Raw genomic sequence first — 56,530 nt, forward strand, 5'->3', positions numbered from 1 at the left:
ACCCCCCAGGTCATCCGTTCGACAGGGGGTAACAGTCATGCCGGGCCCGAAGGCCAGCGGCCCCATTGCAGGACCGCGAAAAACATAACGGGGTGGTGCGGTGGGGCGGGGCTGGGTGCTGGGACTGCTGGCACTGGCGTCGGGCATGGTGTCAGTGGCCCTGGCCGTCGCGGTGAACGTCGCCACGGGCGGCGTGCTGCCCGCGGCCCTGCGCCCGCTGGCCGGCTGGGCCTGGCCGGCCGTCGGCGTGGGGGCGGTCGCCGCGGCCGGGCTGGCCCTGTGGCAACAGCGGCTCCAACTCCCCTCGCCGGCACCCACGGCAGTGCCGGCGGACCGACCCCCGTCAGTCATTCCCGCACAACTACCGCCACAGGTAGCGGACTTCACCGGCCGCGAGACCGACGAGGCGGCACTGCGGGCCGCGTTCGCGGGCGGCGCGCGCCTGGTCGCCATCGCGGGCCCGCCCGGGGTCGGCAAGTCGACCTTGGCCAACCGGCTGGCGCATCTGCTGCGCGAGCGGTGCCCGGACGGGCAGCTGTACGTGAACCTCGGTGCGGGGCGCGGCGATCCGATGCCCCCGGGCGAGGCGCTCGCCCGGTTCCTCGCCGCGCTCGGCGACACCGAACCGGCCCCGTACGGCGACGCCGAGGCCCTGGCGGCGCGGTACCGCAGCGTGGTGGCGGACCGCCGGCTGCTGGTCGTCCTGGACGACGCCCACGACGCCGCCCAGGTGCGGCCTCTGCTGCCCGCGGGCCCGCGATGCCTGGCGATCGTGACCAGCCGCCCGCTGCAGGCCGATCTCCCCGAGGCGGTCGCGTACGAACTCGCGCCGCTCGGCACCGCCGACGCGCTGGCACTGCTGGCCCGGGTCAGCGGGCCGGAAGGCGCCGGGGCCGACGCGGAGGCGGCCGCGGCGGTGGTCCGGGCCTGCGGTGGACTGCCGCTGGCGATCCGGGTCGCGGGCGCGCGTGCCACCCGCTCCCGGCTGGCGATGACCGAACTCGCCCGGCGGCTGGAGGACGAACGCACCCGGCTGGACGAACTCCACTTCCGCGCCTGGGCCGTCCGCGCCACGCTCGCCGGCGCGTACGAGGACCTGGCCCCGGGGGACCGCCGCCTGCTGCGGCGCCTCGGCGCCTTCCCGGGCGGGGAGTTCCCCGTCGAGGCCGCGGGGGCACTGGCCGGGACCGGCGGGTCCGGGACGCGGGAGGGGGTGGAGCGCCTGATGGACGCACAGCTCATGGAGGGTGCGGGCGGGGAGCGCTGCCGCCTGCACGACCTGATCCGGCTCTTCGCCCGCGAACGGCTCGCGGCGGAGGAACCACCGGGGTCCGCGGACCGCGTCACCGAGCGCCTCCTGGACTGGTACACGGCGGCCGCCCGTGAGCGTCCGGCCGCCTGGATCGCGTACGAGGCGGCCAACCTCGCCGCGGTCGCCCGGCAGGGCGCGGCCTCGGGCGCCCGGGAGCGGGTGTTCCTGCTGGCGGAGGCCGCCGAGCACGGCTGGCACCTGCAGCACTACCACGTGCAGCGGCTACGGGTCTGGCAGGCCGCCGAGGAGGCCGGTCGCGCGGCCGGCGACCCGCGCACGACCGCGCGCGCCGCCCTGGTGATCGGCTCCATCCACGCCGCGGACGGCGACCTGGAGCCGGCGGAGCCCCTGCTGCGGGAGGCCGCCGAGCTGGCGCGGCGGACCGGCGACTCCCGGTGGGAGGCCGCCGCGCACCACCACCTCGGGGACCTACTGCGGCAGACCGGCCGGACCGGCGCGGCCCTGGACCACCTGCGCCGTGCGCGGGATCTCTACCGTGCTCTTCGCCTGGTCCCCGACGAGGCCGACGCGCTCGGGAAGCTGGCCACGGTCCACCTGGTGCGGTGGGAGTTCGAGGAGGCCGCGCAGGAGGCGGAGCGGGCGCTGACAGTGCTCGCGGACGGCACGCGCTCCCCGTCCGCCCACGCCCAGCTGCGCGGGCTGGCGGCCGCCGCGTACCTGCGGCTGGGCCGCGTCGCGGAGGCCCGGGCCGCGGCCGCGGAGGCCGTGGCCGTGCACCGCCGCGCGGGCAACCGGCTGGGCGAGGCGTACGGCCTGACCGGTGTGGGCAGGGTGGCGCGCGAGGAGGGTGACACGGTGACGGCGCTGGCCCGTCACCGCGACGCGTTGCGCCTGTTCGAGGAGCTGGGCGACGCCCCGGGGACCGCCGACGCCCACGGCGACCTCGGCGGCCTGTTCGTCCTGCTGGGCGACCACGCCGCGGCGGTCCGGGAGTTCGAGGCGGCCCTCGCCGTGCTGAGCGGGCTGCGCCATCCCGTTGCCACGGGGTTGTGCCGGCTCCGCCTGGCCGAGGCGCTGGCCCTCGCGGGTGACCTCGCGGGCGCCGCCCGGGAGCAGCGTTCCGGCGAGGCACTGCTGACCGGGACGGACGGCTGGCGGCAGCTCGACGAGGCACGGCGGCGTCTGGCCGCGCTCGGCCTGCCGGCCGCCGCCACCGGCTGAACCACCTCCGCCGGCCCCGCCCGGCAACAGCGTTCCCGCGAAGGGCAGCAGGCCGCGACGGACGGCCGACGCCGGCTCGACGAGGCCCGGCACGCCTGACCGCACTCGGTCTCCCCGCGGACACCACCGGCCGAACCACCTGCACCTGCACCTGCACCGGCCCCGGACCCCGCCGGCGACCTCACAGGCACCGCTGCCCGCGAACAGCGTTCCCGCAAGGCGCCACTGGCCGCAACGGACGGCCGGCACGAGGCACGGCGGCGTCGGGCCGCGCCCGGTCTCCCGGCCACCGACCCCGGCTGAGCGACCGGTCCCGCCTCAGCGCGGACCGCGCAGCCGCTCCATCTCCCGCCGGTCGCGCTTGGTCGGGCGGCCCGTTCCGCGGTCGCGGACGACGGCCGCCGGCACCTCCTCCGGCGTGGGTGGCGCAGGACTGTTGTCGACGAAGCACTCCGCCGCGACAGGGGCGCCGACCCGCTTCCGCACCAGGCGGGTGACGACGACGATCCGCTCGTGCCCCGCACCGCGCAGCCGCACCTCGTCACCGGGGCGGACCGCGTGCGCGGGCTTCACGCGCTCGCCGTTGACCCGCACGTGCCCGGCGCGGCAGGCGGTCGCGGCCATGGAGCGCGTCTTCGTGAGCCGTACGGACCAGATCCAGGCGTCGACCCGCACGGGGCCTTCGTCGTCAGCCATGTCACGACCCTAGCGCGCCCGCTTCCCGGAACGCGGCGTCCGGTATGCGCTCTTGACGGAAGGCCCCGCGGCCCACAGGATGCGCCCAGGCATGCACACGTCAAACATGCCGCCGTACCGCCCGCACAGTCCCGCGCAACTCCATCCCCCACACACCGGAGTGACCTGTGCCCGCATTCAAGATCGTCGCGGCCGGGGCCGCCACCGCGCTCGCGGCGGCCCTGCTCACCGCCTCCGCGACACCCGCCTCCGCAAGACCCGCCGTCCTCGCCGCCCCCGACATCCCGGTGGCGAACGTCAAGGCGCACCTGAGCCAGCTGCAGTCGATCGCCACCGCCAACGGCGGCAACCGGGCCCACGGCAGAGCCGGCTACCGGGCCTCGATCGACTACGTCAAGGCCAAGCTCGACTCCGCCGGCTACACCACCACGCTCCAGCAGTTCACCTCGAGCGGCGCCACCGGCTGGAACCTGGTCGCCGACTGGCCCGGCGGCGACACCAACCACGTGATCATGGCCGGCGCGCACCTCGACTCGGTCACCGCGGGGCCGGGCATCAACGACAACGGCTCCGGCTCCGCCGCGGTCCTGGAGACCGCCCTCGCCGTCGCGCGCGAGAACCTGCAGCCCACGAAGCACCTGCGCTTCGGATGGTGGGGCGCCGAGGAACTCGGCATGGTCGGCTCCAAGGCGTACGTCAACGGCCTCGCCTCCACCGACCGGGCGAAGATCGACGGCTACCTGAACTTCGACATGATCGGCTCACCGAACCCGGGCTACTTCGTCTACGACGACGACGCCGCCCTGGAGAAGGTCTTCAAGGACTGGTACGCCGCCAAGGGCATCGCGACCGAGATCGAGACCGAGGGCGACGGCCGCTCCGACCACGCCCCCTTCAAGAGCGCGGGCATCCCGGTCGGCGGGCTGTTCTCCGGCGCGGACTACACCAAGACCTCCGCCCAGGCGCAGAAGTGGGGCGGCACGGCCGGCCAGGCCTTCGACCGCTGCTACCACTCCTCCTGCGACACCACGTCGAACATCAACGACACCGCGCTCGACAACAACAGCGACGCGATCGCCAACGCGATCTGGACCCTGGGCACCGCCACCGCTCCCCCGCCCGGCACGGTCTTCGAGAACGCCGCGGACGTCAGCATCCCCGACAACGGCGCGGCCGTGACCTCCTCGATCACCGTCAGCGGCGTCAGCGGCAACGCCCCCGCGGCCCTCGCGGTCGGCGTGGACATCCGGCACACCTGGCGCGGCGACCTCGTCGTGGACCTGGTGGCCCCGGACGGGAGCAGCTACCGGCTGAAGAACTCCAGCGGCAGCGACTCCGCGGACAACGTCATCACGACGTACACGGTCAACGCCTCCAGTGAAGCCGCCAACGGCACGTGGAAGCTGCGCGTGCAGGACGTGGCGTCCCAGGACACGGGCTACATCAACAGCTGGAAGCTGACGTTCTAGCCACCCGCGCCGGTGACGGTCCCCGCCCCCACGCGGAGACCGTCACCGGGGTCGTCTCGGGGTCGTCGCGCCGCGGGCGGCAGGAGAGGGCCCCGCGGGGAGGGGCAGGTCGCGGTGAACGGCATCGGCCGCCCGGCCCGCGCGCCCGGGTGCCCGCTGCGGGTGGACGGTCGCCGTCCTACGCTGAAGAGGGGCGCGGCTTCCGTGCCGAACGCACCGTGCCGGGCCTCCCGCGAGAGGAGAACCGCTGATGAGCAGCCACCACTCCAATTCCCACGTCGACGTCCTCCTCACCGGCTGCGAGCGGCAGGACGCCGGAGCCGTGCTCGGCGCGTTGGAGGCCGCCTTCCCGACGCGCCCCGGCGAGTCGCTCACCGAGGCCGTGGAGCCCCGGCCCGGGTCCTCGCACCCGACCGTGTGGGCCGCCTCCGTCGACACACGCAGCCACGGGCACGAAATCGGCCCCGTCCACCTCGACGGCGCCCTGATCGCGGACCTCTCCGGCGGGCCCCGTCACGTACGCGAGGTCAAGAAGGTGCTCGGCGACTCCTTCCGCCTCGAGGAGCAGGGATCGGTCTCCGGCGACCAGGAGGTCGAGCTCCGGCTCCGCCTCACGGAGCTCGCCGACGGCCGCTGAGCCGCACGGCGTCCCCGCGCCCGGGACGGCTCGCCGGGCGAGCCGTCCCGGGCCCTGTCCGGGCTCCCGGCCCACGGATCAGGCCACGAAGAGCCCCGCGCCCTCGCCCTCGGAGCCGCCGCCGTCGCGGACGGTCTGCGCGGCCGCCGCCAGGCGCTCGACGGCGTCGCGCGCGACGGGCCCCCCGACGGTGAAGGGCAGCCTGACGTAGCCCTCGAACGCGCCGTCGACGCCGAACCGCGGGCCCGAGGGGACGCGCACGCCGAGGCGCTCGCCCGCGACGGCGAGGCGCGAGCCGGAAACGTCGCCGGTGCGCACCCACATGGTCATGCCGCCGGACGGGACGGCGAACTCCCAGTCGGGAAGCCGCTCGCGCAGCGCCGCCACGAGGTCGTCGCGATGGGCGCGGGCGCGTTCGCGCCGGGCGGCGACCGCCTCGTCCCACGCCCCGGTGCGCAGCAGCCACGCCACGGCGAGCTGGTCGACGACGGGCGAGCCGAGGTCGAGGTAGGCACGGGCGCTGACGAGGCGGCGTACGACGTCGGGCGCCGCGCGGACCCAGCCGATGCGCAGCCCGGCCCAGATGGCCTTGCTCGCCGAGCCGACGGTGATGACGCTGCCGCCGCGGTCGAAGGCGGCCATCGGGCGCGGCGCGGACGCGGCACCGTCGAGGGGCAGCTCGGCCATGGTCTCGTCGGCGACGAGGACGGTCCCGGCGGCGCGGGCGGCCTCGACGAGGGCGCGGCGCTGGTCGTCGGGGACGAGGGTGCCGGTGGGGTTGTGGAAGTCGGGCATGACGTAGGCCATGCGGGGCGCGGCGTCGCGCAGGACGCGCCTCCAGGCGTCGAGGTCCCAGCCGCCCAGGCCCTCGCGCATGGCGACGGGGACGAGCCGGGCACCGTTCTCCCGCAGCAGTTCCAGGACGTTGGCGTAGCTCGGCGACTCGACGGCCACGCGCTCGCCGGGGGTGCCAAGGCGGCGTACGGCGGCCGCGATGGCGCCCATGGCGCCGGTGGTCACCATGATCTGCTCGGGGAGGGTGGGGATGCCTCGCGTGGTGTACCGCGCCGCGATGGCCTCGCGCAGCACGGGCAGCCCGGCGGGGAAGTCGCCGTGGGTGGCCGAGTAGGACGGCAGGTCGGCAAGCGCGCCCTGGACGGCGCGGGTCAGCCACGGCTCCGGGGCGGGCAGCGCCGCGCAGCCGAGGTCGATGACGGTGCCGGCGGCGTCCGGCGGCAGCGGCTCCAGGCCGCGGGTGGGCAGGGCATGTCCGTCGGGGACGGCGGTCCACGTGCCGGCGCCGCGCCGGGACCGGGCGAAGCCCTCGGCGCGCAGTGCCTCGTAGGCGGCGGCGACGGTGGTACGGCTGACCGCGAGGGCGAGCGCCAGCTCGCGTTCCGCGGGGAGCCGCGCGGCCACGGGCACGCGGCCCTCCAGCACCGCCACCCGGATGCCGTCGGCGAGCCCCCGGTAGGCGGGCACACGGCGGCCGGCGGCGCGCTGTGCCGGGCGTGGCTCCAGCAGGCGCGCGAGATGGGTGACACCTACCGTTGCGGTCCACTGCGACATGGTTCCCGGTCCACCTTTCGCACATTGGCCATGGATTTCTCCCAGGACCATGCCACATAGTGTCGCGCATCGACTCGTCATGGCCAGAGGGGGGTCCCGTGGAGGGCCAATCCAGAACCGCACGCCGCCTGTTGCACCTCTACGCGGGACTGGCCCTCTACGGGGCCAGCGCGGCCCTGCAGGTGCGCGCCGCGCTGGGCCTCGACCCCTGGGACGTCCTGCACCAGGGCATCTCACGGCACACCGGCGTCAGCATCGGCCTGGTCTCGGTGGCGGTGGGCGCCCTCGTACTGCTGCTGTGGTGGCCGCTGCGCCAGCGGCCGGGCCTCGGCACCGTGTCCAACGTCTTCGTCGTCGGCCTGTCGATGGACGCGACGCTGGCGCTGCTCCCCCAGCCGCACGGTCTCGGCGCGCGCATCCCGCTGCTGGTGGCGGGCGTGGTGCTCAACGGCGTGGCGACCGGCCTCTACATCACCGCCCGGTACGGGCCCGGCCCCCGCGACGGCCTGATGACCGGCCTGCACCGCCGCACGGGTCGCTCGATCCGCCTGGTGCGCACGGCGATCGAGGTCACCGTGCTGGCCGTCGGCTTCGTGCTCGGGGGCAGCGTCGGCGTCGGCACCGTCGTCTACGCGGTGTCGATCGGTCCGCTGGCCCAGTTCTTCCTGCGCCTGTTCGAGCTGCCGAAGCCCCGGCCGGCGGACGACTCCGTGGACGACTCCGTGGTCGTCGCCCGCGGGGGGGGCGGCCGGTGGCGGACACCGCGGAGGGGCGCGCCATACTGCCGGAGTGAGCGACATACGCCATCCGTACCTGGACAGCCCGGCCCCGATCGCCTTCGCCCACCGCGGCGGCACCGCGGACGGCCTGGAGAACACCGCCTGGGCCTTCCGGCGAGCCGTCGACCTCGGCTACCGCTACCTGGAGACCGACGTCCACCTGACCTCCGACGGCGTGCTGGTCGCCTTCCACGACTCGTCCCTCGACCGGGTCACCGACACCCGGGGGCGGATCGCGGACCTGCCGTGGAGCGAGGTGGGCCGGGCCCGCGTCGCGGGGCGTGAGCCGGTGCCGCTGTTCGAGGAACTGCTGGAGGAGTTCCCGGACGCCCGCTGGAACGTGGACACCAAGACGGACGCCACGGTCGAGCCGCTGGTCGAGGCGGTGCGCCGTGCCGACGCCTGGGCCCGGGTGTGTGTGGGCTCGTTCTCGGAGGCACGGCTGGTCCGGGCCCGGGCACTCGGCGGATCGCGGCTGGCCAGCTCCCTTGGCACCAGGGGCGTGGCGGATCTGCGGCTGCTCTCCCGCGGGGGCCGCGCCGCCGAGCGGCTGCTCCTCGCCGCGGCGCGGCGGCGCGGCGCGGTGTGCGTGCAGGTGCCCGAACGGGCGTACGGCATCCGGGTCGTCGACCCCGCGTTCATCGCGGCGGCGCACCGGCTTGACCTGCAGGTGCACGTGTGGACGATCAACGACGAGGCCCGGATGCACGCCCTGCTGGACCTCGGCGTCGACGGCATCATGACCGACCGGCTGGAGGCCCTGCGCACGGTGTTCACCGAACGCGGGGCCTGGACCTGACGGCCGGTCCGGGGCGGACGCCGGAACCCGTCACACCTTGGCCTCCTTCGTCTTGGACATGCGGGCGAAGACCACGACGTTGCCCGAGTAACCCGAGTCCTTGCTGTAGGTGCCGCCGCACGTGATCACGCGCAGCTCGGGGTCCTTGGTGTCCCCGTAGACGCGCTTGGCGGGGAACTCCGCCTTGGTGAACACCTCGATGCCGTAGATGGTGAAGATCGCCGTGGTGCCGTCGTCGCGGACGACGTCAATGGTCGAGCCCTTCTTGAGCGCCCCGAGGCTGTAGAACACCGCGGGGCCGCTCTCGTTGTCGACGTGCCCCACGATGACGGAGGAGCCCCGGGCCCCGGGGCTGACCGAGTCTTTGAACCAGGCGGCCTCGCCCGCCTTCTCGAGCGGCGGCGCCGCGATCACGCCGCGGCTGTCCAGGCCCACGTTCATGATCGGCGCGTCGATGCTCACGCCGGGGATCCGGATACGCGTCGGCTGGGCCGGCGGGAGCGGCGGCGGCGCCTTGATCGCGGCCGCGTCGGAGAGCGCCGCGGAGGCGGCGGAGGGCTGGGGCGGACCGTCCATCCCCGTGAAGCCCTGGAAGGTCAGCACCACTCCGGTGACGAGGACCGAGCACACCAGCACCCCGACCGCGCCACGGCCGCGCCGTGTGAGCTTCAGCTGCCCGGGCCGTCCGGCCCCGGGACGCGCGGCAGCAACGCTGCCCGGACGCCGGGGGCCGCGCACCCGCCGGCCCCGGCCCGGCGCCGCCGGCCCGCTCCGGGCCGGGGACTTCGCACCGGCCGGTGCCGGCGGCTTCGCGGGCACGGGTGCCGGGGGCTTCGCACCGGCCGGTGCCGGCGGCTTAGCGGGAGCCGGGGCGGGGGGCTTCGCGGGCACGGGTGCGGGCGGTTTCGCGCCCGCAGGGGCCGGCGGCCTCGCCGCGCCCTTCGGTGGGGCCGGCGCCTTCGCGTCCGGCCTGTCCTTCCTCTTCCGCTTCTTCGCGGGCGGCTGCCCCGCCTGCGCGGTCGCCGGGTCCGCGGGCCGGGCGCGGGCCGGGGCCTGCGGCGTGCGGGCCGGGCGGCCCGGTGCCCTTGCACCGTCGTCGGCACGCCCGGGCACGAAAGGCTGACCGAACCACGGGTCGGGCTGCCCGTACCAGGCGTCGGGCTGTCCGTACCAGGGCACGGGGGTGGTGTGATCCCCGGAGTTTCGCAGCATCACAGTCCTTCGGCTCCGACCGGTGGGTCATGAGTGACAGTCCGTCATAAATGATGTTAAACCGAAGTATGCGTCAAACGCGGATGGATCAGTGCCAACCGGGCAATGTGCGTCCCACTCGATCGAGTGGCGGCGCTACGGCAGCGGGGGCAACCGGCGCTGCGCCGCCCGGAGCGGCACCCATGATGCCGAGCGCGTCATGACGGGCACTCACCACCGGTTCGTGACCGGGCTCGACGACCGGCGCCCACTGGCCGTCACCGCGGTCGACGTGTACCACGCGCGCGCCTCGCGCCCGCGCCTCCGGACGCCACCGGGGTACCGCGGTGCAGCCTCGCCCGCGGGCTCAACGCGACCGCACAGGAGTCGGGTTCACGCACGCTCGACTGCGCCGAGCCAGGACGGACCGGGGCAATGGGCCGAGGTGACGGGAGGATCGGGCGGGTCGGAGACCCAGCGTGGAGGGGGTACGCGAACGCGGCGGTCCGCACGCACCGGTGAATTCTCGTGAGAAGGCACTTTCCGCAGCGGTGTTCAGACGGTTCCGGGCCCGTCCGATCGCTCCCCCTGGAGACCCTTCGGCCGTGGACGCGTTTTCACCCTGTGTCCGCACGGTTCTGACATCACGTGGTCTGACATCCCGTCCGCTGACTGTCCCTCCACTGACGCCGTGTCGGCAGTTTGCCGGTCACCCGTTTGACCAGCTCTTCACATTTTTCTGACGCCGCGGTGGGTATGGCTCCCACCTGCGACAACGCTGTTCCGGCCGGAATTCCGATGCCCCGTCCGGGGGACGGCGTGTGCCGATTCCGAGGTGCGTGAAGATCCCCGCCCTCGTGCCATGGATCTCAAGGACGTGGTCGCAGTTCGTGTCGCGGTGATCCCCAATCCCGCCTGCCCCGTCCGCAAGGAGGTTCCCCCCATGCGTGGTTCACGCATTCTCGCAGCGGCGACCATGACGGCCGCCGCGGTGATTCTCCCGGCGTCGCATGCGTTCGCCATCACCAACATCAACATCATTCCGGACCAGGCCGTTGCCGGGCAGCCGGTCGCCATCACCGCCGACGGCGCCACCTGCCTGACCGGCACCGTCACGGCCGTCGCGTCCCCCGGCGGAATCTTCCTCACCACCGGCAGCCTGACGGGTGACGCCTGGCAGCCGACCGCGACGGGCAAGCGCGCGGTCTTCGACATCCCGCAGGGGATCGACCCCGGTGACTACACGGTCACCGTGACGTGCACCCCGGCTGCCGGCACCACCGGCACCACCGAGTCGGACTCCGACACCCTCCGGATCGTGAGCGCCACCGACTCTCAGGGCAACGGCGAGAACGGCCGCGGCGGCGAGGGCCGGGGCGAGGGCCGCGACGGCGAAGGCCGCGGCGGCGAGGGCCACGGAGAGGGCCGGGGCGACGAGCACGGCGGTTACGGGGGCGGCCGCGGTGGCGGTCACGGTGGCGGCCACGGCGGCTACGGACGTGGTCACGGCTACGGCGGCGACGACCGGTGCGAGTCGTGGTGGGGCGGCGACGACGACAACGGCCGTGGTGGCGGCGGCGGTTACGGCGGCGGCGGTGACGACAACGGCGGCGGCTACGGCGGCGGGAACGGCGGCGGTGGCGGCAACGGCGGCGGTGGCGGCGGGAACGGCGGCGGCGGGAACGGCGGCGGCGGGAACGGCGGCGGCGACAACGGCGGCGGGAACGGCGACCGCAACAGCGGCGGTGACAACGGCAACGACAACGGCAACGACGACAACGGAGGCGACGACAACAACAACGGCAACGACCTGACCGCGCAGAGCTTCGGCGGCGCGTCCGACGACGGCCGCAACATGGACGACTCGTGGGGCGGCAACGGCGGCGGTCGCGGCGGTGACGACAACGGCGGCGGCTACGGACGCGGCAACAAGGGCTGCAAGGGCGGCCACGGCGGCGGCGGTTACGGTGGCGGCGGCAACGGCGGCGGTGGCGGCGGCGGGAACGGCGGCGGCGGTGGTGGCGGCGGCGGCAACGGCGGCGGCCCCGACACCGGCTTCGGCGGTTCCATCGGCATGAACACCCCGGAAACCCTGCTCGGCGCCTCGTTCCTGGTCGCCGGTGCCGGTGCCGGTGTCTACATGCTGCGCCGCCGGCGCATGAACGGCGGTCGCGCCTGATCGTCGCGGACCTCCGCGATACAGGCTCACCGTCCTGCCCCCGGGCCGCCCGCGCGGCGCCCGGGGGCAGTCCCGTGCACGGGGCGGGCGGACGGGAGACGTCCACCGGATGAACGCGGGAATCCGGCGGATGATCCCCCTCCCCCGCCCCGGCCGTGAATGGCATCATGACCGATCACATCGGCACGGCGCACGACACGGATCGGCAGGAACCACGGGTGACCACGGGCGAGGCGCAGGACACGGCGGTGCACGACGGGACCGCCGCCCCGGCGCACGAGCGGCGGCGCGCACAGCGCGGCTGGTACTTCTACGACTGGGCCAACTCGGTCTTCTCCACGAGTGTGATCACGGTCTTCCTGGGGCCGTACCTCACCGACGTCGCGGAGGCGGCCGCGGGCCCCGACGGCTACGTCCACCCGCTCGGGATACCGGTCCGCGCCGGTGCGTACTTCGCGTACGTGGTCTCCGCCTCCGTGCTGCTGTCGGTGCTGGTGATGCCGCTCGCCGGGGCCGTCGCCGACCGGACGGGCCGCAAGAAGGCGCTGCTCGGGGCGTTCGCGTACGTCGGCGCCGCGGCGACGACGGCGATGTTCTTCGTGACCGGGGACCGCTACCTCCTCGGCGGCGGACTGCTGATCGTCGCCAACGTGGCGTTCGCGTCGGCCATGGTCCTCTACAACGCCTTCCTCCCCGAGATCGCCGAACCGCACGAGCGGGACGCGGTCTCCTCCAGGGGCTGGGCGTTCGGCTACGCGGCCGGGGCGCTGATGCTCGTCGCCAACCTGGCGCTGTTCCTCGGGCACGACGCGGTCGGGCTCTCCAAGGGCATGGCGGTGCGGATCTGCCTGGCCTCGGCGGGCCTGTGGTGGGCGGCCTTCACCCTCGTCCCGCTGATGCGGCTGCGCGACACCGCGCCGCGCGGACGGCCCGGCGCACACACCGCCACCGCCGGGGGCAGGGGTTCGCTGCGCCAGGGCTGGCGTCAACTCGCCGACACCTTGCGGGACATGCGCCGCCACCCGCTCACCCTGGCCTTCCTGCTGGCCTACCTCATCTACAACGACGGCATCCAGACCGTGATCTCGCAGGCCTCGCTCTACGGCTCCGAGGAGCTGGAGCTGGACGAGACGGCCCTGATCGGCGCCATCCTCCTGGTGCAGGTGCTGGCCGTCTTCGGCGCCCTGCTGCTGGGCCGTCTGGCGGCACGGTACGGGGCGCGCCGGACGGTGCTGGGCTCGCTCGTGGCGTGGACGCTGACGATCGGGGCCGGCTTCTTCCTGCCGGCCGGCGAGCCGGTGGCGTTCTACTGTCTGGCGGCGGCCATCGGGATGGTCCTGGGCGGCAGCCAGGCGCTGTCGCGCTCGCTCTTCTCGCACCTCATCCCGCGCGGCAAGGAGGCCGAGTACTACTCGGTGTACGAGGTCAGCGACCGGGGCACCAGCTGGCTGGGACCGCTGCTGTTCGGCCTGACGTACCAGCTGACCGGCAGCTACCGGGACGCGATCGTGTCCCTGGTGGCGTTCTTCGTCATCGGGTTCGTGCTGCTGGCACGGGTGCCGATGCGGCGGGCGGTGGCGGCCGCGGGCAATCCGGTCCCCGAGACGATTTAGTACGGATGGGTGTGGCGCGGTAGTGTACGCCGTTGGCCGTCGGACGGACCGTTACTGCGCGCTAAAGATACCAGAACGCAGGGTGACATCTCTCGTTAGATGTGACAAAACGGGCGTCGATGGGTACAAAAAGGGGCGGCACGACGGGCGACGCACCTCCCGAGAACGGGAATCTTCACCGCCGACCGGACGTTGACCGGATGACGACGACAGCGACACCTGTCCTGTGGGCGACACAGCCCGGGAGGCACGATTCATGAGTGAGCGAGCTCTCCGCGGCACGCGACTCGGGGCGACGAGCTACGAGACCGACCGCGGCATCGATCTGGCACCGCGCCAGACCGTTGAGTACGCATGCCGGAACGGACATCGATTCGAGATGCCGTTCTCGGTGGAGGCCGAGATTCCGCCGGAGTGGGAGTGCCGCGCCTGCGGCCAGATCGCACTCCTGGTCGACGGAGAGGGCCCGGAGGAGAAGACGACCAAGCCCGCGCGTACGCACTGGGACATGCTCATGGAGCGGCGCACGCTCGAGGAGCTGGAGGAGGTGCTGGCCGAACGGCTGGCCGTCCTGCGCTCCGGCGCCATGAACATCGCGGTGCATCCGCGGGACCACCGCAAGACAGCCTGACAGAGGGAAATGGGCCCGTGAGGGGCGGGCCCGCCAGACGTGCGCCCCGGGCGAGCGTGGCCTCAGTGCCGCGGCCCGGGGTTTTCGTCGTCGTGCTGCGGGCCGCGGTCGACGACCTCGCCCTGGATGACCTTGCCGTCGGGACGGTGGATGCGCATCTGCTCCTCGGCGGCGCGCGCCTGCGCGAAGAGGTCGCCCAGCGAGCCCGGGCCGGAGCCCCGCCCACGGGCGGCCGCGGCCCGGCGGTCCAGGGCACGTGCGCCCGCCCTCGTCAGCAGGGAGCGGGTCGGCGGGAAGAGGAAGAGCAGCCCCGCCACGTCCGAGATCAGCCCGGGCACCATCAGCAGCAGGCCGCCGATCATGAGCGGCGCCGCGCCGCTGCCGCCGTTCCCGGCGCCCGAGGCGTTCTTCTCCTCGCCGTCCCGTTCGGGCCCCGCGGAGCGCATCGCCTCGTTCAGCGCCCGCCAGGCGCTGCGCCCGGCGTGCCGTACGGCCAGCGCCCCGCAGACGAAGCCCACCACGAGCAGCAGGAGGACGGTCAGTCCGCCGGCGGCCCCGGCGACGAGGATGAGCAGCCAGATCTCCAGCAGCGCGTAGGCGGCCACGGCCAACGGTATCCACCTGCCGGCGCGCGAACGCCGCCGCGGGCTTGCGTCGCCGCCCGGTTGCCGCGGACCGGCCGGCGGCGGGGAGCTGATCGTCATACGCACCATTGTGCCTGCTCCCCGCCGGATTCCGGCGGGCCGGTCAGCCGCGGCGCCGACCGGACGTCAGCCGCTTCACACGGGAGCCGACGCCCCAGGCGGTGACCCGCCACAGCGCCTCGGCGACGATCTCGCGGCTCATCTTGCTGTCGCCGCGTTCCCGCTCCACGAAGGTGATCGGGACCTCGACGACGTGGAAGCCGGACTTCACGGCGCGCCAGGCGAGGTCGACCTGGAAGCAGTAGCCCTGGGAGGCCACCTCGTCCATGCCCAGGCCCAGCAGCGTCTCCTTGCGGAACGCCCGGTAGCCCCCGGTGACGTCGCGCAGCGGCACGTCCAGCAGCAGCCGCGAGTAGGTGCTGCCGCCGCGCGACAGGAACTCGCGGGACTTCGGCCAGTTGACCACCCGGCCGCCGGGGATCCAACGGGATCCCAGCACCACGTCGGCTCCCTTGAGCGCGGTCAGCAGACGCGGCAGCTCCTCGGGCTGGTGCGAGCCGTCGGCGTCCATCTCCACGAGCACGCCGTGGTCCCGCTCGATGCCCCAGCGGAAGCCCGCCAGGTAGGCGGCGCCCAGCCCCTCCTTGCCCTTGCGGTGCAGCACGTGGACGTGGTCGTCGGCGGCGGCCAGCTCGTCGGCGAGCTTGCCGGTGCCGTCGGGGCTGTTGTCGTCGGCGACGAGGACGTGCGCCTCGGGCACGGCCGCGCGGACCCGGGCGACGATCGGCTTGACGTTGTCGGCCTCGTTGTACGTCGGGATGATCACGAGGACCGAGCCGAGCGGCCCGAAGGCCCTCCCCTGGGCTGCGCCACGGGTGACCCCACCGCCATCGCTCACTGCTGTTCCTCCGTCTCGGTACGTCCTCGCCTGCTCAGCATGATCGCCGCGGCCCAGGACAGCAGGCCCACCATAGCGAGGGTCCATTCGGGAGCGGAGCCGACGCGGTCGGCGACGGTCAGATCGTCGCGGAGCGGCAGTTGCGCGCTGAGCACGGCCTGCGTGAACTCCTCGGTCTGCTGCTCGATCCTGCCGTCGGGGGCGACGACGGCGGTGATGCCGCTCGTCGCCGCCGTCACCACGGCGCGGCCGTGCTCGACGGCGCGCAACCGGGACATCGCCAGCTGCTGCTCGGGCTGGCCGGTGCGGCCGTAGGTGGCGTTGTTGGTCTGGATGACCAGGGCGCGGGCGCCCGCGGTGACGGTGTCGTGGACGATCCCGTCGTACGCCACCTCGAAGCAGATCACGTCGCCGAGCTTCGCCGGGCCGATCTGGAGGACGCCGCTGCCCTTGCCCGGGTAGAAGTCGCGCGGTACCTGGTCGAGCCGCTTGATGACCTTGGTGAGCTGCTTGCGGAAGGGCACGTACTCACCGAAGGGCACCGGGTGCTGCTTGGTGTAGTGGTCGCCGGGACCGCTCAGCGGGTCCCAGACGATGCCCTCGTTCTGGACGTGGTCCGCGTCCGGGCCGTCGACCAGCGCTCCGACGAGGACGGGGACGCCGACGGCCTGGACCGCCTTGGTGATCAGGGCGTAGGCCTGGGGCTCGGAGAACGGGTCCATGTCGGAGGAGTTCTCCGGCCAGATCACCAGATCGGGCTTGGGCGTGCGGCCCGCCTTGACGTCCTCGGCGAGCTTCAGGGTCGCCTCGACGTGGTTGTTGAGGATCTTCAGGGGCCGGCCGAGGAAGTGCATGCCCGGCTGCTGGACGTTGCCCTGCACGATGGCCACCCGGACGGTGTCGTCGGCCCCGGTGGGCACCGGCACCGCGTACCCCGCGGCGAAGGCGGCCACGGCCAGCACCACCGCCGCCGTGGCGGGCACGAAGCGCCGCGGGCCGAAGACGACCGGGCCCTTGCGCAGCCGCCACACGGCGACCGCGGCCGCGGCCAGCAGCGAGCCGCACAGCGCGACGGCGAAGGTCACCAGCGGGGCGCCGCCGAGCGCGGCGAGCGGGGTGAAGGGGGTGCTGGTGTTCGCGAAGGCCAGCCTGCCCCACGGGAAGCCGCCGAACGGCAGCCGGTCCCTTGCGAGTTCCTCCGCGACCCACAGGCAGGCGCCCCACAGCGGCCAGGCGCGCAGCCGCGACGTGATCGCGAGACCCGCGCCCAGCACGGCGACGAAGGCGGCCTCGATGACGGACAGACCCACCACCGCGTCCCAGCCGATCACCCGCAGCCACACCAGGAGCCATACGAAGAACGGCAGTCCGAAGGCGAAGCCCAGCCAGGCGCCCTGACGGGCGCTGCGGCCCCGGGTCAGCAGCGCGAGACCCGCGACGGCCGCGACCGACAGCGGCCACACCCCGTACGGGGGGAACGCGGCCGCCAGGGCCAGGCCGCACAGCGCGGCGAGCCCGGACCGCCGCGCGTTCGCCCGCAGGGCACGCGCCATGCGGGCCGTGCGGCCGGGAGCCGGGGCGGGGGGCGGCGGCGGTTCTACGGACGTCGCCGGCGGCGCGGCGGGGGCCGGTGCGGCGTCGGAGCGCGGTCGCAAGGTTCGCGGCCTTCCTGCAGGTGGTCACTGTGTGAGAGTGACCGTACCTCCAACGGCCCTGTCCGCGGACCCCGGGCGGGCAAAGCCTCCCGCGGCGGGAGCGCGGCGCGGGAGGGGCGTGAACTGCTCGGGGCCCGGAACGCCCTTCGGGCCGACCTGGGACCCGCTGGCTGCGGATCGGCGACAAGGCCGTTGTCTACTGGGCGTCCGGGCCCCTCCCGGGTCACACCTGCCGACCGGGCGGAGCCTCTCGGCGAGGCGGACCGCGTTCCGTGCCGCGAGCGCTGGACCTGGCTCCAGTGGCGCGCGCCGTACGGCGCGACGCCCGGTGGCCCAGCTGCGGCCGTCGGCGCACGGAGATCCGGTCGGACGTCCGGTGGTGGACCCGCCGAACCTACTCGCCCCCGACCGTCGGCTGTCAACAGCCGTTTGACCTGCGCGGATTGACCAAATCAGCAGGTCAACGCGAGGCCGGGAAAAGTTCCACGCCATCCCGACGGAGAACCGTTCGGAGGCATCGGCCGTTGACCCGTCACTCGTTCGGCCGTGCGAAGACCGTACGGCCGCCGACCACCGTTCGCAGCGCCGTCGGCAGCGGGAGCCCGGGGGTGAGGTCGGGCAGTCCGGGAGTGCCGGAGCGGGGGTCGGTCGACCAGTTGGCGACCCGCTCGTCGGGGGCCTGTACCACGAGGTCACCGGCCCGCCACAGCACGTAGTCCGCGGGTGCGCCGGGCACGAGGACGCCGGCCTCGTCGCGGCCCACGGCGCGCCAGCCGCCGCGGGTGTGGGCGTTGAACGCGCCGCGGACGGAGATGCGGTGGTCGAGGGTCCGGTGGAACGCGGCGGCGCGCACCGTGCCCCAGGGGTCGAGCGGCGTGACCGGGCTGTCGGAGCCGAGGGCGAGCGGCACGCCGGCCCGGGTCATGGCGGCGAACGGGTTGAGGGTGCGGGCCCGCTCGGCGCCGAGCCGCTGGGCGTACATGCCGTCCTCGCCGCCCCAGGCGGCGTCGAAGGCGGGCTGCACGGAGGCGACCAGGCCCAGTTCCGCGAAGGCGGCGACGGTGTCCTCGGTCATCATCTCGGCGTGCTCCACGCGGTGCCGCAACGCGCGCACCCGGTCCAGGCCCACTCGTCGGGCGGCCTCGCGCACCCCCTCCGCGACGGCGGCCACAGCGGCGTCGCCGATCGCGTGGAAGCCCGCCTGCACCCCTGCCTCGGTGCACAGCGCCACGTGCCCGGCGATCGCGGCCGCGTCCAGGTAGGCGGTGCCGCCGTCGGCGGGCGCGTCGGTGTACGGGGCGTGCAGGCAGGCCGTACGGGAACCGATGGAGCCGTCGACGAAGAGGTCGCCTCCCGCGCCGACGGCGCCCAGGTCGCGGATCCGCTCGAGGTCCTCGGTGCCGGTCACGGCCTCGGCCCAGTAGCCGTACACACGCGGTCCGGGCTCGTCGGTGGAAAGCCGCAGCAGCGCGGTGAGGTCGTCCTCGGAGGAGATGTCCGGGCCCGCGCACTCGTGGACGGCGCCGATGCCGAGCGAGGCGGCGTGGGCGAGCGCCGCGCGCTGGGCGGCGGCGCGCTGCTCGGGCGTCACGGCGGCATAGGCGGCGCGCCGGACCGCGTGGTGGGCGTCGCGGGTGAGCGGCCCGTCGGGGTCGTGGCCGGCCATGCCCGCGGCACCGGGGGCGAGGGCGAGCAGGGCGGTGGTGACGACCGCCGAGTGGACGTCGGCGCGCGTCAGGTACAGGGGGCGGCCGCCGGTCGCCGCGTCCAGCTCCGCGCGGGTCGGCGGGCGCCGTCCCGGCCAGCGGCTCTCGTCCCAGCCGTGGCCGAGCAGCACCCGGTGGCCGGGGTTGGCGTGCGCGTACGCGGTGACCCGGGCGAGGGCGTCCGCCAGGTCCCGGGCGGGGGCCAGGTCGAGCCCGGTCAGTGCCAGGCCGGTGGCGGTGGTGTGCACATGGGCGTCGGTGAAGGCGGGGGTGACCAGCGCCCCGTCGAGGTCGATCACCTCGTCGACGCCCGCCGCGTAGGACTCCGCGGCGCCCTCGGAACCGACCCAGGCGACCGTGCCGCCCTCGACGACCATGGCCGTCGCGAAGGGATCGGCGGGGCTGTAGACGTTGCCGCCGCGCAGCAGCACGGTGGTGGTCGGCTCGTTCGTGGTGTGCGGCACTGGGTTTCGCCTCGCGATGATGTTGGGCCCGCCCGGGCCCCGATGGGGGCGGGACGGGGTGGTGCGGTGGGTCGGGGGGGGCCGTGGGGCCGTGGGGCAGCCCCTCAGACGCGCGGTGGGCGCGCCTCGTACGGCGTGGAGAGGACGACCGTGGTGCGGGTGGAGACCCCGGCCAGGGTGCGGATCCTCGCGAGCAGGTGCTCCAGCTCGATCGGGGTCGCCACCCGGACCTTGAGGATGTAGTTCTCCTCGCCCGCGACGCTGTGGCACGCCTCGATCTCGGGGACCTCGGCGAGCCGGTCGGCGATGTCGTCGGGGGCGCTCGGATCGAAGGGCTTCACCGAGATGAACGCCGTCAGCGACAGCCCCACCGACTCCGGGTCCACGATCGCCGCGTACCCGCGGATCACGCCGCGCTGCTCCAGGCGCCGGACGCGCTGGTGCACCGCGGACGTGGACAGGCCGGTGGCCTTGCCCAGGTCGGTGTAGCTCATGCGCCCGTCGGCCACGAGTAGTTCCACGATCTGCCGGTCCAGCTCCTCCACAGCGCAAGAACCTACAGGGTCCGCGGTCGTCGGTGGTATCCGGCCGCCTCGCCTGCGCCGGCGCGGAGGATCCGCCCGGGCCGTCCGCACGGGAGAGGTCCGTCAGCGCCCGCGTCGAGGCCGTGCGTCCACGGGCCGCCGCCGCACGGGCAGCCGGCGCCGTCAGTCGCAGATGCGGACGCAGAGCAGGCACGTGTCGTCGCGCGGGTTCGCGGGACCGAGGGCGTGCGTGAGGACGGCGGCGACGGTGGTGCAGTCCTCCGTGGCGACACGCTCGGCGACGCGGGCGAGGTCGGCGAGGCCGCTGTCGAGGTCCTGGCCGCGGCGCTCGATGAGGCCGTCGGTGAAGAGGAAGAGCCGGTCCCCGGCGGGCAGCGGGGTCTCGCACAGGCCGTAGACGCTGTCCCGGCCGGCGCCCAGGATGCGGCCCTCCGGGCGCTCCAGGTACTCGGCGCGGCCGCCCCGCAGGTGGAGCACGGGCAGGTGCCCGGCCTGCGCCCAGGTGAGGACGCCCTCGGCGGGCCGGTACTGGGCGAGGACCATGGTGGCGGTCGCGGAGCCGGTGTTCATGAGCACCTGGTTGAGGCGCTCCAGCAGGCGGTGCGGGGGCGTGCCGCTCAGTGCCATGGCCTCGGCGCCGTAGCGGAGCTCGGCCATCGTGGCGACGGCCTCGACGCCGTGCCCGGCGACGTCGCCGACCGCGAGCAGCACGGAGTCGTCGGGGAGGGCGACGGCGGTGAACCAGTCGCCGCCGATCTGGATCGTGCTCTCGGCCGGCAGGTACGAGACGTCGCAGCTGACACCGCCCAGCTGGAAGGGTTCCTCGGGGACGGGCAGCAGGGCACGCTGCAGCCGCCGCGCCAGGATGTGCTCGGCGTTCAGGGTCCGCTGCTGCGTGCTGAACGCGCGGTGGGCCTCGTCGAGGGCGATCTCGCCGTGGCGCAGTGCGGTCAGGTCCTGGAAGAAGCCGTGCACCACCACGGGCGTGCCCTCGGCGTCGGGGACGGCCTCGGCGACCATCCGCAGGTGACGGGTGCCGTGGCCGGTGCGGATACGGAAGGGCACGTCGACCGGTTCGCCCAGTTCGAGCAGCGCGTGCACCCCGGCCCCGACGACGGGCACGTCCTCGGGGAAGAGGTGCTGCGGCAGTTCGTCGAGGGGCATCGGCCCGAGCGCCGGGTCCCGGTCGAAGACCGTGTACACCTGCGGTGACCAGCTCAGGGTGTCGGCGGCCAGGTCCCAGTCGGCCCAGCCGAGGTTGCCCAGGTGCTGCAGCCGGCGCAGCCGCTCGACCTCGCGGTCGGCCGTGTCGTGCCGCAGCCAGGAGACGACCAGGGCGTCGCCCAGGCGCGCCACCGCCACGGAGTAGGTGGAGCTGCGCGGTACGCCGGCGGCAACCTCGTGGTACTCGAAGGGGTCGCTCTCGTACGGTCGGCCGGTCTCCAGGGTCTCGAGGTATCCGTGCCACAGCGGGGTGCCGGCCACGGTCGGATAGCACTCCAGGACGCGCCGCCCGACCAGTTCGCACCCCGTGCGTCCGGCCACGTCAACCGACGCGGGGGCGGCCGCCTCGATGCGGAAGTCGGTCACCTCGCCGTCCACACCGCGTACGGGGACGAGGAGGACGGCCGCCTCGTACAGGGTGTCGAGGACGGCCTGCACGGTCGCCGGCCAGGTGGTGGCGGGGGCGGGTGACAGGCAGCCGGCACAGGCCCGCGCGGCCGCCGTCAGCAGGGCGCGGTCGGCGGTGTCGAAGTCGTCGGGGCGTTCACGGAGGAATCCCGCCACGCCCACGACGTCCTCGCCGCGGCGCAGCGGCAGCCACGCCCGGGAGGCCCACGTACCGGGGCGGTCACCGAGGAGGGCGCGGTCGGCGCCGTCCTTGTCGAGGCCGCAGAGCCACACCGGGCGGCCCAGGCGGACCGCCTCCACCGGTGCCAGCTCCGGCAGCGGCGGCACGTGTCCCCACGCGGAGGCGGTGCCGGCGTCGATGCCGGAGTGGGCGACCAGATCGAGCCCGCCCGCCGGTGCGCTGGTGTAGAGGAGGACGGCGTCGACGTCCGCACCGTCCCCGAGTTGCCCGACGAGCAGCCAGGTCAGCTCCTCCGAGGTGCCCGCGGCGGGGCGGAGGCCGTCGGTGCCCTGCCGAGGCGGCGGCGGGCGATGGTGCCGGGAGGTGTACCGGGACGAGGTGAAGACGGAACGGAGGTCGGCGTCGGGCGCCGGCGGGGGGACATCGGCCTCGGCGACCGGTTCCGGCTGCGCCGGCTGCTCAGGCGGAGGGGTGCGCGGGACGCGGGGGGTGTGGATGTCCCCGAGGAGCGCCCATGCCTCCTCCGGCACGGTGCGGCCGGCCCGGTTCGCGCGCCGCTCCAGTTCCTCCTGTGCGGCGCCGGGGCTCAGCCCGAGGCGTCCCATGAGCACGCCCCTGGCCCGTTCGGCCGCGGCCCGGGCAGGTGCGGCGAGCCGCTCCTCGTCGAGTTCCGCGCGCAGCCGGGCGACGGTACGAGCCAGCTGGTCGGCCGCGGACCGCTCGTACGGCCGGCCACCGGACTCGGAAGCGACTCCGTCGTGGCTCACCCTGTGAGCATCGCACAATCGCCCCAGGTGGGAGCTCCCACGCCGGGACAGCCGGGCGCACGGGCCCCGGCGCCGGGGACGGTTAGGCAGATCCGCACCGGGAAGCCGACCCAGCGACGACCCCTCGGAAGGAGAGGAACCATGGGCACGATCAGCGAATCCGTCGACGTCGACGTCCCGCTGCACACCGCGTACAACCAGTGGACCCAGTTCGAGGAATTCCCGAACTTCATGGAGGGCGTGGAACAGGTGACCCAGGTCGACGACCGGCACAACCACTGGGTGACGAACGTCGCCGGTGCCCGCCGGGAGTTCGACACGGAGATCGTCGACCAGTTGCCGGACGAGCGGGTCGCCTGGCGCACGGTCACCGGAGACGTACGCCAGCGCGGTGTCGTGACCTTCCTGGAGCTGGACGCGTCGCACACCCGGGTCAACCTGGCCATGGAGCTGGAGACCTCCGGGCTCGCGGAGAAGGCCGCCGACGCGCTCGGCGTCGTCGACCGGCGGGCGCGGGGCGACCTGCGGCGGTTCAAGCACTTCATCGAGGAGCGGGGCAGCGAGACGGGCGCCTGGCGGGGCCGGGTCGCCCCTGGCGGATGAGCCCCGCGCCCGCACCCGCACCCGACGCCGCCCACGCCCCCGCACCCGACGCCGCCGCGCCGGACGCCGCCGCGCCGGGCCGACCGGGTCCGGCGCGGCGCGGGCGGGGTAGGTGGGGTGCATGGGCAACGTGGACGGCCGGGCACCGGCGGGCGGCCTGACCTTCGGGGTCGAGGAGGAGTTCCTGCTGGTCGACCCGGGGTCGGGACGGCTGGTCGACGGCGCGGCCGCCGTCATGGCGCGGGCTGCGCGGGTGCCGCCGCCCGCGCCGGACGTCGCACTGCAGCACGAGCTGTCGGCCGCGCAGATCGAGTCGGCCACCGGGGTCGCCACGCGCCTGTCGGAGCTGACCGGCCAGCTGTCGGCCACGCGCGGTCTGCTGGCGGGCGCGGCCGCCGCCGAGGGCGCACGGCTGGTCTCGTCGGGCACGCCCGTCATGGACGGCGGCTCGGGAATCAGCGCGGGCGCCCGCTACGCCGCGATCGCCGGCCTCTACGAGAGCCAGGCCACCGGCTACCGGGCGTGCGGCTGCCACGTCCACGTGGGCGTACCGGACCGGGAGACCGCCGTCGCGGTGCTCAACCACCTGCGGCCGTGGCTGCCGACCATGCTGGCGCTGTCGGCCAACTCGCCGTACGACCGGGGCCGCGACTCCGGTTACGCGAGCTGGCGCGTACTGGACCAGGCGCGGTTCCCGGGGTCCGGGATCCCGCCGTGGTTCGCTTCGGCGGCCGAGCACGACGCCGAGGTCGACCGGCTGGTCGAGTGCGGGGTGCTGGTGGACCACGCCATGACGTTCTGGCTGGCCAGGCCCTCGCCCCGGCTACCCACGGTGGAGGTCCGGGCCGCGGACGCGCTGGGCGCGACGTGGGAGACGGGCTTGCAGGCGGCCCTCACACGGGCGCTCGTGCGCGCGGCGCTCGACGACCTCTCCCGGGGCGTCCCCGCCCCGCCCATGACGCCCCAGCTCGCCGCGGCCGCGCTCTGGTCGGCCGCACGCTACGGAATGGCGGGGCCGGGTATCCATCCCGTCCGGGAGACCCGGGTACCCGCGACCGCGCTCCGCGACGAGCTGCTGGAACGTGTCACGCCCGCGCTGGAGGACACCGGTGACCTGGCCTTCGTCCGGGATGCCGTGGCCGCGCTCGCCCGGACGGGCAGCGGCGCCGACCGGCAGCGGCGGGCCGCGGCGGCGGGTGGGCCGCGCGCCGCGGTGGACATGCTGGTGGAGCAGACGGCGGCGGACGGCCGCATGCCCCCGGCGTCACCGGGCAGGGGCACCGGCGGACGCCCGTACGCGGAGGACGCCACCGCACCGACCGACGGAGGACCCGATGGACGCGGTCTCCGGCCTCACGACCGACCCCCTCTCGACCGATCCCCTCTCGACAGATCCCCTGACCGCTGAGCCGGCACCGCCCGCGGCGCGCGGCCCCCTCTCCCGGGCCGTGCTCGGGGCCCTCACCCAGGGCCCGCCGGGCACCGCCGTGTCACCGGCCGCCGGGGTGGTCGAGGACGCCGATCCGTACGGCGAGGACCTGCAGCTGGCCCTGCACGTCTGCTACGAGCTCCACTACCGGGGCTTCGCCGGGGTGCATCCCGGCTGGGAGTGGGATCCGGCGCTGCTGGGGCTGCGCGGCGCCATGGAGGACGCCTTCGGGGCGGCGCTCCGCGCCGGTCTGCCGGCCGTGCCCTGCGGCACCGGGGCCCGTGCGGCCCTCGAGGAGGAACTGGAGGGGTTGCTGAGCGAACCCCGCGGGGTGCGCGGTGTGTCGCACTTCCTCCGCGACGAGGCCACCTGGGAGCAGTTGCGGGAGTACTTCGTGCACCGGTCGGTCTACCAGCTGAAGGAGGCCGATCCGCACGCCTGGGTCATCCCGAGGCTCACCGGCAGGGCGAAGGCCGCGCTCGTGGCCGTCGAGTACGACGAGTTCGGGAGCGGGCGCGGGGAGCGCGTCCACGCGCGGCTCTACGCCGACCTGCTCCGGGACGCCGGGCTGGACTGCTCGTACGGGCACTACGTGGACGCCGTACCGGCCGTCACCCTCGCCACCGTGAACCTGATCTCCTGGCTGGGCCTGCACCGGGAACTGCGCGGGGCCCTCGTGGGGCACTTCGCCGCCGCCGAGATCACCACGGCGCCGTCCGCCCGCCGGACCGTGGAGGCCATCGACCGGCTCGGCGGCGGGGCGGCGTGCCGTCACTTCTACGACGAGCACATCGAGGCCGACGCCGTCCACGAGCAGGTGCTGCGCCGGGATGTCATCGGCGACCTGCTGGCCCGCGAACCCGGCCTCACCCCCGACGTCGTCCTCGGGATCCGCGCCATGGCACTGCTGGAGGGGCGTCTGGAGGAACACCTGCTGGGCGCGTGGCGCGCCGGGCGCACCTCGCTGCGCGGCTCCCCCGGGCTCCTCCAGCCGTCCGGTTCGTCCGGGTCGTACGGGGAAAGTGCACCTCAGGAGGTCTGAGCAAGGAGGTCGAGCGATGCGCTCAGCATCCCTGGGGACCCGGGTGGGGACGGTACGCCGCACGCCGGCCGTCGCCACCGTGCGCTGAGGCCGCCGCGATGGCAGGTGGGGCGGCCCGGTGGATCCGGCATCCGTACCGGTCGTGGCGGGACTCGCGGGCGGGCCGCATGTGGCACCAGGGCGGCGAACTGGAGTTGCTGCAGCGCTCCATGGGGTTCGCCGCGCTCGGTCTGGTGACGCTGGTCCCGCTGCTGATCGTGGTCGCCGCGGCGGTGCCCTTCCACGGTTACGGCTTCGCCCAGTGGGTCGTCGACGGAATGGGGCTTTCGGCCGAACCCGCTCGGGCCGTGAAGGAACTGTTCGCCGCCCCGCGCAAGGTGATCAGCAGTACGAGCGGTCTGAGCCTGCTGGCGCTGGCGCTGTTCGGGCTCTCCTTCGCGGCGTGCGTCGAGGTCGGGTACACCCGGATCTGGCAGGTGCCGCCCACCCCGTGGCACCACGTGTGGCGGCGGGCGGTGTGGCTGGCGGCGCTGACGGCGTACCTGTTCGCGGAGGCACAGAGCGGGGCGGTGCTGGGCGGGGGGTGGCCGGACACGGTGCTCCGCGGCGGCACGGGCGTCGTGCTGGGCTTCGTCTTCTTCTGGTGGGGGCAGTACTTCCTGCTGGCCGGGCAGGTGCCCTGGGCGGCGCTGGTGCCCGGGGCGATCGCGACGATGGTCGGTCTCATCGGGCTGCGGGTCTTCTCCTCATTCGTGTTCTCGCCGCTGATCGTGACCAACGCGGTCTCGTACGGGGCCGTCGGCACGGTGCTGATCGTGCAGTGCTGGCTGATCGGGGTGGGCTTCGTGGTGTTCGGCGGTGCGCTGCTGGGCCGCCACCTCCAGAATCCGAGCAAATGGTTTCATCAGGGATCTTCCGGGCAGGCGGAGGGGAGCGCTGATCGACCCCCGGAAGGAGAACCCCATGGGTGCCGAGAAGAAGGTCAAGAACACCGGCCAGAAGATGAAGGGCAAAGCCGAAGAGGCCACGGGCAAGCTGACCGGCGATGAGAGCTTGCGGCTGAAGGGCAAGGCCGACCAGGTCAAGGGCGATGCCAAGCAAGTAGTGGAGAAGGGCAAGGACACCCTCGACCACTGACGTCGGCCCGTCCGCACACCGTTTGTGGGATTCCGTGGGACCGGAGGGGCGCAGCGCGCCCGCCGGTCCCACGGGCCTGCGGGCGTCCGGTCGTCCGGTCGTCCGGTCGTCCGAGGGTCCGGTCGCGGAACCGCCGGTCGTCAAAGGCGCAGGTAGGCGCGGATGGTCGTGCCGTCGGCGGTGGTGCGCTGGCGCACCAGATCGGCGATGCGGTGCACGAGCAGCAGGCCCCTGCCGTGGGGCCGGTCGCGGGAGGCCGGGCGGCGGCCGGCGAGGAGGTCGGTGAGCCGTCCGCGGTCGTGCACCTCGCAGACCACGTGACCGTCCTCCGCCCAGACGCGGACGACGCCCGAACCGCCGCCGTGCAGCACGCTGTTGGTGGTCAGTTCGCCGACGGCCAGGGAGAACTCGGCGAGCCGGTCACCGGCCAGCCCCAGGCGGCGCGCCTCGGCCGTCGCCGCGTGCCGGGCCTCGGCGAGCCGGGGCTCCGCGAATCCGAAGGCGAGGGCGCGGGAGGGGCGTTGCGGCAGCCGGTTGTGCGCGGCGATCACCCGCCCGGGCGCGTACTGCGCGCTGCGTCGGCCACGGTCACCGTCGAGGACCACGGGATGCGTGGCACGGGCCTCGGCCAGTGCGGCGGAGTCCAGCCCGGTGGCGTCGTAGGGGCACAGGATCGTGACCGGGCGGCCGGCGAACGCCACGTTGATCAATGCTTCGTGCTGGGCGCACGCCGGGTACTCCAGGACGCTCCGCCCGGGCCAGACCGGCTCACCGATGATCCGTACCCGGCCCGCCGGGCGGGTGTCGGCGAAGGCCCGCAGCACATCGGGGATGATGCGGCCGGGATTGCGCCCGGCGTGTTCCATGTCGATCCATTGCACATTGGCGCCGCGCGGGCCCAACGCGGCGCGCAGTTGGGCGAGACGGGGCGGGGGCACGGCGACGGCGACCGGTTCACCGGCGGCCATCCCCTCGAGCAGGAACGGCACCGTGCGAGCCGTGTACTCCCCCGCGTCCCGGTAGAACAACGCGGGGTGCTCGAACGGCCCGGCGTCGGAGAGCTCGCCGACCTCGCTCAGCACCTCGTCACCTCCCACCCCCGGACCAGACCTTAGCAACCGGTTCCCGGGGGCGGCGGGTGCCGACGGGGCGTCAGCTGTCGTAGTCGACCGTCAGGTCGTCCGACACCGGGTAGCTCTGGCAGGTCAGCACGTAGCCCGCGTCGACCTCGGACGCCTCGAGGGCGAAGTTGCGGCGCATCTCCGCCTTGCCGTCGGTGACGAGTGCCCGGCAGGTGCCGCAGACGCCGCCCTTGCAGGCGAACGGCAGGTCCGGGCGGGTGCGCTGGGCACCGTCGAGGATGCTGCGGTCGCGCGGCAGCGCGGCCGTGGTGGTGCGGCCGTCGAGGACGACGGTGACCTGGCTGACCGGGCCGTCGGCGACGGCGTCCTCGTGGCGGACCGGGGTGACGGGTTCGTCGTCCGCGTAGAACAGCTCCTGGTGCACCCGGTCGTCGGGTACGCCGAGGCCGGTGAGGACCTGCTGGGCGTCGACGACCATGCCGTGCGGGCCGCACAGCCACCAGTGGTCGGCGTTCGGGACGTCGACGAGGCCCTCGACGAGGGTGGCGAGCCGTTCGGCGTCGAGGCGGCCGGAGAGCACGTCGGCTTCGCGCGGCTCCCGTGAGAGCACGTGGGCGAGGTGGAACCGGGCGGGGTGCAGGTCCTTCAGCTCGGCGAGTTCGTCGGCGAACATGACCGTGTCGGTCCGCCGGTTGCCGTAGAAGAGGGTGACCCGGGAGCCCAGGTCGGCGGCGAGGACCGACTCGGCGATGGAGAGCATCGGGGTGATGCCGGAGCCGGCCGCGATGAGCACATGGTGCCCGGGCGCGGTGAGGTCGGGGGTGAAGGCGCCGGTGGGGCCCATGACCTCGACGGTGTCGCCCGGGCGCACGTCGTGCACCAGCCAGGCCGAGAACAGCCCGCCGGGCACCACGCGCACCCCGATGCGGGGGGTGGCGCCGGCGGGGGAGCAGATGGAGTACGAGCGGCGCTCGTCCCGGCCGTCGACCTCGCGGCGCAGCGTGAGGGACTGCCCGGGCGCGAAGGCGAACTCCTCGGCCAGTTCCCGCGGTATGTCGAAGCTGACGGCGGCCGCGTCCTCGCAGAGCGGCTCGACCGCGGCGACCCGCAGGGCGTGGAAGGCCGGGCGGCGACGGACCCGCGGGGCCGCTGCCGCCTGCGGGGCGGGGGTGGTCGGGGCCATCAGATCTCCTTGACGTACTCGAACGGCTCCAGGCAGGCACGGCAGCGCCACAGGGCCTTGCAGGAGGTGGCAGCGAAGCGCGAGGTCTCCTGGGTGTCCGCGGATCCGCAGCGGGGGCAGGCGACGGCGCGCCGGGTGTCGGTGAGCAGCAGCGGTACCGGCCCGGCCGCACGCCGGGGCGCCGGGCCGGGGGGCGCGATGCCGTGCTCGGCGAGCTTGCGGCGGCCCTCGGGGGTGATCCAGTCGGTCGTCCACGGGGGGTCCAGGACGGTGCGGATCTCGACCCGGTGGAAGCCGGCGGCGCGCAGCCGCGCCGCGACGTCGGCACGCATCTCCGCCATGGCGGGGCAGCCCGAGTAGGTGGGGGTGAGGGCGGCCACGACGGTGCCGTCCGGGGCGACCGCGACGTCGCGCAGGACGCCGAGGTCGGCCAGGGTCAGCATGGGCAGCTCGGGGTCCGGCACCTCGGCGGCCACCCGGGCCGCCCGGTGGGCGTCGGTGAGCGTGGTCACGGCGCTCACCAGACCGCTCCGGGGTGAGCACGGGCGACGCCCTGCAACTCCGCGAGCAGCGGGGCGAGGTGTTCGGTGCGGTCGCCCTCGCGGCCGTGGCCGGGCAGGGGCTCGGCCACGGCCGGGGGCAGCCCGGCGGCCTCGGTGACCTGGCGCAGCGCGGCGGTGACCTCGTCCCGTACGTCGGCCGGGTCGACGCCGCACGTCGCGCCGGCCGTGAAGAGCTCCTCCAGGTACGGGGCGACCTGCTCCAGGCCGGCCCGCATGCGGCGGTGCGACTCCTCGGTGCCGTCGCCGAGCCTCACCGTCCACTCGGCGGCGTACTGCCGGTGGTAGGTCAGCTCGTTGACGCCCTTGGCGGCGATGGCGGCGAGGACCGGGTCCTGCGCGGTGCGGGCGAGCCGCTCGAAGACGGCGAGCCGCCAGCTGGACGTGACCAGCAGCCGGGCCATGGAGAACGCGAAGTCCCCGCAGGGCAGTTCGGCTAGGCGGACGTTGCGGAAGTCGGCGGCGTCCCGGAAGTACGCGTAGGCGTCCTCGTCACGGCCGGTGCCGTCCACCTGACCGGCGCGGGAGTAGAGCAGCCGGGCCTGGCCGAGCAGGTCGAGTCCGATGTTGGCGAGGGCGACCTCCTCCTCCAGCTCCGGCGCGCGGGTGCACCACTCGGCCAGGCGCTGGGCGCCGACCAGGGCGTCGTCGCCGAGCGCGAGGCAGCGGGCGGCCAGCTCCGCGGCGTCCACGCCCTCGGGCACGGCGGTGTCGACGCCGTGCAGGGGGTCCTGGAACCCGGTGCCGAAGGCCCAGCGGGCGTCGTCGTCGTGCCCCTCGGCCAGGGACAGGTAGACGTGCTCGTCGCTCATGCCCTGCTCCTAGATGTGGGGGACGTCTTCGGGGATGTCGTAGAAGGTGGGGTGCCGGTAGACCTTGTCGGCGCTGGGGGTGAAGAAGGGGTCCTTCTCGTCCCGCGTCGACGCGGTGATGTGCTCCGAGCGCACCACCCAGATGCTCACGCCCTCGTTGCGCCGCGTGTAGAGGTCGCGGGCGTGGGTCAGCGCCATGCGGTCGTCGGCGGCGTGCAGGGAGCCGACGTGGACATGGTTCAGGCCGCGCTTGCCGCGGACGAACACCTCGTACAGGGGCCACTCGGCCCTGGTCGCGCTGTCGCCGGTGGTGCTCATGCCACAGCTCCTTCCTCTGCCCGGGCCGCCTGCTTGGCGGCGTGGGCGGTCGCGGCCTCGCGCACCCAGGCGCCTTCCTCGTGTGCGGAGCGGCGGCGTTCCATCCGCTCGCCGTTGCACGGTCCGTCGCCGCTGATGACGCGCTGCAGTTCCGACCAGTCGGGGGTGCCGAAGTCGTGCCGGCCGCGCTCGTCGTTCCAGCGCAGCTCCGGATCGGGCAGGGTCACGCCGAGCTTGTCGGCCTGCGGGACGGTCATGTCGACGAACCGCTGGCGCAGCTCGTCGTTGCTGTGCCGCTTGATCTTCCAGGCCATCGACGCGGCCGAGTTGGGCGAGTCGCCGTCGGGCGGCCCGAACATCATCAGTGAGGGCCACCACCAGCGGTCCACCGCGTCCTGCACCATGGCCCGCTGGGCCTCGGTGCCGCGCATCATCGTCATCAGCAGTTCGTAGCCCTGGCGCTGGTGGAAGGACTCCTCCTTGCAGATGCGCACCATGGCGCGGGCGTACGGCCCGTAGGAGGAGCGGCACAGCGGCACCTGGTTGCAGATGGCGGCCCCGTCCACGAACCAGCCGATGACGCCGACGTCGGCGAAGCTGAGGGTCGGGTAGTTGAAGATCGAGGAGTACTTCTGGCGGCCCTCGATCAGGCGCTGCGTGAGGTCCGCGCGGTCCACGCCCAGGGTCTCGGCGGCCGAGTAGAGGTAGAGCCCGTGGCCGGCCTCGTCCTGGACCTTCGCGAACAGGATGGCCTTGCGGCGCAGCGACGGGGCGCGGGTGATCCACTCGCCCTCGGGCTGCATGCCGATGATCTCCGAGTGCGCGTGCTGCGCGATCTGCCGGACCAGCGTCCTGCGGTAGCCCTCGGGCATCCAGTCCCGCGGCTCGATGCGCTGGTCCCGCGCGATCGTGGCGTCGAAGTGCTCCTGGAGCGGCGCCTGCGCGCCCTCCGCCGGCACGGTGGCGTTCGGTGTGGTCATCGATACCAGCTTCCCCTACCGACCATTCGTTCGGTTACAGTCTGACGAACTTCGCCGCCTCCGGCAAGCCCTGTGGACGACGGCCGCGCGGGGCCCGCGGAAGGCCCCGGTCACACCCGCTCCACCAGCATCGCCACGCCCTGGCCCACCCCGACGCAGAGGGTCGCGAGGCCGCGGCGGCCGCCCTCGCGCTCCAGGCGGCCCAGGAGGGTGAGCAGGATGCGGGCGCCCGAGCAGCCCAGCGGGTGGCCGAGCGCGATCGCGCCGCCGTCGGCGTTGACCCGCTCCTCGTCCAGTTTGAGGCGCCGCACGACCGCGAGGGCCTGGGCGGCGAAGGCCTCGTTGAGCTCGATCGCGTCCAGGTCGCCGACCTGCCATCCGGCGCGCGCGAGGGCCTTCTCGGTGGCCGGGACGGGCCCGAGGCCCATGATGTGCGGCTCGACGCCCGCCGTGGCCGTGGTGACGATCCGGGCCCGCGGGGTGAGGCCGTACCGATCGACGGCCGCACCGCCGGCCACCACCAGGGCCGCGGCGCCGTCGGACAGCGGCGAGGAGGAACCGGCGGTCACGATGCCGCCCTCGCGGAAGATGGTGCGCAGGGTGCCGAGCTTCTCCAGGGTGGTGGACGGACGCGGACCCTCGTCCCGGGTCACCTCGCCGCCCTTGACGGCGACCGGCACGATCTCGCGGTCGAAGCGGCCGGCCTCCTGGGCGGCGACGGCCCGCTGGTGGCTGCGCAGCGCGAAGGCGTCGGAGTCGGCGCGGGTGATCCCGTCCAGCGCGGCGACCTCCTCCGCGGTCTCCCCCATGGACAGGGTGTCCTTGGCGGCGAAGCGCGGGTTGGTGAACCGCCAGCCCAGGGAGGTGTCGTGCACCTCGCCCGGCTTGGCCCACGGGGTGCCGGGCTTGGCCATCACCCAGGGGGCCCGGGTCATCGACTCCACTCCTCCGGCGACGACCAGGTCGGCCTCGCCCGAGCGGATCGCCTGCGCCGCCGAGGCGACGGCGGTGAGCCCGGAGGCGCAGAGCCGGTTGACGGTGTAGCCGGGCACCGTGTGCGGCAGACCCGCCAGCAGCACGGCCATCCTGGCGACGTCGCGGTTGTCCTCGCCCGCCTGGTTGGCGGCGCCGAGGATCACCTCGTCCACGGCACCGGCCGGGATCCCGGCACGGTTCACGGCCTCCCCGACCACCAGGGCGGCCAGGTCGTCGGGTCGCACGGAGGCCAGGGCGCCGCCGTAGCGGCCCTGCGGGGTGCGGGCGCCGTCGACCAGGAAGACCTCGTCTGCGGACCGCGGGGGGAGGTGCTGGGTCATGCGTTCCACCTCTTGACAGGCAGTTCGGATGCTGGATTACCTTGGGCGTGCCGCACGCTAACCGAATGTTCGGTCGGTTCACAAGAGTGGTGACGATCGTGAGGGGTGCCATGGACACGACGCAGGGCCCGGCGGAACGCATGTTCGCCGCCGACAAGGCGTCGCAGAGCCTCGGCATCGAACTGCTGGAAGCCGGCCAGGGGACCGCCGTGCTGCGCATGACCGTCACGCCCGCGATGGTCAACGGACACGGCATCGGCCACGGGGGCTACCTCTTCCTGTTCGCCGACACCGCCTTCGCCTGTGCCTGCAACAGCCACGGCCCGGTGACGGTGGCCGCCGGGGCCGACATCACCTTCGTCGCGCCCGTCCACGAGGGGGACGAACTGGTCGCCACCGCGCAGGAGCGCACCCGCTTCGGCCGCAGCGGCATCTACGACGTGAGCATCCTGCGCGGCGACCAGGTGGTCGCCGAGTTCCGCGGGCGCAGCCGCAGCATCGGACGTACGGAGGAGAACGGATGAGCAGCGAGCCGACGGACCGGGCGACCGCGGGGACGCGACTGGGAGAGCCGCTCCCCCACGGCCTGCTGGACTCCGCCGAGAAGCTGGGCGCCGCCGAACTGCGGGAGCTGCAGCTCACCCGGCTCCGGGCGACGCTGCGCCACGCGTACGACAACGTCGAGGCGTACCGGAAGAAGTTCGACGAGGCCGGGCTGCGCCCCGAGGACTGCGCGAGTCTGGACGACCTGGCGCGCTTCCCCTTCACCACCAAGGCCGATCTGCGCGACAACTACCCCTTCGGCATGTTCGCCGTCCCCATGGACCAGGTGCGCCGCGTCCACGCTTCCAGCGGCACGACCGGCCTGCCCACCGTGGTGGGCTACACCGAGAACGACCTGTCCATGTGGTCCGACGTGGTGGCCCGCTCCATACGCGCCGCCGGCGGCCGTCCCGGGCACAAGGTGCACATCTCCTACGGCTACGGCCTGTTCACCGGCGGCCTGGGCGCGCACTACGGCGCCGAGCGCGCAGGGTGCACGGTGATCCCCGCCTCGGGCGGCATGACGGCCCGCCAGGTGCAGATCATCCAGGACTTCAAGCCCGAGATCATCATGGTCACCCCGTCGTACATGCTCACCCTGCTGGACGAGTTCGAGCGCCAGGGCGTCGACCCGCGCGGCACCTCGCTGCGGGTCGGCATCTTCGGCGCGGAGCCGTGGACGGAGGAGATGCGCCGCGAGATCGAGGAGCGCATGGACATCCACGCCGTCGACATCTACGGCCTGTCCGAGGTGATCGGCCCGGGCGTCGCCCAGGAGTGCGTGGAGACCAAGGACGGCCTGCATGTGTGGGAGGACCACTTCTACCCCGAGGTAGTCGACCCGATCACGGGCGAGCCGCTGCCGGAGGGCGAGGAGGGCGAGCTGGTCTTCACCTCCCTCACCAAGGAGGCGCTGCCGGTCATCCGCTACCGCACCCGCGACCTGACCCGGCTGCTGCCGGGCACGGCGCGCCCCGCCTTCCGCCGCATCCAGAAGATCACCGGCCGCTCCGACGACATGATCATCCTGCGCGGGGTGAACGTCTTCCCCAGCCAGATCGAGGAGATCGTCCTGCGCACGCCCGGTGTGGCGCCCCATTTCCAGATCCGGCTCACCAAGCGCGGCCGGATGGACCACATGGAGGTCGTCGTCGAGGCGCGTCCCGGCGCCGCCGCCGCGCTGCGCGAGGAGGCGGCGCGTTCCGTCGCGGCGGGCGTCAAGGAGGGCGTGGGCGTCACCGTCGAGGTGACGGTCGTCGACCCCGACACCGTCGAGCGCTCCGTCGGCAAGATCCGCCGCGTCCGGGACCTGCGAGCCGAGTAGCGGCGCGCCCCCGCACCCACGCCTTCGGCCGCATCGCGTTGACATGCAGCCGTCCGGCTGCCTATGTTTGACAGGCAGCCGGACGGCTGCATTTTGGGGACGGCCGGGAAAGCGGGATGGACGAGGTCTTCAAGGCGCTGGCCGACGCCAGCCGCCGGCGGCTGCTGGACAGCCTCAACGCGCGCAACGGGCAGACCCTCCGCGAACTGTGCGCGGGGCTGGACATGGCCCGGCAGTCGGTCAGCAAGCACCTGGCCGTGCTGGAGGAGGCCGGGCTGGTCACGACGGCCCGCCGGGGCCGGGAGAAGCTGCACTACCTCAACGCCGCCCCGATCAACGCCGTCGCCGAGCGATGGATCGACCGGTACGACCGCGAGCGTGCGCACGCGCTCGCCGACCTGCAGAGGGCATTGGAGCAGGCACCCATGAGCGAGTCCGCATTCGTCTACACCACGTACATCCGCACCACGCCCGAGCGCCTCTGGCAGGCGCTGACCGACCCGGCGTTCACCCGCCGCTACTGGGGCGTCGCCTTCGAGACCGACTGGGCGGCCGGCTCGGCCATGGTCTGGGAGGAGGGCGGCGCCCGCACCGCCGATCCCGCCCAGGTCGTGCTGGAGTCCGACCCGCCGCACCGGCTCTCCTACACCTGGCACACCTTCACCCCTCAGTGGGCCGCGAAGGCGGGGGTTGACGAGGAGGTGCGCGCCCGGCTGGCCGGGGACCGCCGTTCCCAGGTCACGTTCGAGATCGAACCGCTCGGGGAGACGGTCAGGCTGACCGTCGTCCACGAGGCCCATGACCCCGGCAGCACGGTCCTGGGCATGGTCTCCCAGGGCTGGCCCGCCCTGGTGTCGGGCCTGAAGACACTGCTGGAGACCGGCGAACCGCTGCCGGAGCCGCAGGGCTAGCCGCCCCGGCGCGAGCGCGGTGATGCCGCGGACCCCGAGCACACGAACCCGGGCCGCGGCGCCTACGGGCCGGGCCGGGCGTCGCTCCGGCCGCTCTCCTGCGCGCCTCCCGACGTGCCTGCCGACGTGCCTCCCGCCACGGTGCCGGGGCCCGGGCCAACGCCCGAGGTACGCCCGCGCGTCGACCGCTCACCGAACGCCGCGACGACGGTGAGCAGGAGGGTCAGGCCGACACCGGCCAGGATCGAGACGTCCGGGTCGGCCACCCTGAGCAGCGCACCGGAGAGGCTGCCCGCCGCGGCGTAGCCCGCGCCCACGGCGGCGTACATCACCGAGTAGCCGGCGGCGAGCGCGCTGGCGGGCAGGACCTGCCGCAGTTGCAGGTTCCGGGTCAGCATCGCCCCGGCCTGCAGGACACCGGCGACGAGCAGGATCGCGCCCATCCAGGGCGCCGACGGCAGTACGGCGACGAGCGCCACGCACGCCGACACCGCGAGCAGCAGGACCAGCGACTGCACGGGCAACCGCCCCGGCCAGCCGGCGCGCAGACCGTACAGGAAGGACCCGAGCCCCGACCCGGCGGCGAACCCGGCGAGCAGCGGCCCGGCGAGGCCGAGCGCGATCCCGCGGTGCTCCAGGAGCGCCGGCAGGATCAGCTCGGCGAGGGCGAGCAGCGACAGGGACGCGGCGCCGGTGACGTAGACCGGCCAGGCCCGGACCGTGATCCGCAGCATCGACTCACCGCCGCGGTCCCGGCGGTCGGTCTGCCATCCGGCGGGCAGCGCCCACAGCCCGGCCACCGAGACCGCCATGAGGACGGCTGCGAGCAGCAGCGGGGTGTACGGGGCCACGCCGAGCGCGAGCCCCGTCACCGCGGCAGGGCTCACCGCCCAGATGGCGAACGTCAGCACCGACTCGGCGCTGAGGGCCTGCGTCACGGCCCGCGCCGGCACGATCGAGGTGAGCAGTTGCCGCATGCCACCTGGGGCGGCGGCGGGAGCCGCCCCCGCCAGGAACGCGAACCCGGCCAGTACGGCGGGGTGGGCGTCGTGCAGGACCCCGAGTCCGGCGAAGCCCACGGCTCCCGCCGCGAGCCCCAGCGCCAACTGAGGCCGTGCCCGCTCGGCTTCGAGCCGCATGCCGAGCAGTGGCGCCCCGACGATCTCCCCGATCACGTAGGCGGCGGCGAGCAGCGCCCCGAACGTGTAGCCACCCGGCCGTTCCCGCACCAGGAACACCAGCGCGAGCGGCGCCATGGCCACCGGCATCCGGGCCCCGACGGCCACGGCCCCCCAGGTCAGGACGGGCCGGACGAGGACGTGGCGGTACATGCCCAGGGACATGGGGGCGACCGTAGCCGGGGGTCCGGCACCCGGCAACAGGTTTGCCGGGGTGGTGCGGTCCGGGGCGATCCGGGGCGGTGCGTCAGAGCCGTGAGCGCAGGAAGGCGAGGGCCTCCTCGTCGTCGTCCACCGCGCCGCCCTCGTGGCCGTTCCAGGGCCAGACGGCCATCTCCTTGGGCCCCGCGTACGCGTTGTACGCGGCGAAGACCGTCGAGGGCGGCGTGATCTCGTCCATCAGTGCCGCGGAGAAGCGGGCGGGCACCCGGGCGCGGGCGGCGAAGTTGACGCCGTCGAAGTAGGACAGGGTTCGCATGGCCCGCTCGGCGCGGCCGCGATGGACGGCGAGGTAGCGGCCGATCTCGCGGTACGGGTCCGCGTCCGTGATCACCGTGGCCCGGGGGAAGTCGCAGAGGAACGGGACGTGCGCCACCAGGGCCTGGACCTCGGGGGCGAGGGCGGCCACCGCGAGCGCGGTGCCGCCGCCCTGGCTCGCGCCGAGCACCGCGATCCGCCCGGGGTCGACCGAGGGCAGCGTGCGGACCGCGTCAACGGCTCGGACGGCGTCCGTGAACAGGCGGCGGTAGTAGTACGTGCGGGGGTCGTCGATGCCCCGGGTCATCATCCCGGGGGCCTGCGGGCCCGTGGTGCCGGAGTCGGGGGTGTCGCCGCGGCTCCAGCCCGAGCCCTGGCCCCGGGTGTCCATGTGGAAGTGGGCGAAGCCCGCGGACGCCCACAGCAGGTTGTCCAGGGCGTGGCCCCGGCCGCCGCCGTAGCCGACGTACTGGACGACCGCGGGCAGCGGTCCCTCGGCCCCGTGCGGCAGCCGGAGCCAGGCCCGCACCGGCTCACCGCCGAAACCCGGGAAGGTGACGTCGAAGACGGCCACGGTGCGCAGCCGCGGGCCGGACGCGGGGACGACGGTGACGGCCGCGGTCCCGGCGGCGCGCGACTCGGCGAGCGTCGTCCGCCAGAAGTCGTCGAAGTCGGCGGGCACGGTCTGGGTGCTGCGGTGGTCCCGCAGCTCGGCCTCGGGGAGATCGGTGAACAACGTCGGCTCCAGGTCAGGTGGCGAGCGGCCGGTAGTCGAACCAGTCGACGTCGGCGACGGTGGTGGAGGGGGCGCCGTGGGCGGTGGCGTACGGACCCAGCCAGACACCGAGGAAGCCACCGGCACGGGGCGAGCTGAGGAATCCGCCGTCCACGGCGGTCAGTTCGGTCTCCGCGTCCGGGGCCGCGCCCGCGGGGGCGTGGCACAGCCCGTAGCGCTGGCCCGCGGCGTGGATGCGCAGCACCACGGGCCCCGGGGGCAACGGCGCCTCCGCGACGATGCGTTGCTCGCCGCCGGTGCGGACCGCGGCGAGCACGCGGCGGCCGCCGCGGCCGTCCCCGGCCACCGCGAACACCAGATGGTCCGCCTCGGACTGGCGGACGGCGAGCCCGGCCCACTCCTGCGGGGTCCGCGGCGCCACGTCCAGGAGTGCGGACACGCTGACGTCCTGGTGCTGCTGACGCCGGCCGAGGAAGCAGGGGGTGCCCGTCTCGGCGAGCGTCGCCGGACCGAGCGGCAGCCGGAGCCGGCCGGGACGCGCGGTGAGCGACCAGAAGGGTTCCGCGGTGCGCACCTGGTTCCACCGCGGATCCAGCCGGGGACCGTCGAAGTCGTCGCGCACCGGCACCGGGTGGGGCCCGTCCGCGGGAGCGGCGACCACGGGCGGGCGGAAGGGGCCGAGCGTCGTGCCGGCGCCGGGCGCGAAGAGCGGCCAGCCGTCCTCCCAGCGCACCGGGACGAGGAAGGTCTCCCGCCCGAGGTTGGGGTGGTACCCGCCGTACGGGCGGCTGCCGAGCAGCACCGCCCACCACTCCCCCTCGGCCGTCCGCACCAGGTCGGCGTGGCCGACGCCGACGACGGGGAAGTCGCGGCCCAGGTGGCGGTGGGTGAACACCGGGTTGGCCGGATTGCCGGTGTACGGTCCGGTGACCCGGTCGGCGCGGGCGACGCTGACGGCGTGCCGGTGCTCGGTGCCGCCCTCGGCCGCCAGCAGGTAGTAGCGGCCGTCCACCTTGTACAGATGGGGCCCCTCGGCCCACACCGCGCCGTGCAGCGCCCCGCGCCAGAGCAGGTGCTCGGGGCCGGTGAGGGTCAGCGCCGCGGTGTCGAACTCCCGCAGCCAGACGTCGGTCTGGCCCTCCCACTCCCCCGGTTCGGCGAGCCGTGTGCCGGTGCACCAGGCGCGGCCGTCGTCGTCGAAGAAGAGGGAGGGGTCGATGCCGGGGGCGTCGTCCAGCCACACCGGGTCGCTCCACGGCCCGGCGGGGTCGGTGGCGGTGACGACGAAGGTGCCGCCCCGTCCGCTGCCGCCCACCAGCGTGGTCACGACGTAGAAGCGGCCCCGGTGGTGCCGGATCGTCGCGGCGAAGATCCCTTCGGAGGAGGCGACGGTGCCGAGGTCCACCTGCGAGAGCCGGTCCAGGACGTGCCCGACCGGCCGCCAGTGGACCAGGTCGCGGCTGTGGAACACAGGGATGCCCGGGAAGTACTCGAAGGTCGAGGTGATCAGGTAGTAGTCCGCCCCGACCCGGCAGACGCTCGGGTCGGGATGGCAGCCCGGCAGGACGGGGTTGGCGACGTTCGCCGTCGACACGGCCGCCTCCCCCGTCCCTTCGGGCAGGCTCACCTGGACTCCTCCGGCACGCCGGCGACCAGCGCGTGCAGCCGCCGGGTGTGGTCCACCTGCCGTGCCGGGCCGGTCAGTTCGGCCCGTACGGTGAACCGGACGTCGGTGCTCGACGCGGCCAGCCGCACCTCCAGCTCCCCCGGTTCCACGACGCGGCGGCCGTCCCGTCCGGTGAAGGCGGCGACGTCGGCGGGGACCGTGACGTCGATGCGCCGCGTCTCGCCCGCCTCGAGCGGCACCCGCAGGTAGCCGACGAGCCGCTGCACCGGCTGGACGACGGAGGCGATCGGGTCGTGCAGGTAGACCTGGACGACCTCGCTGCCCGCACGGCCGCCGGTGTTGCGGACGGTGAAGGACAGCTCGACCTCGCCGTCGGTGCCGGTCACGGCCCGGCCGTCGGCGGCCCCGTGCACCTGGGGCGCCGACCACTCGAAGCTCGTGTACGTCAGCCCGTGGCCGAAGCCGAAGGCGGCGGCCGGGTCGATGTTGGAGACCTCGCTGGCCCGCGCGAGCGGCGCGGCGAGGTAGGTGGAGGGCTGGACGCCCGGGTGCCGGGGCACGCTCACCGGCAGCCGCCCGGACGGGTTGATCCGCCCGCTCAGCACTCCGGCGAGGGCCGTGGTGCCCTCCTGCCCGGGGAAGAAGGTCTGGACGACGGCCGCGGCCTCGTCCACGGCCCGTCCGAGGGCGTACGGGCGGCCGGCCAGCAGGGTGAGCACGACGGGCGTCCCCGAGTCGAGGAGCGCGTCGAGCAGCCGCTGCTGGACGCCCGGCAGGGTGAGCGACTCCGCGTCGCAGCCCTCGCCACTGGTGCCGCGGCCGAAGAGCCCCGCGCGGTCGCCGAGCGCGACGACGACCACGTCGGCGTCGCGGGCCGCACGGACGGCCGCCGCGATGCCCGAGACATCGCTGTCATCGATGCCGCAGCCGGCGACGGTGACGATCTCGGAGCCGGGGAACTCCGCCACCAGGGCCTGGCGCAGCGTGGGCAGTTCGATGCCGACCGGAGTGTCCGGGTGCTGCGCGCCAACGTGCACGGGGAAGGAGTAGCAGCCCAGCACCGCGGTCGGGGTCTCCGCCTGGGGACCGATGAGCGCGATGCGGGCGGGTCGCTCCAGGGGCAGGGTGCCGTCGTTGCCGAGCAGGACGGCGGACCGCTCGGCGAGGCGCCGCGACAGGTCCCGGTGGGCGGCCGAGTTCAGGTCGACCGTGCCGCGCAGGGACTGCGGGTCGGTGAGGTCGGCCCCGGCGAGCGCGGACGGCACCGGGCTCCATCCGGGGTCGAGCAGGCCGAGTTGCGCCTTCTGCGTCAGGACGCGGCGCAGGGCGCGGTCCACGAACTTCTCGTCGACCAGGCCCGTGGCGACGGCGTCCCGCAGCGGCTGCCCGAAGGTCTTGACGGTGGGCAGTTCCACGTCGACGCCGGCGTGCAGGGCGGTGCCCGCGGCGTCCGCCCAGTCGGCGGCGACGCCGTGCAGGGTCTTGAGGAAGGCGATCCCGAAGTAGTCGGCGACGACGGTCCCGTCGAAGCCCCAGGCGTCGCGGAGCAGCCCGGTCAGCAGTTCCTCGTCGGCGGCGGAGGGCACGCCGTCGGTGTCGGTGTACGCGTGCATCACGGACCGGACGCCGCTCTCCCGGACCGCCATCTCGAAGGGCGGCAGGACGACGTCGGCTCGCTCGCGCGGGCCCATGCTGACCGGCGCCAGGTTGCGTCCGGCGCGGGAGGCCGAGTAGCCGGCGAAGTGCTTGAGGGTGGCCACGATGCCCGCGGACTCCAGGCCCTGGATGTAGGCGGTGGCGATGGTCCCGACGAGGTAGGGGTCCTCGCCGATGGTCTCCTCGACCCGGCCCCAGCGCGCGTCGCGCACGACGTCGAGGACGGGGGCGAGGCCCTGGTGGACGCCGACCGAGCGCATGTCACGGCCGATGGCCGCGGCCATCACCCGGACCAGCTCGGGGTCGAAGGAGGCGCCCCAGGACAGCGGGACCGGGTAGGTGGTCGCGCCCCAGGCCGCGAAGCCCGCGAGGCACTCCTCGTGGGCCATGGCCGGGATGCCGAAGCGGTTGGCGGCGGCGATCCGTTCCTGGGTGCGCATCAGGGACAGCGCGCCCAGGGCGGGGTCGACGGGGACGGTGCCGAAGGGCCGGGTGAGCTGCCCGAGGCCGTCCGGCAGGAGGTCGTCCAGGCTGGGCGGCTCGTCCATGTCGTGCTGGTGGGGGGCGACTTCGGCACCTTCGCCGGAGGCGCCGACCCAGACGCCGTAGAGCTGGGCGATCTTCTCGTCGAGGGTCATCTCACGGATGAGCGCCTCGACGCGGGAGTCGGCGGTCACGTTGTCGTTCACTTTCCTCCGACGCCCATGAGCCCCTGGACCAGGGCACGGCGGGCGAACAGGTAGACGAGCAGGACGGGAATCGTGGACAGCACCACTGCGGCCAGCAGGCCGGGGATGTTGATGCCGTACTGGGTCCGGAAGTTGTAGAGGCCGAGCGTGATCACCTTGGTCTCCTCCGACTGGGTGAGCACCAGGGGGAAGAGGAAGCCGTTCCAGGCCTGCAGGGCGGAGAAGACGACGATCGTCGACAGTCCGCTGCCCGACAGCGGCAGGACGAGCTGGAAGAAGGTCCGCCGGACGGACGCGCCGTCCATGGCCATCGCCTCGAACAGCTCGGAGGTGATGTCACGCATGGTGCCGGTCAGGATCAGCGTGCAGACCGGCAGGCAGAACGCCGCGGTCGGCAGGATGACGCCGATGAGGTTGTCGTAGAGCCCGACCTTGCTGATGACGTAGAACATCGGGACGATCACGGCCTGGGCGGGGATGGCCAGGCCCAGCAGGAACAGCCGGAACACCCCCGAGGTGCCGCGTCCCCGGTTGCGGACGATGGCGAACGCCAGCGGCGGCACGAGGAGCAGCACGATGGCCACCACGCTGACCGTGACGACGACCGTGTTGAGGAAGTACTGGCCGAAGCCGTTGCTGAAGTCCTGGACGTAGTTGTCCAGCGTGAAGGAGCGGGGGAAGGCCAGCGGCCCGTTGCCGCTGTACTCCTCGCGCGTCTGCACCGTGGCGCCGAGCATGACGTAGAGCGGCAGGCCCACCAGCGCGAGCCACAGCAGGGCGCCCAGCCCCGCCAGGTAGTTGGGGCGTCGCCTCATCAGAGCCCCTCCTTGGTGCCGGCCATCTTGTCGTAGCCCGAGACGCGCACGACGATCAGCGAGATCACGGTGGCGACGACGACGAGCATCAGCGCGACCGCGGCGCCCGCGCCGAAGTCGAATCCCTTGAAGGCCTTGTCGTACATGTAGTAGGCGCTGATGGTGGTGTCGGTGCCGGGGCCGCCCTGGGTGAGGATCAGCACCGTGTCGAAGGTGGTGAGACCGCCGACGATCATCAGGATCATCGAGGTGATGATCGAGTTGCGCAGCTGCGGCAGCGTGATGTGGAAGAACTGGCGTACGGTGCCCGCGCCGTCGATCTGCGCAGCCTGGTAGAGCACCTCCGGGATCGCCCGGGTCGCGCCCTGGTAGATCAGGGCGTGGAACGGGGTGAACTGCCAGGTGCTGACGAACACCAGCACGCCGATCGCGGCGGTCTGGGTGCCGAAGAGGTTGCCGTCGCCGAACAGCCAGCGCGCCTGCGAGGGGACGCCGAAGTTCGGGTCGAGCAGAGCGCGCCACAGCACCGAGACGGCGGTCGCGGACAGCAGCAGCGGCACGAAGAAGACCGCTGACAGCACGGCGCGGTTCCGCTGGGGACCGGCCGCCCAGACGCCGAGCAGGATGCTCAGCGGGGTCTGGACGACGACGCCCAGCACCGTGAGCAGCACGCTCAGCCAGAGGCTCTTGATCATGACGGGGTCCTGGAAGACCCGGACCCAGGTGTCGAAGCCCGCGAACTCGGGCGAGCCCAGTCCGCTCCACGTGGTGAAGGAGAGGACCGCCACCAGCACCAGGGGCACGACGGCGAACAGGGCGAAGAAGATCGTGGCGGGGAGCGCCCAGGCGACGCCCGGCCGGCCGATGGTACGGCCGGCCGGGCGCTGCGTCTGCTGCTTGCCCGTCACCGAGGCAGTGAGGGAGACCATGCGGGACGTCGCTCTCAGGAGGTGGGCAGGGCCTGCATGGCCTTGATGAAGCCGTCCGCGTCGATCTGGCCGTTGAAGAACTGCTGCACGGCCTGGTGGATCGGCGTGATGCCCGACGGCGGGTACGCCTGGTCCCACGACAGCTGGAACGAGGGCGCCTTCTGGACCAGGTCGAACTGGTACTTCAGGTAGTCCGGGTTGTCGGCCGAGTCGAGGAACTTGGTGGTGTTCGTGGTGGTGGGCAGGTTGCCGATGGCGAGCTGCTGCTTCACGAAGTCGTCGGAGTACATCAGCTTGAGGAAGTCCGCGACGGCGTCCGGGTGCTCGGTCTTCTTCAGCACCGAGTAGAAGTTGTTGGTGTTGCCGACGACGTTCGCGGCGTCACCCTTGCCGCCCGTGATGGTCGGGAAGTTGGTGTAGCCGAGGTCGTTCTTGGCGAAGTCCGGGCTGGCGTCCTGCTGCGTGGAGTACTCCCAGGAGCCCATGAGCTCGAAGCCGGCCTTGCCGCTGGCCAGGAGCTGGGGGGAGCCGCCGTCGGTGAACTTCACCGAGTCGAAGTTGGTGCCGAAGGCGCCGGCGTCGATGAGCTCCTTGAGCATGCCCAGCGCCTTCTTGCTGTCCTCGCTCTCCCAGGCGCTCTTGTCGCCGCCGAGCGCCTTGGTGAACAGCTCCGGACCCGCGACGCGGTCGTAGAGGTACTCGAACCACATCAGGGTCGGCCACTGGTCGCCGCCGCCGAGCGCGATCGGGGTGACGCCCTTGGCCTTGAGCTTCTTGACCGCGTCGATGAGCTCGTCCCAGGTCTGCGGGGGCTGGACGCCCGCGTCCGCGAGGACCTTCTTGTTGTTGAACATCAGCACCGGCTGCGTGCCGCGCATCGGCACGCCGTAGGACTTGCCGTCGACGACGGCGGTGTTGAAGACCGAGGACAGGAAGTTGTCCTTCAGGCCCGGGTCCTTCTTGATGAAGTCGTCGAGCGGGAGCAGCAGACCGGCCTTCACGAACGGCTGGATGCTGCCGCCACCCCAGTTGAAGAAGACGTCGGGGGCCTGCTTGGTGTTGATGACCGTCTGCAGCTTCTGCTGGTAGTCCGCACCGGGGACCGTGTCGAGGACGGCCTTGACCTTCGAGGTCTTGTTGAACTCGGCGACGATCGCCTTCTCCACCTTGTTCGCGGAGTCGCCGTACACGAGGACGTGAATCGTCCCGGAATCACCTCCCGCGGAGGCGCCATCACCGCCGCAGGCGGTCAGGGTCAGGCCCAGTGCCAGTGTCGCGCCGCCGGCGACGGCACGGGGGAACCACGCACGCTTCTTCATGATCGACCTCTCGAAAGTTTCGGCCGCTTTGCCGAAATTCGCCTGACGCTGGACCGTAGGCTTCCCCTTCGCCGGGGTCAACAGCGTGGAATTGACGCGACCAAACCGTTACCGAACGGCGGTGCTCTATCCTGTGCGGCATGCGTGATGATGAGACCGAGGGCCGGATCACCCTGGCCGACGTGGCTTCGAAAGCGGGCGTGTCACTTTCGACAGTTTCGAAGGTGCTCAACGGACGTCCCGATGTGGCCGCACCGACCCGGAGCAAGGTCGAACGCCTCTTGGAGGCGAACGGCTACCAGCGCCCCTCCCCCACCCAGCCCGAGTCGCGGCTGATCGAGATCGTCTTCCACGAACTCGAGAGCGTCTGGGCGATGGAACTCATCCGGGGCGTGGAGAACGTCGCCAAGAGCCGCAACATGAGCGTCGTGCTCACCGAGAGCGGCACCCGGCACGCCCCCGGCCCCGAGTGGATCGAGGGCGTGCTGCGCCGCCGCCCGCTCGGCGTCGTCCTGGTCTTCTCCTCGCTGCCCGACGACATCAAGCGCAAGTTGCGCTCACGCGCCATCAACTTCGTCATCATCGACCCCGCGGGCGACCCCGAACCCGACGTCCCGTCCGTGGGCTCGGCGAACTGGGCCGGCGGCGTCGCCGCCACCCGGCACCTCATCGACCTCGGCCACCGCCGCATCGGGATCATCACCGGCCCCGACGACATGCTGTGCTCCCTCGCCCGTCTCGACGGCTTCCGCTCGGCCATGGGCATGGCGGGACTCGCCGTCGACAACGACCTGATCCGCTACGGGGACTTCCACGTCCAGGGCGGGCACGACGGCGCCTTCGCCCTGCTGGAGCGGGCCGATCCGCCGACCGCCATCTTCGCGGGCAGCGACCTGCAGGCGCTCGGTGTCCTGGAGGCCGCCCGGGTCAAGGGCCTGCAGGTGCCGCGCGACCTGTCGGTGGTGGGCTACGACGACATCCCGCTCGCCCAGTGGGCCAGCCCGTCGCTGACCACCGTCAACCAGCCGCTGGTCGAGATGGCCGAGGAGGCCGCCCGGATGCTGCTCCGGCTGTCGCAGCCCGAGGAGACCGGGGACAAGAGCAACACCCGTATGGAGCTTGGGGTCAGACTGGTCGTCAGGAAGAGCACGGCGCCCCCGCGGGAGGCCGGGGCGGCCCGGGGGGACTGACGGCCGGAAGGGCGCGGAGCGGGCGCACGGCGTCATCCGCGGGGGCACGGAGCACCCCTGCGGACGACTGTGTGACGAAGGCCACACCCAATGTCAACGCTCGTCGGAGTGGCGGTGATTACCGCGGGCGCACGGCGGGAAATGCTCGCTATGGCCGAGGCCAAGCGCCCGGCCGGCCCCGCTGGTGGGCGTTCTTCTGAGGGGGAGATGCACCCATGCGCACCCACGCACGACACAGCCGCGGCGAACGCTCGCTGGCGGTGCTCGAGGAGGAGCACGAACGTCGCGAGCCGTTCGAGCTGCTGACGGCGGACGACGCCGACGACGCCTTCGACGAAGAGGGCTATGAGATCTTCCGGGTGCACTGCCCCGACTGTGCGCGCCCGATCGCCCTCCTCGCCGACGAGGACGTGCTGCCGCAGCACGCGCTGTGCGCCTCGCCGTGGAACCCGTTCGGGCTGACGGTCTGCCCCGGCTCGGGGCGTCCCGCCCCCGAGGCCACGGCGGCCGACGACAACGCCCGCGGCGAGGACTCGGAGTGGGGCGTACTGCTGACGCTCCCCGCCGGGCTGGACTGGCGCACGCAGCCGTTCTCCCACGTGGGCGGCCCCGGTTCGCGGCCGATCCGCGTACCGTTCCAGCGCGCGGCCTGACCGCGCCCACCACGTACGCACGGTGCCGCGCCGCCCGGCCGGGCTGCGCGGCACCGCCGGGTCAGCGCTCCTTGCTCTCCGGGCCGGCGAGGCTGCGGGCGATCACCATGCGCTGGATCTGGTTGGTGCCCTCGACGATCTGCAGCACCTTGGCCTCGCGCATGTACCGCTCGACGGGGAAGTCGGCGGTGTAGCCGTAGCCGCCGAGCAACTGGACCGCGTCCGTGGTCACCTGCATCGCGGCGTCCGCGCAGAACAGCTTGGCCATCGCCGCCTGCCGGGAGAACGGCCGGCCCGCGTCCCGCAGCCGGGCCGCGGCGAGGTAGAGCGCCCGGCCGGCCTCGATCTTGGTGGCCATGTCGGCGATCATGAAGCGCAGTCCCTGGAAGTCCACGACGGGACGGCCGAACTGCTGCCGGGTCATTCCGTACGCGAGCGCCTCGTCGAGGGCGGCCTGGGCGACGCCGATGGCGCAGGCGGCGATGCCGAGGCGGCCGGAGTCGAGCGCGGACAGCGCGATGGTGAAGCCCTGCCCCTCGTCGCCGACGCGGCGGCTGTCGGGGACGGTCACACCGTCGAAGTGGACCTGCGCCGTGGGCGACCCCTTCATGCCCATCTTCTTCTCCGGGACCGCCGCGGACAGGCCCTGCGCGTCGCCGGGCACCAGGTACGCGGTGATGCCGCGCGCGCCCTCGGCCCCGCTGCGGGCCAGCACCGTGTAGAAGTCCGCGACACCGCCGTGGGTGATCCACGCCTTGGTGCCGTCGATCCGCCACGCGTCCCCCTCGTGGGTGGCCCGGGTGCGCAGCGAGGCGGCGTCGGAGCCGGAGGCAGGCTCGGAGAGGCTGTAGGCGCCGAGCAGCGAGCCGCCGAGCATGGCGGGCAGGTGCCCGGTGCGCTGCTCCTTGCTGCCGTAGTGGGCGACCGCGTGACAGGCCAGGGTGTGCACGCTGACGCCGAGGCCGACGGTGAGCCGTGCCGCGGCCAGTTCCTCGAGCACCTGCAGGTACACCTCGTACGGCTGGCCACCGCCGCCGTACTCCTCCGGGTAGGGCAGTCCGAGCAGCCCCGCCTCGCCGATGAGGCGGAACACCTCGCGCGGGAAGACGCCGGCGTCCTCCTCCTCGGCCGCCCTGGGCTTGATCTCCCGCTGTGCCAGCTCGCGTACGAGTGCGAGCAGGTCGCGGGCCTCCTCGGTGGGAAGCTGTCGGTCCACCGGCTGAAGGCCGTCGTGGGACATGGCGGCACTCTCCTCCCTGTCGGGCGCTGCGGCGGCGTCCGCTCAGGGTGTGGCGGCGCTGCCGGTTCGTCGACCGTCGACCGATGGTCTCCCGCCGGGTCACGGCATGGTCCGACCTGCGGCTTCGGCGCGTTGGAGTATGCCCGATCGGAGGCGTCGGAGTCACGGGGTGCCAGCCCCTCCGGAGCGTGCGGCGGCGGATTTTTCCATACCGGACACCCGCGGGCCGGCTTTTCGCAAGGCTGTACGGGTCATGGGGCCGTTCGGGTTAACGTCTGTCGCGCGCGGTGCGCGTGCGGCACGTGAGCGACCCGCGTCAGGAGTCGAGGAAAGGTGATGCCGGTGTCCGTGTTCCGTACGTGGGGCCCGAGGGTGGCCGCAGTGGCGGTCGTCGCGCTGGCGGTGACGGGCTGCGGCGGCCAGGACACGGATGCGGCGGGCGGTCCGGTCGCCCTGGAGCGGATCGGCGAGGCCGTCGGCTGCACCCCGCAGTTGCAGACGGACGTGGAGGAGCTGCGCCAGGGGGCGTGCACGACGGCACGCGGTGCCTATGTGATGCTCACCTTCGCCAGCGCCGCCGGCCAGAAGTCGTGGCTGGCGGAGGCGGAGCCGTACGGCGGTTCCTACCTGATCGGGGAGCGCTGGGTGGTGGAGGCCGACCCCGAGGCGCTGGAGCCGGTGCGCGCGAAGCTGGGCGGCAGGGTCGAGGAAGGGGCGCACCACGGCGGGCACTCCGACGGCTCGTCCTCGGCCCCCTCGTCTTCCGCGAGCCGCTAGCGGGCCGCGGCCCGGCAGGGCGGAACCCGGCACACGTCGGCCTGGGCCTGATGTGCCGGGCCGCCGTCGGCCGCGGGCCCGGGGGGCGGGTCAGACCTCCAGGTCGGCTTCGATGCGCCTGAGCTGGTGGCGGGCCATCGCCAGGTTCGCCCGTTCCTTGTCCAGCGCGACGTAGAGGAACAGTCCCTTGCCGGAACGCCCGGTCAGCAGCCGGATCATGTGGATCTGGGTATTGAGCGTGATGAGGATGTCCTCGATGTGCTCCTTGAGGTTGAGCATCTCCATCGTGCGCATCTTGGCGCGGACGACGTCGGTGTTGCCCGCGGCCGCGACGGTCAGGTCGAGGTCCTTGGAACCCCCGAGGGTGCCCAGGGCCATGCCGCTGCCGTAGTCCACGAGAGCGACGCCCAGGACGCCCTCGATCGACGTCATTACATCCTTCAGCGCGGTCTCGGTGTTGGCCATTGCGGTCTCGCTTCCTTGGGGTTGAGTTCTCTGACGTGACGAATGCCTGGGTCCGGTGGCGGCGCGGCCGCGTCCCGTGCCCGGCGGCTTGTCGGCTGAAGAGCCGGGTCGTACGGTCATTTCCGCTCCTGACGTTGGAGCGCGAGGTCGACGAGATCCTCGATCCGCCGACTGGATCGACGGGCCTCCAGGTGCAGACGGCCCACGTTGGACCCGGGTCCCGCCACCAGGGCGAGGGCCATGGCACCGCCGGCCGCGTACGCGGCGATGTACCCGCGGTCGCCCCTGACGAGCAGTTCCCGGAAGCCGCCGCATTCGGTGGCCTCCGTGATCCGGGCCGCGACGCCCAGTGCCGCGGCGGTCAGCGCGGCGACCCCCTCCGGTTCCGGCCCGCTCAGGTCGTGCGCGACGACCAGGCCGTCGACGCTGGCGACGAGCCCGCCCGTCAGGTGCGGCACCCTCGCCCGCAGGCTCCGGAGTTCGGCCAGTACGTCGGCTTCCAGTGCCACCAGCTGTCTCCTTCCGGCGAGCTGCCGCAGAGCCTTCCTCCACGGTCGTTCGGCGGGCGCCGGGCGGGTCGGCAGGGCGCTCACAGGCGGGCCTCCAGGGCGGCACGAAGTCGTAGCAACAGGGCGACTGAGGGATCGGAGGACGACAGGACCGCCGGCTGCGGTCCGCCGTGGGCGAAGGGCGTGGGCGCGAGGGGCGGCGGTGCCGGCGCCGGTGGCGGCGGCTCGGGGGGCGCCGGCGACGGGGCCGCGGGGGGCGCCGGAGCCGGGACCGCGGGTGCCTGGGCGCGGACCGGCATGCTGATCCGGCCGGTCGCGGCCAGCCGGCGCACGTCCAGCAGGGTCGCGAAGGCGGAACGCCCCAGGTGCCAGGCGATCTGCACGGGCGTACGGGATCCGTCCGCCGCCGCCAGCACCGCCAGCTGAGCGGGCGTGGGGGCCCTGGCCCGGCCGGCGCGCACCTCGCTCTCGGAGCGGGGGACGACGGGTCCGGCGTCGGTGTCGTCCCAGGGCCAGGCCCGCTCCAGTTGCGCGCGGCGCCGTTGCGCCTCCCTCGCCACGCGCTGGGCGGGGACCGGCCGGGAGATGGGGCCCAGCCGGGAAGTGGCACCCGGCTGGAACCGGTCGGGTTCCGAGTCGGGCAGCATGGTGAAGTAGGCGGCGTCGAACAGTGCCAGCAGATGGCACAGCTCGAGCTCCCCGCGGGCCACCCGCCCGGTGTCGACGAGGTGCCCTCCGACGCCGCGATCGGCGCTCGCGGTGGTGACCGCCTCGCGCCACTGGTCCGGGGAGAGCAGTCCGCAGGCCATGAGCCGTACCCCGAGGTCCGGGGCGCAGGGGCTCTCGGCGTGGACGATCGCCCCGTCGCGCAGGTAGACCGCCCCCGCCGATCCGTACAGCGCTCCGCTGGCCTTCGCCTCCGCGAGCCGGGCCAGCGCGGCGGTGAAGGCGTACGCGCCCACCACCCCGGCGCGCACCTGGGCCGGCGCGCTGCCGCGCGCCGGAGTGCGCCGGGGCAGACCACGCACGGCCAGTGCCGGCCGCCCCGCCTCCGTGCCGGTCATACGAGCACCAGCCGCTCGGCGATGGCCTGCAGTCCGAGCCGGGCGACGGCCAGGTTGGCCATCGAGCGGTCCAGCCACAGGTAGAGGATGACGTCGCTGTCGAAGGAGGTGTCGAGGAAGCGGATGAGGTGGTAGCTCCCCGGGGCGGTGATGATGATGTCCTCGACCGGCACCCTTCCGGACTCCTTCGCGGTGAAGGTGCCGCCCTCCACAACCGCGCGTGCCGCCTCGGTGGTGTCCGCGGCGGCCGCCTCGTGACCGTGTCCCGGCTCCTGTCCGACCGCCCCGAGAAGGAGGCCGCTGCTCCAGTCGACCACGCTCGCCCCGAGCACACCGGGAATTGCCAGCGCCTCGGAAAGGCACTCGTCTATGCCGGGCACGCGCACCCCTTCGCCGCCACTTCTGGTATACGGAACAGCACGGAACGTTACTCATCCCGTACGCGAAAAAGGTGAGTTGGGGCATTTTCCAGAGGCATGTGCGGGCGACTCGCTAGGATTCGCCGCCCCTTGTGATCAGTCGGCGCAATTGTCCTCGGGGCCGCCCCCGGCGATCCGCGCGAGGACGCCCAGCGCCTCGCCCAGGACCTGCGGCAACGGCGAGGCGAGTCCGATCCGTACGGCGTGCGGGGTGCTGCCGCGTCCCGCGGCGAAGGCGGCGGCCGGGGTGACCGCGATGCCCTGCCGCGCGGCGGCCGCGACGAAGGTGTCGGCGCGCCAGGGTCCGGGCAGCCGCCACCAGCAGAAGAAGGCCCGCGGATCGGCCGTGACCGAGAACCCGGCGAGGCGCTCGGCGGCGATGCGGGCCCGGTCGGCCGCGTCGCGCCGCTTGGCCGCCACCACCGCGTCCACGGCGCCGTCGGCGATCCACCGGCAGGCCGCGGCCAGCGCGAAGCCGGAGGGAGCCGCACCCGTCGAGCGCAAGGCCGCGGAAACCGGGGCGGACAGCTCACGCGGAGTGAGCGCGACGCCGGCGGTGAGCCCAGGGGCGAGCCGCTTGGAGAGGCTGTCGACCAGGACCACGCGGTCGGGCGCGTACGCCGCGAGCGGCGGTGGGGCGTCCGCGGCGAGGAACCCCCACACGGCGTCCTCGACGGCGCGCAGGCCCAGCCGGCCGAGGGCGTCGGCGAGTTCGGCCCGGCGCGTCCCCGGCATTGTGACGCCGAGCGGATTGTGCAGGGTGGGCTGGGTGTAGAGCGCGTGCAGCGGGGCGGCCCGGTGGAGTTCGGCGAGGGCGTCGGGGCGCATCCCGTGCTCGTCGCAGGGGACGGGGACGAGGGTGATCCCCAGCCGTCCGCCGAGCGCCTTGACCACCGGGTAGGTGAGCGCCTCCACGGCGAGCCGGCCGCCGGGCGGCACGAGGGCGGCCACGGCGGCGGCGATGGCCTGGCGCCCGTTGCCCGCGAAGAGCAGCCGTCCGGGGTCGGGGCGCGGGCCGGTGCGGGCGAGCAGCGCGGCGAAGGCGTCGCGTGCGGCCGGGGTGCCCGCGGCGGTCAGCGGGCGCAGCGCGGCGTCGAGGACGTCGGGACGCTGCAGCGCGGCGAGCCCGGGGGCGAGCAATTGCGACTGGCCCTCGGCGACGGGGTGGCTGAGCTCCAGGTCGATCCGCCGGTCCGCCGGCTCGGCAAGGGCGGGCCCGGCGGCGGGCGGCGCGGCCCGGACGAAGGTGCCGCGCCCCACCTCTCCCACGACCAGGCCGCGGCGGGCCAGTTCGGCGTAGACGCGGATCGCCGTGGAGTTGGCGATGCCGTGCCGCCGCGCGAACGCCCGCTGAGGTGCGAGCCGGTCGCCGGGACGCAGGCGTCCGGCGGCGATGTCCGCGGCGACGGCGTCCGCGGCCGCTCGGTAGTCGTCCATCGGCGTTCCCCCTTGAGGCAATCCCTGCATTGCACCGAGAGCAAAGATCTTATTGCACCGAGCGGGGAGGGGAACCTAGCATCACGGTCAACCCCCCTGCGGGACGGGGCACATGCGAGGCGAGGAGCTCCCCTTGGCAACGGCAGTGGTCAACGGCGTGACGTTGGCGTACGACGACGAGGGGGACGGCCCCGGTACGGCTCTGGTGCTGGTGCACGGCCATCCCTTCGACCGCTCGATGTGGGCACCGCAAATCTCCGCCGCGTCGGCCGGCCGCCGGGTGATCGTGCCGGACCTGCGCGGCTACGGCGCCAGCGAGGTGGTCCCGGGGGTCACCCCGCTGGAGACCTTCGCGCGTGACGTCGCCGCCCTGATGGACCACCTGGGCGTCACGGCGGCCGTGGTCGGCGGCCTGTCGATGGGCGGTCAGATCGTCATGGAGTTCCAGCGGCTGTTCCCCGGCCGGACGACCGGCCTCCTGCTCGCCGACACCTTCCCCGGCGCCGAGACGGCGGAAGGCCGGCGGGCCCGGGACGCGATGGCGGAGCGGCTGCTGTCCGAGGGGATGTCCGGGTACGCCGACGAGGTGCTGGACCGGATGATCGCGCCCCGTAACGTGACCGCGCTCCCCGGCGTGGCCGCGCACGTCCTGCGGATGATGCGCGGCACCTCCCCCCAGGGCGCCGCGGCGGCCCTGCGCGGCCGCGCCCTGCGGCCGGACTACGGGGCGGTGCTGACCGCGGTCCAGGTGCCCGCACTGATCGTGGTCGGCCGGGAGGACGTGTACACCCCGGTCGCCGAGGCCGAGGCGATGCACGCGGCGGTCCGCGGCTCGCGGCTCGTGGTCGTCGAGGGCGCCGGGCACCTGCCGAACCTCGAGCGTCCCGAGGAGTTCAACGACGCGCTGCTGCGCTTCCTCCGTTCGTGCCCGTAGGGCCTCTCGCCCCAGTGGCTCCGGCCGCCCGGAGGGCGGGCCCCGCGTCTCCCCCGGCTTGCGCTGGGAGGTGCCCCAGTGCGGTGCATCGCAAGGCGGAGAGTCGTCCTCGTAGTGGGCTGCTCGGACGATTCGACAACTCCCCCGGGCCGAGAGGACTAGGTCGTGGTGTCGACCAGGGAGAGCGAGTGGAGGCGCTCGGGCGGGCCGGGCCTGGCGTAGTACCAGCCCTGCGCGGTGTCGCAGCCCAGCGCCCGCAGGTGCTCGGCCTGGGTGCCGGTCTCCACGCCCTCCACCGTCACCGACAGCCCGAGCGTGTGCGCCAGGTCGACGACGATCTCCACGATCTTGACGTCCACCGGGTCGGCCGGCTGCTGCTGCATGCCGCGGGTGAAGGAGCGGTCGAGCTTGAGCGTGGTGATGGGCAGCCGGCGCAGCGAGGCCAGGTTGGAGTAGCCGGTGCCGAAGTCGTCGAGGGCGATGGCCATGCCGAGATCGGCGAACTCCCGCAGCGGGCGCATCAGTTCCTCGTCAGCGCCGATGAAGGCGCTCTCGGTGACCTCCAGGCACAGCGCGGCCGGCTCCAGCCCGGCGTCCTTGATCACCGCGAGGGTCTCCGGGACGAGGCCGGGGTGGCCAAGCTGGGCCGGGGAGAGGTTGACGTTGATCCGGAGCGGATGGCCGTCGCTGCGCGGGAACTGCCAGTCCCGGGCCTGCCAGGCGGCCTGCTGCAGCACCCAGTGGCCGAGCGGCACGATCAGCCCGGTGCTCTCGGCGAGCGGGATGAACTGGTCGGGGCCGAGGATCCCGTGCACCGGGTGGCACCAGCGCACCAGCGCCTCGGCGCCGCGGACGCTGCCGTCGCCGAGCCGTACCAGCGGCTGGTACTCGATGAAGAACTCGCCGCGCTCCAGGGCTGTTGGCAGCCGGTTGGTCAGCCCGTGCCGGGTGATGGCGCGCGCGTCGGAGTCGGGGTCGGCCAGCTCGAAGCGGTTGCCGCCCGCGGCCTTGGCCCGGTACATGGTGATGTCGGCGCTGCGCAGCACCTCGGCGGGACCCAGGGAGCCTGCCTGGCCCTCGACGATGCCGATGCTGCACCGTACGGACAGGTCACGGCCGTCCACCCGGATCGGGTCGGCGAGTGCGGCCAGGATCAGGTCGGCGAGGCCGGTGATGTCCGCGCGGCTGGCGGGGTTGACGACCAGGGCGGCGAACTCGTCGCCGCCGATGCGGGCCACGAGTTGGTCGGGCGAGGTGACGCAGGCCTGGAGGCGTTCGGCGACGGCGACCAGGAGCCGGTCGCCGACGGCGTGGCCGAGGCTGTCGTTGACGTCCTTGAAGCCGTCCAGGTCGAGGTAGCAGACGCCGACGCCCATGCCCTCGGGAGCGTTCAGCGTCTGCTCCAGGCGCTCGAAGAAGAGGTTGCGGTTGGCCAGTCCGGTGAGGGCGTCGTGGGTGGCCTCGTACCGCAGCCGTTCGCTGAGCAGGCGCTCCTCGGTGATGTCCTCCATCAGCGCGAGCATGTACTGAGGGGTGCCGCCGGCGTCGCGCAGCAGGGAGACCGTCAGGTTGGTCCACAGGGCGCTGCCGTCGGGCCGGTAGTAGGCCTTCTCCATGCGGTAGTGGTCGCGCTCGCCCCGGTTGAGCTGGCGCTGCATCTCCCAGACCTCGGGGGCGTCGTCGGGGTGCACCCAGTCGTAGACGTTCTTGCTGCGGATGTGGCGTTCCAGACCGCCGAACATGGTGGTGAGGGCGGCGTTGACGTCCAGGATGCGGCCGTCCATGTCGGCGATGCCGATGCCTATCGAGGCGCCCTGGAAGACCGCGCGGAAGCGCACCTCGCTCTCGTGCAGGGCCTGTTCGGTGGCGGCCCGGGCGGCGAGCGCCGCACGGGACAGCGCCTCCTGCTCGGTGCGTGTGCGTTCCTGCAGGGCGCGGGCGTAGCCGGCGGCCACCCAGTGCTGCAGGCGGTTGCAGCGGGTGCGGCTCTCCTCCGGCGGGAGGGCGGGGCCGGGCGGGCAGTACAGCAGCAGGTAGGCGTCGACGACGTCGAGGATGCGGGCCAGCGCCTCGGGGTCGGTGCAGTGCGCGGCCACGAGCGCGGCGCCGACCTCCGCGGCCGGGCGGGGGTCGAAGGGCTGCGCGCGCAGGGCGGCGTTGAGACGCGCGGCGAGCGGGAGCAGGTACTCCTCGAACTCGCCGCGCGTCATGGAGGTGGCGGTGGCCGGGTAGATCGCCCGGCTCCAGATGATCGCGAAGCGCCGCAGGCTGTCGGCGGGCTCCGGCTCCGGGCCGGGTTCTCTCGTCATGGTCACGCCTTGCGGCCGACGCCCGCGAACCCGCTGAAGACGACCGGGTCGAGCTCGTCGTCGTCCGTGCCGTCGGGGCGCCACAACGGCGCGGAGACCAGACCGGGTTCGACGAGGTCGAAGCCGTCGAAGAAGCGCTCCACCTCGGCCCGCGACCGCATGATCAGCGGCGAGCTCGCGCTGCGGTAGACGTTCTCGACGCGCTCCCCCTCCTCGGGTCTGCGCGGGCCGCCCTCGACCGAGGCGTGGGTGACGACCAGCAGGCTGCCGGGGGCTATGGCGTCGCGCAGTTCGGCCACGGCCTTGGCCGGTTCGTCG

50 protein-coding genes and 1 pseudogene (1 of these 51 cut by a window edge) are annotated in these 56,530 nt (G+C 73.7%); 20 read left to right on the forward strand and 31 right to left on the reverse strand.

The annotated features are described in order from the left end of the window. Positions 1-100 precede the first annotated feature (100 nt). A complete protein-coding gene (locus tag ACFW3D_RS21685; RefSeq protein ID WP_500505938.1) occupies positions 101-2,494 on the forward strand; it encodes an ATP-binding protein in 2,394 nt (797 codons plus the stop codon). A gap of 318 nt (positions 2,495-2,812) precedes the next feature. On the opposite strand, the gene ACFW3D_RS21690 is transcribed toward ACFW3D_RS21685, so the two are convergent. After that, positions 2,813-3,190, reverse strand: a complete 378-nt coding sequence (locus tag ACFW3D_RS21690; RefSeq protein ID WP_500505940.1) for an RNA-binding S4 domain-containing protein — start codon at positions 3,188-3,190, stop codon at positions 2,813-2,815. 167 nt (positions 3,191-3,357) lie between these two features. Between ACFW3D_RS21690 and ACFW3D_RS21695 the strand changes: the two genes are divergently transcribed. Continuing rightward, entirely contained in the window at positions 3,358-4,659 is a 1,302-nt protein-coding gene (locus ACFW3D_RS21695; protein WP_500505942.1) for a M28 family metallopeptidase, read from the forward strand. 250 nt (positions 4,660-4,909) lie between these two features. Beyond that, positions 4,910-5,296: a hypothetical protein gene (locus tag ACFW3D_RS21700; protein WP_500505944.1), complete on the forward strand. Its 387-nt coding sequence runs from the start codon at positions 4,910-4,912 to the stop codon at positions 5,294-5,296. A 78-nt stretch (positions 5,297-5,374) separates the two neighbouring features. Here ACFW3D_RS21700 and yczR read toward each other — a convergent pair whose 3' ends face one another. Then, a complete protein-coding gene (gene yczR / locus ACFW3D_RS21705) occupies positions 5,375-6,865 on the reverse strand; it encodes a MocR-like transcription factor YczR (RefSeq protein ID WP_500505946.1) in 1,491 nt (496 codons plus the stop codon). Positions 6,866-6,963: 98 nt separating this feature from the next. Between yczR and yczE the strand changes: the two are divergent. Together yczE and ACFW3D_RS21715 are read left to right on the forward strand one after the other, a co-directional pair. Then, a pseudogene (gene yczE, locus ACFW3D_RS21710) lies at positions 6,964-7,605 on the forward strand (membrane protein YczE); the annotation flags it as partial. A 49-nt stretch (positions 7,606-7,654) separates the two neighbouring features. Next, positions 7,655-8,443, forward strand: a complete 789-nt coding sequence (locus ACFW3D_RS21715) for a glycerophosphodiester phosphodiesterase family protein (protein ID WP_500505949.1) — start codon at positions 7,655-7,657, stop codon at positions 8,441-8,443. 30 nt (positions 8,444-8,473) lie between these two features. Here the strand turns inward: ACFW3D_RS21715 and ACFW3D_RS21720 are convergent, their stop codons facing one another. Then, entirely contained in the window at positions 8,474-9,073 is a 600-nt protein-coding gene (locus ACFW3D_RS21720) for a class F sortase (protein WP_500505951.1), read from the reverse strand. Positions 9,074-10,577: 1,504 nt separating this feature from the next. Between ACFW3D_RS21720 and ACFW3D_RS21725 the strand changes: the two genes are divergently transcribed. The 3 genes from ACFW3D_RS21725 to ACFW3D_RS21735 all read left to right on the forward strand — a co-directional run bounded on the left by ACFW3D_RS21725 (position 10,578) and on the right by ACFW3D_RS21735 (position 14,057). Next, positions 10,578-11,813 carry a hypothetical protein gene (locus ACFW3D_RS21725; protein ID WP_500505953.1) on the forward strand — a complete coding sequence of 412 codons (1,236 nt, stop codon included), beginning with the start codon at positions 10,578-10,580 and terminating at the stop codon, positions 11,811-11,813. Positions 11,814-11,980: 167 nt separating this feature from the next. Next, complete coding sequence (locus tag ACFW3D_RS21730; protein ID WP_500505955.1) at positions 11,981-13,426, forward strand: MFS transporter; 1,446 nt, start codon at positions 11,981-11,983, stop codon at positions 13,424-13,426. A gap of 256 nt (positions 13,427-13,682) precedes the next feature. Next, complete coding sequence (locus ACFW3D_RS21735; protein ID WP_500505957.1) at positions 13,683-14,057, forward strand: RNA polymerase-binding protein RbpA; 375 nt, start codon at positions 13,683-13,685, stop codon at positions 14,055-14,057. A gap of 62 nt (positions 14,058-14,119) precedes the next feature. Here the strand turns inward: ACFW3D_RS21735 and fxsA are convergent, their stop codons facing one another. From fxsA to ACFW3D_RS21765, 6 genes are all read right to left on the reverse strand, one after another. Then, the gene (gene fxsA / locus ACFW3D_RS21740) at positions 14,120-14,761 is read right to left on the reverse strand and encodes an FxsA family membrane protein (RefSeq protein ID WP_500505959.1); all 642 of its coding nucleotides are present in this window, start codon (positions 14,759-14,761) and stop codon (positions 14,120-14,122) included. Positions 14,762-14,804: 43 nt separating this feature from the next. Continuing rightward, a complete protein-coding gene (locus tag ACFW3D_RS21745; protein WP_500505962.1) occupies positions 14,805-15,599 on the reverse strand; it encodes a polyprenol monophosphomannose synthase in 795 nt (264 codons plus the stop codon). Then, positions 15,596-17,254 carry an apolipoprotein N-acyltransferase gene (gene lnt / locus ACFW3D_RS21750; RefSeq protein ID WP_500505965.1) on the reverse strand — a complete coding sequence of 553 codons (1,659 nt, stop codon included), beginning with the start codon at positions 17,252-17,254 and terminating at the stop codon, positions 15,596-15,598. Before lnt ends, ACFW3D_RS21745 begins: the two co-directional genes overlap by 4 nt. Before the next feature lie 532 nt (positions 17,255-17,786). Next, positions 17,787-19,337 (reverse strand): amidohydrolase, encoded by a 1,551-nt coding sequence (locus tag ACFW3D_RS21755; protein ID WP_500506125.1) that lies wholly within the window; start codon positions 19,335-19,337, stop codon positions 17,787-17,789. Positions 19,338-19,528: 191 nt separating this feature from the next. Next, positions 19,529-19,969 (reverse strand): Lrp/AsnC family transcriptional regulator, encoded by a 441-nt coding sequence (locus tag ACFW3D_RS21760; protein WP_018562423.1) that lies wholly within the window; start codon positions 19,967-19,969, stop codon positions 19,529-19,531. 162 nt (positions 19,970-20,131) lie between these two features. Then, positions 20,132-22,549 carry a PP2C family protein-serine/threonine phosphatase gene (locus tag ACFW3D_RS21765; protein ID WP_500505967.1) on the reverse strand — a complete coding sequence of 806 codons (2,418 nt, stop codon included), beginning with the start codon at positions 22,547-22,549 and terminating at the stop codon, positions 20,132-20,134. Between the two features lie 141 nt (positions 22,550-22,690). On the opposite strand from ACFW3D_RS21765, the gene ACFW3D_RS21770 reads away from it, so the two are divergent. The 5 genes from ACFW3D_RS21770 to ACFW3D_RS21790 all read left to right on the forward strand — a co-directional run bounded on the left by ACFW3D_RS21770 (position 22,691) and on the right by ACFW3D_RS21790 (position 26,760). Further along, positions 22,691-23,152: an SRPBCC family protein gene (locus tag ACFW3D_RS21770; RefSeq protein ID WP_500505969.1), complete on the forward strand. Its 462-nt coding sequence runs from the start codon at positions 22,691-22,693 to the stop codon at positions 23,150-23,152. A 121-nt stretch (positions 23,153-23,273) separates the two neighbouring features. Continuing rightward, complete coding sequence (locus tag ACFW3D_RS21775) at positions 23,274-24,560, forward strand: carboxylate-amine ligase (RefSeq protein WP_500505971.1); 1,287 nt, start codon at positions 23,274-23,276, stop codon at positions 24,558-24,560. Continuing rightward, the gene (locus ACFW3D_RS21780) at positions 24,487-25,623 is read left to right on the forward strand and encodes an iron-containing redox enzyme family protein (protein ID WP_500505973.1); all 1,137 of its coding nucleotides are present in this window, start codon (positions 24,487-24,489) and stop codon (positions 25,621-25,623) included. Before ACFW3D_RS21775 ends, ACFW3D_RS21780 begins: the two co-directional genes overlap by 74 nt. Before the next feature lie 167 nt (positions 25,624-25,790). After that, the gene (locus ACFW3D_RS21785; protein ID WP_500505975.1) at positions 25,791-26,672 is read left to right on the forward strand and encodes a YhjD/YihY/BrkB family envelope integrity protein; all 882 of its coding nucleotides are present in this window, start codon (positions 25,791-25,793) and stop codon (positions 26,670-26,672) included. Beyond that, a complete protein-coding gene (locus ACFW3D_RS21790) occupies positions 26,626-26,760 on the forward strand; it encodes a CsbD family protein (RefSeq protein ID WP_245938779.1) in 135 nt (44 codons plus the stop codon). Before ACFW3D_RS21785 ends, ACFW3D_RS21790 begins: the two co-directional genes overlap by 47 nt. Positions 26,761-26,900: 140 nt before the next feature. On the opposite strand, the gene ACFW3D_RS21795 is transcribed toward ACFW3D_RS21790, so the two are convergent. The 7 genes from ACFW3D_RS21795 to ACFW3D_RS21825 form a co-directional block, all read right to left on the reverse strand. Continuing rightward, positions 26,901-27,857, reverse strand: coding sequence for an anti-sigma factor RsbA family regulatory protein (locus ACFW3D_RS21795; protein WP_500505978.1), 957 nt, complete (start codon positions 27,855-27,857; stop codon positions 26,901-26,903). 55 nt (positions 27,858-27,912) lie between these two features. After that, entirely contained in the window at positions 27,913-29,025 is a 1,113-nt protein-coding gene (gene paaE / locus ACFW3D_RS21800) for a 1,2-phenylacetyl-CoA epoxidase subunit PaaE (protein ID WP_500505980.1), read from the reverse strand. After that, positions 29,025-29,546 carry a 1,2-phenylacetyl-CoA epoxidase subunit PaaD gene (gene paaD, locus ACFW3D_RS21805; RefSeq protein WP_500505983.1) on the reverse strand — a complete coding sequence of 174 codons (522 nt, stop codon included), beginning with the start codon at positions 29,544-29,546 and terminating at the stop codon, positions 29,025-29,027. Before paaD ends, paaE begins: the two co-directional genes overlap by 1 nt. After that, positions 29,543-30,397 (reverse strand): 1,2-phenylacetyl-CoA epoxidase subunit PaaC, encoded by an 855-nt coding sequence (gene paaC, locus ACFW3D_RS21810; protein WP_500505985.1) that lies wholly within the window; start codon positions 30,395-30,397, stop codon positions 29,543-29,545. The genes paaD and paaC overlap by 4 nt, the downstream gene beginning before the upstream one ends. 9 nt (positions 30,398-30,406) lie before the next feature. Then, positions 30,407-30,715, reverse strand: a complete 309-nt coding sequence (gene paaB / locus ACFW3D_RS21815) for a 1,2-phenylacetyl-CoA epoxidase subunit PaaB (RefSeq protein ID WP_500505988.1) — start codon at positions 30,713-30,715, stop codon at positions 30,407-30,409. Further along, positions 30,712-31,695 (reverse strand): 1,2-phenylacetyl-CoA epoxidase subunit PaaA, encoded by a 984-nt coding sequence (gene paaA / locus ACFW3D_RS21820; RefSeq protein WP_500505990.1) that lies wholly within the window; start codon positions 31,693-31,695, stop codon positions 30,712-30,714. Before paaA ends, paaB begins: the two co-directional genes overlap by 4 nt. A gap of 110 nt (positions 31,696-31,805) precedes the next feature. Then, positions 31,806-33,011: a thiolase family protein gene (locus ACFW3D_RS21825; RefSeq protein ID WP_500505992.1), complete on the reverse strand. Its 1,206-nt coding sequence runs from the start codon at positions 33,009-33,011 to the stop codon at positions 31,806-31,808. Between the two features lie 110 nt (positions 33,012-33,121). Here ACFW3D_RS21825 and paaI point away from each other — a divergent pair, with 110 nt between their 5' ends. From paaI to ACFW3D_RS21840, 3 genes are all read left to right on the forward strand, one after another. Continuing rightward, positions 33,122-33,535 (forward strand): hydroxyphenylacetyl-CoA thioesterase PaaI, encoded by a 414-nt coding sequence (gene paaI, locus ACFW3D_RS21830; RefSeq protein WP_500505994.1) that lies wholly within the window; start codon positions 33,122-33,124, stop codon positions 33,533-33,535. After that, complete coding sequence (gene paaK, locus ACFW3D_RS21835) at positions 33,532-34,878, forward strand: phenylacetate--CoA ligase PaaK (protein ID WP_500505996.1); 1,347 nt, start codon at positions 33,532-33,534, stop codon at positions 34,876-34,878. The genes paaI and paaK overlap by 4 nt, the downstream gene beginning before the upstream one ends. 116 nt (positions 34,879-34,994) lie before the next feature. Further along, positions 34,995-35,789 carry an ArsR/SmtB family transcription factor gene (locus tag ACFW3D_RS21840; protein WP_500505999.1) on the forward strand — a complete coding sequence of 265 codons (795 nt, stop codon included), beginning with the start codon at positions 34,995-34,997 and terminating at the stop codon, positions 35,787-35,789. Positions 35,790-35,851: 62 nt separating this feature from the next. On the opposite strand, the gene ACFW3D_RS21845 is transcribed toward ACFW3D_RS21840, so the two are convergent. From ACFW3D_RS21845 to ACFW3D_RS21875, 7 genes are all read right to left on the reverse strand, one after another. After that, positions 35,852-37,132 carry an MFS transporter gene (locus ACFW3D_RS21845; protein WP_500506001.1) on the reverse strand — a complete coding sequence of 427 codons (1,281 nt, stop codon included), beginning with the start codon at positions 37,130-37,132 and terminating at the stop codon, positions 35,852-35,854. Between the two features lie 82 nt (positions 37,133-37,214). Then, positions 37,215-38,180, reverse strand: a complete 966-nt coding sequence (locus ACFW3D_RS21850) for an acetylxylan esterase (RefSeq protein WP_500506003.1) — start codon at positions 38,178-38,180, stop codon at positions 37,215-37,217. Positions 38,181-38,193: 13 nt separating this feature from the next. After that, positions 38,194-39,807 carry a glycoside hydrolase family 43 protein gene (locus tag ACFW3D_RS21855; protein ID WP_500506005.1) on the reverse strand — a complete coding sequence of 538 codons (1,614 nt, stop codon included), beginning with the start codon at positions 39,805-39,807 and terminating at the stop codon, positions 38,194-38,196. After that, a complete protein-coding gene (locus tag ACFW3D_RS21860) occupies positions 39,804-42,101 on the reverse strand; it encodes a beta-xylosidase/alpha-l-arabinosidase (RefSeq protein WP_500506128.1) in 2,298 nt (765 codons plus the stop codon). The genes ACFW3D_RS21855 and ACFW3D_RS21860 overlap by 4 nt, the downstream gene beginning before the upstream one ends. A gap of 47 nt (positions 42,102-42,148) precedes the next feature. Further along, positions 42,149-42,967 carry a carbohydrate ABC transporter permease gene (locus ACFW3D_RS21865; RefSeq protein WP_500506008.1) on the reverse strand — a complete coding sequence of 273 codons (819 nt, stop codon included), beginning with the start codon at positions 42,965-42,967 and terminating at the stop codon, positions 42,149-42,151. Then, complete coding sequence (locus ACFW3D_RS21870) at positions 42,967-43,896, reverse strand: carbohydrate ABC transporter permease (protein ID WP_500506011.1); 930 nt, start codon at positions 43,894-43,896, stop codon at positions 42,967-42,969. The genes ACFW3D_RS21865 and ACFW3D_RS21870 overlap by 1 nt, the downstream gene beginning before the upstream one ends. Before the next feature lie 14 nt (positions 43,897-43,910). Further along, complete coding sequence (locus tag ACFW3D_RS21875) at positions 43,911-45,215, reverse strand: ABC transporter substrate-binding protein (protein WP_500506015.1); 1,305 nt, start codon at positions 45,213-45,215, stop codon at positions 43,911-43,913. 140 nt (positions 45,216-45,355) lie between these two features. Between ACFW3D_RS21875 and ACFW3D_RS21880 the strand changes: the two genes are divergently transcribed. Further along, a complete protein-coding gene (locus ACFW3D_RS21880) occupies positions 45,356-46,405 on the forward strand; it encodes a LacI family DNA-binding transcriptional regulator (RefSeq protein WP_500506018.1) in 1,050 nt (349 codons plus the stop codon). A 215-nt stretch (positions 46,406-46,620) separates the two neighbouring features. Next, complete coding sequence (locus ACFW3D_RS21885; protein WP_500506021.1) at positions 46,621-47,058, forward strand: hypothetical protein; 438 nt, start codon at positions 46,621-46,623, stop codon at positions 47,056-47,058. Positions 47,059-47,119: 61 nt separating this feature from the next. Here the strand turns inward: ACFW3D_RS21885 and ACFW3D_RS21890 are convergent, their stop codons facing one another. Beyond that, complete coding sequence (locus tag ACFW3D_RS21890; protein ID WP_500506023.1) at positions 47,120-48,298, reverse strand: acyl-CoA dehydrogenase family protein; 1,179 nt, start codon at positions 48,296-48,298, stop codon at positions 47,120-47,122. 342 nt (positions 48,299-48,640) lie between these two features. Between ACFW3D_RS21890 and ACFW3D_RS21895 the strand changes: the two genes are divergently transcribed. Continuing rightward, positions 48,641-49,075: a hypothetical protein gene (locus ACFW3D_RS21895; RefSeq protein ID WP_500506025.1), complete on the forward strand. Its 435-nt coding sequence runs from the start codon at positions 48,641-48,643 to the stop codon at positions 49,073-49,075. Between the two features lie 90 nt (positions 49,076-49,165). On the opposite strand, the gene ACFW3D_RS21900 is transcribed toward ACFW3D_RS21895, so the two are convergent. The 5 genes from ACFW3D_RS21900 to ACFW3D_RS21920 form a co-directional block, all read right to left on the reverse strand. Further along, the gene (locus tag ACFW3D_RS21900) at positions 49,166-49,540 is read right to left on the reverse strand and encodes a hypothetical protein (protein WP_018562397.1); all 375 of its coding nucleotides are present in this window, start codon (positions 49,538-49,540) and stop codon (positions 49,166-49,168) included. Between the two features lie 116 nt (positions 49,541-49,656). Next, complete coding sequence (locus ACFW3D_RS21905; protein ID WP_089223339.1) at positions 49,657-50,049, reverse strand: roadblock/LC7 domain-containing protein; 393 nt, start codon at positions 50,047-50,049, stop codon at positions 49,657-49,659. A gap of 80 nt (positions 50,050-50,129) precedes the next feature. Further along, complete coding sequence (locus ACFW3D_RS21910) at positions 50,130-51,113, reverse strand: transcriptional regulator (protein ID WP_500506027.1); 984 nt, start codon at positions 51,111-51,113, stop codon at positions 50,130-50,132. Continuing rightward, complete coding sequence (locus ACFW3D_RS21915) at positions 51,110-51,493, reverse strand: hypothetical protein (protein ID WP_500506029.1); 384 nt, start codon at positions 51,491-51,493, stop codon at positions 51,110-51,112. Before ACFW3D_RS21915 ends, ACFW3D_RS21910 begins: the two co-directional genes overlap by 4 nt. Positions 51,494-51,628: 135 nt before the next feature. Further along, positions 51,629-52,969 carry an aminotransferase-like domain-containing protein gene (locus ACFW3D_RS21920; protein WP_500506031.1) on the reverse strand — a complete coding sequence of 447 codons (1,341 nt, stop codon included), beginning with the start codon at positions 52,967-52,969 and terminating at the stop codon, positions 51,629-51,631. 112 nt (positions 52,970-53,081) lie between these two features. Here ACFW3D_RS21920 and ACFW3D_RS21925 point away from each other — a divergent pair, with 112 nt between their 5' ends. Next, on the forward strand, positions 53,082-53,903 hold the full coding sequence (locus tag ACFW3D_RS21925) for an alpha/beta fold hydrolase (RefSeq protein WP_500506034.1): 822 nt from the start codon (positions 53,082-53,084) through the stop codon (positions 53,901-53,903). A gap of 158 nt (positions 53,904-54,061) precedes the next feature. Here the strand turns inward: ACFW3D_RS21925 and ACFW3D_RS21930 are convergent, their stop codons facing one another. Continuing rightward, positions 54,062-56,212 carry a putative bifunctional diguanylate cyclase/phosphodiesterase gene (locus tag ACFW3D_RS21930; RefSeq protein ID WP_500506037.1) on the reverse strand — a complete coding sequence of 717 codons (2,151 nt, stop codon included), beginning with the start codon at positions 56,210-56,212 and terminating at the stop codon, positions 54,062-54,064. A gap of 2 nt (positions 56,213-56,214) precedes the next feature. Then, positions 56,215-56,530: the 3' end of an SAM-dependent methyltransferase gene (locus ACFW3D_RS21935; RefSeq protein ID WP_500506040.1), read on the reverse strand. Its footprint extends 500 nt past the window's final position; 316 of the gene's 816 nt are visible here — the last part of the coding sequence; its start codon lies beyond the right edge, outside the window; its stop codon occupies positions 56,215-56,217.

The sequence above is a fragment of the Streptomyces sp. NPDC058864 genome, assembly GCF_042742985.1.
GTDB lineage: Bacteria > Actinomycetota > Actinomycetes > Streptomycetales > Streptomycetaceae > Actinacidiphila.

Excerpts from the sequence above, each read along its gene's own strand:
- ACFW3D_RS21690 (WP_500505940.1), bottom strand. The coding sequence starts at position 3,190 with ATGGCTGACGACGAAGGCCCCGTGCGGGTCGACGCCTGGATCTGGTCC.
- yczR (WP_500505946.1), bottom strand. The coding sequence starts at position 6,865 with ATGTCGCAGTGGACCGCAACGGTAGGTGTCACCCATCTCGCGCGCCTG.
- ACFW3D_RS21755 (WP_500506125.1), bottom strand. The coding sequence starts at position 19,337 with ATGGTCGTCGAGGGCGGCACGGTCGCCTGGGTCGGTTCCGAGGGCGCC.
- paaC (WP_500505985.1), bottom strand. The coding sequence starts at position 30,397 with ATGAGCGACGAGCACGTCTACCTGTCCCTGGCCGAGGGGCACGACGAC.
- ACFW3D_RS21845 (WP_500506001.1), bottom strand. The coding sequence starts at position 37,132 with ATGTCCCTGGGCATGTACCGCCACGTCCTCGTCCGGCCCGTCCTGACC.
- ACFW3D_RS21725 (WP_500505953.1), top strand. The coding sequence starts at position 10,578 with ATGCGTGGTTCACGCATTCTCGCAGCGGCGACCATGACGGCCGCCGCG.
- ACFW3D_RS21870 (WP_500506011.1), bottom strand. The coding sequence starts at position 43,896 with ATGGTCTCCCTCACTGCCTCGGTGACGGGCAAGCAGCAGACGCAGCGC.
- ACFW3D_RS21775 (WP_500505971.1), top strand. The coding sequence starts at position 23,274 with ATGGGCAACGTGGACGGCCGGGCACCGGCGGGCGGCCTGACCTTCGGG.
- paaA (WP_500505990.1), bottom strand. The coding sequence starts at position 31,695 with ATGACCACACCGAACGCCACCGTGCCGGCGGAGGGCGCGCAGGCGCCG.
- ACFW3D_RS21865 (WP_500506008.1), bottom strand. The coding sequence starts at position 42,967 with ATGAGGCGACGCCCCAACTACCTGGCGGGGCTGGGCGCCCTGCTGTGG.
- paaI (WP_500505994.1), top strand. The coding sequence starts at position 33,122 with ATGGACACGACGCAGGGCCCGGCGGAACGCATGTTCGCCGCCGACAAG.
- ACFW3D_RS21920 (WP_500506031.1), bottom strand. The coding sequence starts at position 52,969 with ATGGACGACTACCGAGCGGCCGCGGACGCCGTCGCCGCGGACATCGCC.
- ACFW3D_RS21900 (WP_018562397.1), bottom strand. The coding sequence starts at position 49,540 with ATGGCCAACACCGAGACCGCGCTGAAGGATGTAATGACGTCGATCGAG.
- ACFW3D_RS21890 (WP_500506023.1), bottom strand. The coding sequence starts at position 48,298 with ATGTCCCACGACGGCCTTCAGCCGGTGGACCGACAGCTTCCCACCGAG.
- ACFW3D_RS21730 (WP_500505955.1), top strand. The coding sequence starts at position 11,981 with ATGACCGATCACATCGGCACGGCGCACGACACGGATCGGCAGGAACCA.
- ACFW3D_RS21930 (WP_500506037.1), bottom strand. The coding sequence starts at position 56,212 with ATGACGAGAGAACCCGGCCCGGAGCCGGAGCCCGCCGACAGCCTGCGG.
- ACFW3D_RS21780 (WP_500505973.1), top strand. The coding sequence starts at position 24,487 with ATGGACGCGGTCTCCGGCCTCACGACCGACCCCCTCTCGACCGATCCC.
- ACFW3D_RS21885 (WP_500506021.1), top strand. The coding sequence starts at position 46,621 with ATGCGCACCCACGCACGACACAGCCGCGGCGAACGCTCGCTGGCGGTG.
- ACFW3D_RS21840 (WP_500505999.1), top strand. The coding sequence starts at position 34,995 with ATGGACGAGGTCTTCAAGGCGCTGGCCGACGCCAGCCGCCGGCGGCTG.
- ACFW3D_RS21785 (WP_500505975.1), top strand. The coding sequence starts at position 25,791 with ATGTGGCACCAGGGCGGCGAACTGGAGTTGCTGCAGCGCTCCATGGGG.
- paaB (WP_500505988.1), bottom strand. The coding sequence starts at position 30,715 with ATGAGCACCACCGGCGACAGCGCGACCAGGGCCGAGTGGCCCCTGTAC.
- ACFW3D_RS21925 (WP_500506034.1), top strand. The coding sequence starts at position 53,082 with ATGCGAGGCGAGGAGCTCCCCTTGGCAACGGCAGTGGTCAACGGCGTG.
- ACFW3D_RS21910 (WP_500506027.1), bottom strand. The coding sequence starts at position 51,113 with ATGACCGGCACGGAGGCGGGGCGGCCGGCACTGGCCGTGCGTGGTCTG.
- paaE (WP_500505980.1), bottom strand. The coding sequence starts at position 29,025 with ATGGCCCCGACCACCCCCGCCCCGCAGGCGGCAGCGGCCCCGCGGGTC.
- ACFW3D_RS21880 (WP_500506018.1), top strand. The coding sequence starts at position 45,356 with ATGCGTGATGATGAGACCGAGGGCCGGATCACCCTGGCCGACGTGGCT.
- ACFW3D_RS21875 (WP_500506015.1), bottom strand. The coding sequence starts at position 45,215 with ATGAAGAAGCGTGCGTGGTTCCCCCGTGCCGTCGCCGGCGGCGCGACA.
- ACFW3D_RS21825 (WP_500505992.1), bottom strand. The coding sequence starts at position 33,011 with ATGACCCAGCACCTCCCCCCGCGGTCCGCAGACGAGGTCTTCCTGGTC.
- ACFW3D_RS21735 (WP_500505957.1), top strand. The coding sequence starts at position 13,683 with ATGAGTGAGCGAGCTCTCCGCGGCACGCGACTCGGGGCGACGAGCTAC.
- paaK (WP_500505996.1), top strand. The coding sequence starts at position 33,532 with ATGAGCAGCGAGCCGACGGACCGGGCGACCGCGGGGACGCGACTGGGA.
- fxsA (WP_500505959.1), bottom strand. The coding sequence starts at position 14,761 with ATGACGATCAGCTCCCCGCCGCCGGCCGGTCCGCGGCAACCGGGCGGC.
- ACFW3D_RS21700 (WP_500505944.1), top strand. The coding sequence starts at position 4,910 with ATGAGCAGCCACCACTCCAATTCCCACGTCGACGTCCTCCTCACCGGC.
- ACFW3D_RS21770 (WP_500505969.1), top strand. The coding sequence starts at position 22,691 with ATGGGCACGATCAGCGAATCCGTCGACGTCGACGTCCCGCTGCACACC.
- ACFW3D_RS21790 (WP_245938779.1), top strand. The coding sequence starts at position 26,626 with ATGAAGGGCAAAGCCGAAGAGGCCACGGGCAAGCTGACCGGCGATGAG.
- ACFW3D_RS21860 (WP_500506128.1), bottom strand. The coding sequence starts at position 42,101 with ATGACCCTCGACGAGAAGATCGCCCAGCTCTACGGCGTCTGGGTCGGC.